This window comes from Streptomyces sp. JH14, assembly GCF_029428675.1.
Lineage (GTDB): Bacteria > Actinomycetota > Actinomycetes > Streptomycetales > Streptomycetaceae > Streptomyces.
Genome location: NZ_JAJNEL010000001.1, coordinates 742,729 through 800,399, shown reverse-complemented (window position 1 = coordinate 800,399; position 57,671 = coordinate 742,729). Strand labels below are relative to the sequence as shown.

The 57,671-nt window shown below is 71.6% G+C and carries 49 protein-coding genes, 1 pseudogene and 1 riboswitch (2 of these 51 only partly in view); of the genes and pseudogenes, 34 read left to right on the top strand and 16 right to left on the bottom strand.

Annotation, left to right across the window (positions count from 1 at the left end; all coding sequences use genetic code 11):
• The 3 genes from LRD69_RS03595 to LRD69_RS03585 form a co-directional block, all read left to right on the top strand.
• Positions 1-1,351, top strand: partial view of a transcription antitermination factor NusB gene (locus tag LRD69_RS03595; RefSeq protein ID WP_277325090.1) — the 3' portion only. The gene continues 83 nt to the left of window position 1, outside the view; only the last 1,351 of its 1,434 coding nucleotides appear in the window; its start codon lies beyond the left edge, outside the window; it ends in the stop codon at positions 1,349-1,351.
• Positions 1,352-1,609: 258 nt separating this feature from the next.
• Complete coding sequence (rpe, locus tag LRD69_RS03590) at positions 1,610-2,293, top strand: ribulose-phosphate 3-epimerase (RefSeq protein ID WP_277325089.1); 684 nt, start codon at positions 1,610-1,612, stop codon at positions 2,291-2,293.
• Positions 2,294-2,469: 176 nt separating this feature from the next.
• Positions 2,470-3,486, top strand: coding sequence for a sugar-binding domain-containing protein (locus LRD69_RS03585; protein WP_277329610.1), 1,017 nt, complete (start codon positions 2,470-2,472; stop codon positions 3,484-3,486).
• 204 nt (positions 3,487-3,690) lie between these two features.
• On the opposite strand, the gene LRD69_RS03580 is transcribed toward LRD69_RS03585, so the two are convergent.
• Entirely contained in the window at positions 3,691-4,713 is a 1,023-nt protein-coding gene (locus LRD69_RS03580) for a terpene cyclase (RefSeq protein ID WP_277325088.1), read from the bottom strand.
• A gap of 306 nt (positions 4,714-5,019) precedes the next feature.
• On the opposite strand from LRD69_RS03580, the gene LRD69_RS03575 reads away from it, so the two are divergent.
• Entirely contained in the window at positions 5,020-6,486 is a 1,467-nt protein-coding gene (locus LRD69_RS03575) for a GuaB1 family IMP dehydrogenase-related protein (RefSeq protein WP_277325087.1), read from the top strand.
• 446 nt (positions 6,487-6,932) lie between these two features.
• Here the strand turns inward: LRD69_RS03575 and LRD69_RS03570 are convergent, their stop codons facing one another.
• Positions 6,933-7,994, bottom strand: a complete 1,062-nt coding sequence (locus LRD69_RS03570; protein WP_277325086.1) for a GDSL-type esterase/lipase family protein — start codon at positions 7,992-7,994, stop codon at positions 6,933-6,935.
• 156 nt (positions 7,995-8,150) lie between these two features.
• On the opposite strand from LRD69_RS03570, the gene LRD69_RS03565 reads away from it, so the two are divergent.
• From LRD69_RS03565 to LRD69_RS03555, 3 genes are all read left to right on the top strand, one after another.
• Positions 8,151-8,606: an Lrp/AsnC family transcriptional regulator gene (locus LRD69_RS03565; protein WP_277325085.1), complete on the top strand. Its 456-nt coding sequence runs from the start codon at positions 8,151-8,153 to the stop codon at positions 8,604-8,606.
• A 290-nt stretch (positions 8,607-8,896) separates the two neighbouring features.
• Positions 8,897-9,694 (top strand): carbon-nitrogen hydrolase family protein, encoded by a 798-nt coding sequence (locus tag LRD69_RS03560; RefSeq protein WP_277325084.1) that lies wholly within the window; start codon positions 8,897-8,899, stop codon positions 9,692-9,694.
• Positions 9,695-9,753: 59 nt separating this feature from the next.
• Positions 9,754-11,460, top strand: coding sequence for an NAD(P)/FAD-dependent oxidoreductase (locus tag LRD69_RS03555; protein ID WP_277325083.1), 1,707 nt, complete (start codon positions 9,754-9,756; stop codon positions 11,458-11,460).
• Between the two features lie 58 nt (positions 11,461-11,518).
• On the opposite strand, the gene LRD69_RS03550 is transcribed toward LRD69_RS03555, so the two are convergent.
• The 3 genes and pseudogenes from LRD69_RS03550 to LRD69_RS03540 all read right to left on the bottom strand — a co-directional run.
• Positions 11,519-12,238 (bottom strand): DUF5995 family protein, encoded by a 720-nt coding sequence (locus LRD69_RS03550; protein ID WP_277325082.1) that lies wholly within the window; start codon positions 12,236-12,238, stop codon positions 11,519-11,521.
• A 148-nt stretch (positions 12,239-12,386) separates the two neighbouring features.
• On the bottom strand, positions 12,387-13,772 hold the full coding sequence (locus tag LRD69_RS03545; protein WP_277325081.1) for a solute carrier family 23 protein: 1,386 nt from the start codon (positions 13,770-13,772) through the stop codon (positions 12,387-12,389).
• Positions 13,773-13,957: 185 nt separating this feature from the next.
• Positions 13,958-14,116, bottom strand: a pseudogene (locus LRD69_RS03540) (nitrate reductase); the annotation flags it as partial.
• Between the two features lie 266 nt (positions 14,117-14,382).
• Between LRD69_RS03540 and LRD69_RS03535 the strand changes: the two are divergent.
• Positions 14,383-15,678, top strand: a complete 1,296-nt coding sequence (locus LRD69_RS03535; RefSeq protein ID WP_277325080.1) for an alginate lyase family protein — start codon at positions 14,383-14,385, stop codon at positions 15,676-15,678.
• Positions 15,679-15,728: 50 nt separating this feature from the next.
• Here LRD69_RS03535 and LRD69_RS03530 read toward each other — a convergent pair whose 3' ends face one another.
• Complete coding sequence (locus LRD69_RS03530; protein ID WP_277325079.1) at positions 15,729-16,958, bottom strand: MFS transporter; 1,230 nt, start codon at positions 16,956-16,958, stop codon at positions 15,729-15,731.
• 148 nt (positions 16,959-17,106) lie between these two features.
• On the opposite strand from LRD69_RS03530, the gene LRD69_RS03525 reads away from it, so the two are divergent.
• From LRD69_RS03525 to LRD69_RS03475, 11 genes are all read left to right on the top strand, one after another.
• The gene (locus tag LRD69_RS03525; protein ID WP_277325078.1) at positions 17,107-18,297 is read left to right on the top strand and encodes an ROK family transcriptional regulator; all 1,191 of its coding nucleotides are present in this window, start codon (positions 17,107-17,109) and stop codon (positions 18,295-18,297) included.
• A gap of 345 nt (positions 18,298-18,642) precedes the next feature.
• Positions 18,643-18,773: riboswitch (FMN riboswitch) on the top strand.
• Between the two features lie 159 nt (positions 18,774-18,932).
• Entirely contained in the window at positions 18,933-20,033 is a 1,101-nt protein-coding gene (gene ribD, locus LRD69_RS03520; RefSeq protein ID WP_277325077.1) for a bifunctional diaminohydroxyphosphoribosylaminopyrimidine deaminase/5-amino-6-(5-phosphoribosylamino)uracil reductase RibD, read from the top strand.
• Entirely contained in the window at positions 20,034-20,642 is a 609-nt protein-coding gene (locus LRD69_RS03515; RefSeq protein ID WP_277325076.1) for a riboflavin synthase, read from the top strand.
• Complete coding sequence (locus tag LRD69_RS03510; RefSeq protein ID WP_277325075.1) at positions 20,639-21,283, top strand: nicotinamide mononucleotide transporter family protein; 645 nt, start codon at positions 20,639-20,641, stop codon at positions 21,281-21,283. The genes LRD69_RS03515 and LRD69_RS03510 overlap by 4 nt, the downstream gene beginning before the upstream one ends.
• Positions 21,280-22,569 carry a bifunctional 3,4-dihydroxy-2-butanone-4-phosphate synthase/GTP cyclohydrolase II gene (locus LRD69_RS03505; RefSeq protein WP_277325074.1) on the top strand — a complete coding sequence of 430 codons (1,290 nt, stop codon included), beginning with the start codon at positions 21,280-21,282 and terminating at the stop codon, positions 22,567-22,569. The genes LRD69_RS03510 and LRD69_RS03505 overlap by 4 nt, the downstream gene beginning before the upstream one ends.
• A 29-nt stretch (positions 22,570-22,598) precedes the next feature.
• On the top strand, positions 22,599-23,084 hold the full coding sequence (gene ribH, locus LRD69_RS03500) for a 6,7-dimethyl-8-ribityllumazine synthase (protein ID WP_030919009.1): 486 nt from the start codon (positions 22,599-22,601) through the stop codon (positions 23,082-23,084).
• A 35-nt stretch (positions 23,085-23,119) separates the two neighbouring features.
• A complete protein-coding gene (locus LRD69_RS03495; protein ID WP_018524273.1) occupies positions 23,120-23,392 on the top strand; it encodes a phosphoribosyl-ATP diphosphatase in 273 nt (90 codons plus the stop codon).
• A 73-nt stretch (positions 23,393-23,465) separates the two neighbouring features.
• Positions 23,466-24,314, top strand: coding sequence for an ATP phosphoribosyltransferase (gene hisG / locus LRD69_RS03490; protein WP_277325073.1), 849 nt, complete (start codon positions 23,466-23,468; stop codon positions 24,312-24,314).
• A 92-nt stretch (positions 24,315-24,406) separates the two neighbouring features.
• On the top strand, positions 24,407-24,865 hold the full coding sequence (locus tag LRD69_RS03485; RefSeq protein WP_277325072.1) for a PH domain-containing protein: 459 nt from the start codon (positions 24,407-24,409) through the stop codon (positions 24,863-24,865).
• Between the two features lie 184 nt (positions 24,866-25,049).
• Positions 25,050-26,420 carry a hemolysin family protein gene (locus tag LRD69_RS03480; RefSeq protein ID WP_277325071.1) on the top strand — a complete coding sequence of 457 codons (1,371 nt, stop codon included), beginning with the start codon at positions 25,050-25,052 and terminating at the stop codon, positions 26,418-26,420.
• Positions 26,417-27,529, top strand: a complete 1,113-nt coding sequence (locus tag LRD69_RS03475; RefSeq protein ID WP_277325070.1) for a hemolysin family protein — start codon at positions 26,417-26,419, stop codon at positions 27,527-27,529. The genes LRD69_RS03480 and LRD69_RS03475 overlap by 4 nt, the downstream gene beginning before the upstream one ends.
• A 145-nt stretch (positions 27,530-27,674) precedes the next feature.
• On the opposite strand, the gene LRD69_RS03470 is transcribed toward LRD69_RS03475, so the two are convergent.
• Together LRD69_RS03470 and LRD69_RS03465 are read right to left on the bottom strand one after the other, a co-directional pair.
• Positions 27,675-29,594, bottom strand: coding sequence for an AAA family ATPase (locus LRD69_RS03470; RefSeq protein ID WP_277325069.1), 1,920 nt, complete (start codon positions 29,592-29,594; stop codon positions 27,675-27,677).
• Between the two features lie 358 nt (positions 29,595-29,952).
• Positions 29,953-30,582, bottom strand: a complete 630-nt coding sequence (locus LRD69_RS03465) for a hypothetical protein (protein ID WP_277325068.1) — start codon at positions 30,580-30,582, stop codon at positions 29,953-29,955.
• Positions 30,583-30,756: 174 nt separating this feature from the next.
• On the opposite strand from LRD69_RS03465, the gene LRD69_RS03460 reads away from it, so the two are divergent.
• Together LRD69_RS03460 and LRD69_RS03455 are read left to right on the top strand one after the other, a co-directional pair.
• A complete protein-coding gene (locus LRD69_RS03460; protein WP_277325067.1) occupies positions 30,757-32,121 on the top strand; it encodes a peptidase C39 family protein in 1,365 nt (454 codons plus the stop codon).
• Between the two features lie 117 nt (positions 32,122-32,238).
• The gene (locus tag LRD69_RS03455; RefSeq protein ID WP_277325066.1) at positions 32,239-32,388 is read left to right on the top strand and encodes an SCO1431 family membrane protein; all 150 of its coding nucleotides are present in this window, start codon (positions 32,239-32,241) and stop codon (positions 32,386-32,388) included.
• A gap of 69 nt (positions 32,389-32,457) precedes the next feature.
• Here the strand turns inward: LRD69_RS03455 and LRD69_RS03450 are convergent, their stop codons facing one another.
• A complete protein-coding gene (locus LRD69_RS03450; RefSeq protein ID WP_277325065.1) occupies positions 32,458-33,723 on the bottom strand; it encodes a glycoside hydrolase family 18 protein in 1,266 nt (421 codons plus the stop codon).
• 385 nt (positions 33,724-34,108) lie between these two features.
• Between LRD69_RS03450 and LRD69_RS03445 the strand changes: the two genes are divergently transcribed.
• The gene (locus LRD69_RS03445; protein WP_277325064.1) at positions 34,109-35,281 is read left to right on the top strand and encodes an acyl-CoA dehydrogenase family protein; all 1,173 of its coding nucleotides are present in this window, start codon (positions 34,109-34,111) and stop codon (positions 35,279-35,281) included.
• Between the two features lie 492 nt (positions 35,282-35,773).
• Here LRD69_RS03445 and LRD69_RS03440 read toward each other — a convergent pair whose 3' ends face one another.
• Complete coding sequence (locus LRD69_RS03440) at positions 35,774-36,172, bottom strand: hypothetical protein (RefSeq protein WP_277325063.1); 399 nt, start codon at positions 36,170-36,172, stop codon at positions 35,774-35,776.
• Positions 36,173-36,375: 203 nt separating this feature from the next.
• Between LRD69_RS03440 and LRD69_RS03435 the strand changes: the two genes are divergently transcribed.
• From LRD69_RS03435 to fxsA, 4 genes are all read left to right on the top strand, one after another.
• A complete protein-coding gene (locus tag LRD69_RS03435) occupies positions 36,376-36,816 on the top strand; it encodes an Lrp/AsnC family transcriptional regulator (protein ID WP_277325062.1) in 441 nt (146 codons plus the stop codon).
• 67 nt (positions 36,817-36,883) lie between these two features.
• Positions 36,884-38,530, top strand: a complete 1,647-nt coding sequence (locus LRD69_RS03430; protein ID WP_277325061.1) for an amidohydrolase — start codon at positions 36,884-36,886, stop codon at positions 38,528-38,530.
• Between the two features lie 539 nt (positions 38,531-39,069).
• Positions 39,070-39,837, top strand: coding sequence for a polyprenol monophosphomannose synthase (locus LRD69_RS03425; RefSeq protein WP_277325060.1), 768 nt, complete (start codon positions 39,070-39,072; stop codon positions 39,835-39,837).
• A 56-nt stretch (positions 39,838-39,893) separates the two neighbouring features.
• Entirely contained in the window at positions 39,894-40,475 is a 582-nt protein-coding gene (fxsA, locus tag LRD69_RS03420; protein ID WP_277325059.1) for an FxsA family membrane protein, read from the top strand.
• Between the two features lie 301 nt (positions 40,476-40,776).
• On the opposite strand, the gene LRD69_RS03415 is transcribed toward fxsA, so the two are convergent.
• The 4 genes from LRD69_RS03415 to LRD69_RS03400 all read right to left on the bottom strand — a co-directional run bounded on the left by LRD69_RS03415 (position 40,777) and on the right by LRD69_RS03400 (position 44,303).
• Positions 40,777-41,151: an RNA polymerase-binding protein RbpA gene (locus tag LRD69_RS03415; RefSeq protein ID WP_007262928.1), complete on the bottom strand. Its 375-nt coding sequence runs from the start codon at positions 41,149-41,151 to the stop codon at positions 40,777-40,779.
• Between the two features lie 265 nt (positions 41,152-41,416).
• Positions 41,417-42,793, bottom strand: coding sequence for an MFS transporter (locus tag LRD69_RS03410; RefSeq protein WP_277325058.1), 1,377 nt, complete (start codon positions 42,791-42,793; stop codon positions 41,417-41,419).
• Positions 42,794-42,837: 44 nt separating this feature from the next.
• Positions 42,838-43,602, bottom strand: coding sequence for a glycerophosphodiester phosphodiesterase family protein (locus LRD69_RS03405; RefSeq protein ID WP_277325057.1), 765 nt, complete (start codon positions 43,600-43,602; stop codon positions 42,838-42,840).
• On the bottom strand, positions 43,599-44,303 hold the full coding sequence (locus tag LRD69_RS03400) for a hypothetical protein (protein WP_277325056.1): 705 nt from the start codon (positions 44,301-44,303) through the stop codon (positions 43,599-43,601). The genes LRD69_RS03405 and LRD69_RS03400 overlap by 4 nt, the downstream gene beginning before the upstream one ends.
• Before the next feature lie 102 nt (positions 44,304-44,405).
• Between LRD69_RS03400 and LRD69_RS03395 the strand changes: the two genes are divergently transcribed.
• Positions 44,406-45,905 carry a PLP-dependent aminotransferase family protein gene (locus LRD69_RS03395; RefSeq protein WP_277325055.1) on the top strand — a complete coding sequence of 500 codons (1,500 nt, stop codon included), beginning with the start codon at positions 44,406-44,408 and terminating at the stop codon, positions 45,903-45,905.
• Between the two features lie 77 nt (positions 45,906-45,982).
• Here LRD69_RS03395 and LRD69_RS03390 read toward each other — a convergent pair whose 3' ends face one another.
• Both LRD69_RS03390 and LRD69_RS03385 read right to left on the bottom strand, forming a co-directional pair.
• Positions 45,983-47,614 carry an ATP-binding protein gene (locus tag LRD69_RS03390; protein ID WP_277325054.1) on the bottom strand — a complete coding sequence of 544 codons (1,632 nt, stop codon included), beginning with the start codon at positions 47,612-47,614 and terminating at the stop codon, positions 45,983-45,985.
• Between the two features lie 38 nt (positions 47,615-47,652).
• On the bottom strand, positions 47,653-47,847 hold the full coding sequence (locus tag LRD69_RS03385) for a hypothetical protein (protein ID WP_277325053.1): 195 nt from the start codon (positions 47,845-47,847) through the stop codon (positions 47,653-47,655).
• Positions 47,848-48,160: 313 nt separating this feature from the next.
• On the opposite strand from LRD69_RS03385, the gene LRD69_RS03380 reads away from it, so the two are divergent.
• From LRD69_RS03380 to LRD69_RS03350, 7 genes are all read left to right on the top strand, one after another.
• Positions 48,161-48,553: an ankyrin repeat domain-containing protein gene (locus LRD69_RS03380; protein WP_277325052.1), complete on the top strand. Its 393-nt coding sequence runs from the start codon at positions 48,161-48,163 to the stop codon at positions 48,551-48,553.
• Positions 48,554-48,770: 217 nt separating this feature from the next.
• Complete coding sequence (locus LRD69_RS03375; RefSeq protein ID WP_277325051.1) at positions 48,771-50,189, top strand: HEAT repeat domain-containing protein; 1,419 nt, start codon at positions 48,771-48,773, stop codon at positions 50,187-50,189.
• A 141-nt stretch (positions 50,190-50,330) separates the two neighbouring features.
• A complete protein-coding gene (locus LRD69_RS03370) occupies positions 50,331-51,563 on the top strand; it encodes a glycosyltransferase family 1 protein (RefSeq protein ID WP_277325050.1) in 1,233 nt (410 codons plus the stop codon).
• Positions 51,560-52,723: a glycosyltransferase gene (locus LRD69_RS03365; RefSeq protein ID WP_277325049.1), complete on the top strand. Its 1,164-nt coding sequence runs from the start codon at positions 51,560-51,562 to the stop codon at positions 52,721-52,723. Before LRD69_RS03370 ends, LRD69_RS03365 begins: the two co-directional genes overlap by 4 nt.
• A 248-nt stretch (positions 52,724-52,971) precedes the next feature.
• Entirely contained in the window at positions 52,972-53,856 is an 885-nt protein-coding gene (locus LRD69_RS03360; RefSeq protein WP_277329609.1) for an SGNH/GDSL hydrolase family protein, read from the top strand.
• Positions 53,853-57,506, top strand: coding sequence for a hydantoinase B/oxoprolinase family protein (locus LRD69_RS03355; protein ID WP_277325048.1), 3,654 nt, complete (start codon positions 53,853-53,855; stop codon positions 57,504-57,506). Before LRD69_RS03360 ends, LRD69_RS03355 begins: the two co-directional genes overlap by 4 nt.
• Before the next feature lie 162 nt (positions 57,507-57,668).
• Positions 57,669-57,671, top strand: partial view of a hypothetical protein gene (locus LRD69_RS03350; protein WP_277325047.1) — the 5' end (the start) only. Its footprint extends 1,524 nt past the window's final position; the window shows 3 of its 1,527 coding nt (coding positions 1-3); it begins with the start codon at positions 57,669-57,671; its stop codon lies beyond the right edge, outside the window.

Sequence of the window (57,671 nt, the reverse complement as noted above, 5' to 3'; positions counted from 1 at the left end):
GCTCCGGGCGGTCGACGAGCGGGATGCGTATGCCAACCTCGTCCTGCCTCCCCTGCTGAAGAAGGCCCGGGCCAAGGGCGACTTCGATGCCAGGGACGCGGCGCTGGCGACGGAGCTGGTCTACGGGACGCTGCGGCGGCAGGGGACGTACGACGCGATCGTCGCGGCCTGCATCGACCGGCCGCTGCGCGAGGTCGACCCGCCGGTCCTCGACGTCCTGAACATGGGCGTGCACCAGCTGCTCGGCACCCGTATCCCCACCCACGCGGCGGTCTCCGCCAGCGTGGAGCTGGCCCGGGTGGTGCTCGGCGAGGGGCGGGCCAAGTTCGTCAACGCCGTCCTGCGGAAGGTCGCCGCGGACGACCTCGACGGCTGGGTGGCGCGCGTCGCCCCGTCGTACGACGAGGACGCCGAGGACCACCTTGCCGTCGTGCACTCGCATCCGCGGTGGATCGTCTCCGCCCTCTGGGACGCGCTGGGCAGTGGCCGTGCCGGGATCGAGGATCTGCTCGAGGCCGACAACGAACGGCCCGAGGTCACCCTCGTCGCCCGCCCCGGCCGCTCCACCACCGATGAGCTGCTCACGGCCCTGGGCGACGAGAACGGCCTGCCCGGCCGCTGGTCGCCTTATGCCGTACGGATGGCCGAGGGCGGCGAGCCCGGTGCCCTGAGCGCCGTGCAGGACGGCCGCGCGGGGGTCCAGGACGAGGGCAGCCAGCTGGTGGCCACCGCCCTCGCCAACGCGCCGGTCGACGGCAGCGACACCCGGTGGCTCGACGGCTGCGCCGGCCCCGGTGGCAAGGCCGCTCTCCTCGCCGCCCTCGCCGCCGAACGGGGTGCCGCGCTGCTCGCCGCCGAGAAGCAGCCGCACCGGGCCCGCCTCGTCGAGCGTGCGCTGGCGGGCAATCCGGGCCCGTACCAGGTCGTCACCGCCGACGGCACCCGCCCGCCGTGGCGGCCCGAGTCCTTCGACCGTGTCCTGATGGACGTGCCGTGCTCCGGCCTGGGCGCGCTGCGCCGCCGCCCGGAGTCCCGCTGGCGCCGCCGGGCGGAGGACCTGGAGAGTTTCGCGCCGCTGCAACGTGGTCTGCTGCGGGAGGCGTTGAAGGCCGTGCGGGTCGGCGGGATCGTCGGTTACGCGACGTGCTCGCCGCATCTCGCCGAGACCCGCGTGGTCGTCGAGGACGTGCTCAAGGGCCGCGGCGGTGAGCCGGTCGAGGCGGAGTGGGTGGACGCGCGCCCGCTGATGCCGGGCGTGCCCGCGCTGGGCGACGGGCCCGACGTCCAGCTGTGGCCGCATCTGCACGGTACGGACGCCATGTATCTGGCCCTGCTGCGACGTACCGCCTGAGACCGGGGCGACGGGCCTCGGCAGGTGCCCGGACGCAGGCCTGGCGGCATCGCGTGACGGAACCCCCGGCCGTGCGGTGGGCCCTGCGGAGCAGGGTCCGCCACCGCAGGGCCGGTGCGGCCCCGGAACGGCCCGGGCAGGTCGAAACGTCCGGATCACGCAGCCGCACCCCCTGGATTTCGCGAACTGTAATGATCCCGTGAGGCTTTGGCCCGCACGGGGGCGGGGAAGTGCCGCGGAACATGGCAGGCTTGGCACATGGCCCAGATCAACCCGAGCATCCTGTCCGCCGACTTCGCCCGCCTCGCCGAGGAGGCGAAGGCGGTCGAAGGCGCCGACTGGCTCCACGTCGATGTCATGGACAACCACTTTGTGCCCAATCTGACCCTCGGCGTGCCCATCGTGGAGTCGCTCAGCCGGGCCACGGACACCCCGCTGGACTGCCACCTGATGATCGAGGACCCGGACCGCTGGGCGCCGCAGTACGTCGAGGCGGGAGCCGGTTCGGTCACCTTCCACGCGGAGGCCGCGGCAGCGCCCGTACGGCTGGCGCGGGAGATCCGGGCCAAGGGCGCCCGCGCCTCCATGGCGCTCAAGCCCGCGACGCCCATCGAGCCGTACGAGGACCTGCTCCCCGAGCTCGACATGCTGCTGATCATGACGGTGGAGCCGGGCTTCGGCGGCCAGGCATTCCTGGACATCATGCTGCCGAAGATCCGCCGCACCCGGGAACTGATCTCCAAGCACGGTCTGGAGCTGTGGCTCCAGGTCGACGGCGGGATCTCCGAGTCCACCATCGAGCGGTGCGCCGAGGCCGGTGCGGATGTCTTCGTCGCCGGTTCGGCAGTCTACGGAGCCCAGGATCCGGCCGAGGCGGTACGCGCCCTGCGTGCCCAGGCGGACGGGACCATCGCCTCGGCGGCCTGGGCGTGCAACCACTGACGCCGCCTGCGGCGTCGGCAGTGACGGCTGAACCCGCTCCGGCCACCGGTTGCCGGTCGGTCCGGCCACGTGCAGATGAACGCGGTCCGACGGGACCGATCAAGGACCGCCGGATCTGACAGGATGAACGGCGTATCGAGCGTGTGAACAGCAGTGAGGAGATCGCGGTGTCTGCTATGTCAGCAGGACGGTCCGCCCTGCGGATGGGGCCCGCGGAGCTGGTGCAGGCGGCGGCCATGGCCCGCCGCTTCTACCTCGAGGGAAAGTCGAAGATCCAGATCGCCGAGGAGTTCGGCGTCAGCCGCTTCAAGGTGGCCCGGGTTCTGGAGACGGCGCTCGAGCGTGACCTCGTCCGGATCGAGATCCGGGTTCCCGCAGAGCTGGACGCGGAGCGTTCGGACGCGCTGCGGTCCCGCTACGGGCTGCGGCACGCGGTCGTCGTCGAGTCTCCCGCGGAGGAGCAGGACGACGCCGCCGACCCGGAGAACCTGGGCGAGGTCGCAGCCGAGCTTCTCGGTGAGCTGGTGAACGAGGGCGATGTGCTGGGCCTGGCCTGGGGCCGGTCCACCATCCACATGGCGGCGGCCCTCGACCGGCTGCCGCCGTGCACGGTCGTGCAGCTGACCGGCGTGTACGACGCGGGAACCGCCGAGCGCGGCTCGGTCGAAGCGGTCCGGCGGGCCGCGCAGGTGTCCGGCGGCGAGGCCCACCCGATCTATGCGCCGATGCTGCTGCCCGACCCGGCGACGGCCGCCGCGCTGCGCCACCAGACGGGCATCGCCCGTGCCTTCGAGTACTTCGACAAGGTGACGGTCGCCGCGGTTTCGATCGGCTCCTGGGAGCCGGGCATCTCCACCGTCCACGACATGCTCACCGACGAGGAGCGGGCGCACTACGCGTCGCTCGGCGTCGCCGCCGAGATGTCCGCGCACCTCTTCGACACGGAGGGGCGCCGGGTCGGCCGCGACCTCGGCGAGCGGTGCATCACCGTCGAGGCGGACCGTCTGCGGCGGATCCCCGAGGTGGTGGCGATCGCGGGCGGTCAGCGCAAGGCCGCGGCGATCGGGGCGGTCCTGCGGTCCGGTCTGGTCACCAGCCTGGTGACGGACACGGCCGCGGCCGACTATCTGCTCACGGAGTCCGCCGCTCCGAAGCGGCCGGCACTGGAGCGTGCCGACCCGGACGGGAACTGAGCCGGGGCGGGGCCGGACGGCATCCTGCACCGGGGCGGGTGGCCGGTGTGGCGCTCAGCCGGCCGGTCGCCGGTGCGGGGGCTGAACGGGGCGCGGGGGTGGTGCCCCGAATGCTGCCGCGCGCCCGCTGCTGCGTCTGCGACCGCCGGCCGGACCGGTTCGGCGCGCTCCCGGCCCGCGACCGGGCGCGCCTGCGCTCCCGGGTCAGTTCTGCCGCAGGCCCAGGACCGTCGGCTCCAGGTACTGCTGCGGCTCCTTGTACTGGCTCACGTCCGCCGGGTTGTACCGCGGGGTCTGCCGGGACCAGTCCAGATTGCCGCGCATCCAGCTGCGCATCCCGTCCAGATACGGGACGAGCATCCCGGACAGCAGCGGATAGGCCGCGATCAGTTCGGACTCGGCCTGCAGGAAGCGCTCCGTCTCGGTGGCGATCTCCGCACAGACATGGTCGAGCGCCTGCTGCTTGCCGTATCCGCGGTGGTGTCGGACCAGATGGACGAGGTTGTGGATCTCGCCGAGGACCTGCTCCTTCTCGTACGAGTACACGTCGTTGGCCCAGCACACGACATTGCACGAGGCTTCCAGCGCGACGATGAACCGGGGATCGTTGTGTATCGACTCGGGCGCCTCGATGCCGGCGACGATCTCGATGAGGTCCATGCAGACGTGTATGGCGCCGGTGTGCCGCCGCTTGGTGATGTACGCCTCCTCGGACGGCACGACACCGTTGGCCCGGTTCCCCGCCTCCCAGGTCGTGGCCGTGGTGAGGTACGTGATCAGGTGCCAGGCGAACCGGCGCAGCCAGTGCGCGGCCGCGTTCGGCGTCGTGCGTTCCCACAGGTCGGCCAGGGCGACCACGGCGGCCGGCAGCTCCTCCTTCGGCAGCGGTCCGGTGCCGGCGCCCTCGACCACGGCCCGCATCAGCGCGACCACGTCGCGCACCCGGTCCGGGCTGCGGCCGAGGTGCCCGTCGTCCAGCTGGTCGTCGACGAGAAAGAGCCAGACGAACCAGTCGGCGACGAGATCGAGATTCTCGGCGTTCGCGGACGGATAGACCATGCCGACGAACGCGCCGAAGTCGGCTTGCTCGAAGCGTTCCCTAGCTGAATCCCTGTGTACCAGACCCGTGCTGCGCGTCCAGTCGTCGAGATGCGCACGGGTGTGGGCCACGTGCGGATTCGTCCGCTGGGGGAACGGGCAGTAGATGTCCGGCAGTTGGCTCTCCACGGGCGGCTCTGGATCCTCTCCGGTCGTACGTGGGACGGAAGTTGGGGCCGTACCGCCTGTTCCTCGGGGCGTGGTGGTGACCCGTGGGACCTGCGGGTTTGAAGCTACCTGAGCCCCTGTCATCAGGTCCAGGGAAGATGATCACGAATGGTTGAAAGCTGCTCGGGTAGGGTCTGTGGGCAAGGCAGGTTCCACTTGCCCGGGACTCCCCGCACGCCGTCCTCGTAGGAATGTACGAACGTGGGAGTCGTTTACTGTGTCTTCGAGGCAGCGACCTGCGCGGATTCGTATGAAAAAATGAGACTTATGCGTTTTCTTGAGCCCGGCACCGGTCGTCACACAGAGTCCCCCTCGGTCCCGTACGACCTCACGTACGACGATGTCTTCATGGTTCCGGGCCGCTCAGCGGTCGGTTCCCGCCAAGGGGTCGACCTCTCCTCTCCCGACGGCAGCGGCACGACCATCCCGCTCGTCGTCGCCAACATGACGGCGATCGCGGGCCGCCGAATGGCTGAAACGATGGCCCGCCGCGGCGGTCTGGTCGTCATCCCGCAGGACATCCCGATCGACGTCGTCACCGACGTCGTCTCCTGGGTCAAGACGCGCCATCTCGTGCTCGACACGCCGATCGTGCTGGCCCCGGGTCAGACCGTCGCCGACGCCCTGTCCCTGCTGCCGAAGCGTGCGCACGGCGCCGGCGTCGTCGTCGACGAGGAGCAGCGGCCCGTCGGCGTCGTCACCGACCACGACCTGACCGGCGTCGACCGCTTCACGCAGCTCTCCGAGGTCATGTCCAGGGACCTGGTGCTGCTCGACGCGGACATCGATCCGCGCGACGCGTTCAACAAGCTCGACGAAGCCAACCGCAAGCTCGCCCCCGCGGTCGACGCGGACGGCCGGCTCGTCGGCATCCTCACCCGCAAGGCCGCCCTGCGTGCCACGCTCTACACTCCGGCCACCGACGCCGAGGGCAGGCTGCGGATCGCCGCCGCTGTCGGCATCAACGGCGATGTCGCGGGCAAGGCCAAGCAACTCCTCGACGCGGGCGTCGACACCCTCGTCGTGGACACCGCGCACGGCCACCAGGAGTCCATGATCAGCGCGGTCCGCGCGGTCCGGGCGCTCGACCCGCAGGTGCCGATCGTCGCGGGCAACATCGTCGCCGCCGAGGGCGTACGCGACCTCATCGAGGCCGGCGCGGACATCATCAAGGTCGGTGTCGGACCCGGCGCCATGTGCACCACCCGGATGATGACCGGTGTCGGCCGGCCCCAGTTCTCGGCGGTGCTGGAGTGCGCCGCCGAGGCGAAGAAGTACGGCAAGCACGTCTGGGCGGACGGCGGCGTCCGCCACCCGCGCGACGTCGCCATGGCGCTCGCCGCGGGTGCCTCCAACGTGATGATCGGCTCCTGGTTCGCCGGCACGTACGAGTCGCCGGGCGACCTCCAGCAGGACGCCGACGGCCGCTTCTACAAGGAGTCGTTCGGCATGGCGTCCGCGCGCGCCGTGAAGAACCGTACGTCGGACGAGTCGGCGTACGACCGGGCCCGCAAGGCGCTCTTCGAGGAGGGCATCTCCACCTCCCGGATGTTCCTGGACCCGGCCCGCCCCGGCGTCGAGGACCTGATCGACTCGATCATCGCGGGCGTCCGTTCCTCCTGCACCTACGCCGGTGCGGCGTCCCTGGAGGAGTTCGCCGAGAAGGCAGTCGTCGGCGTGCAGAGCGCCGCCGGTTACGCCGAGGGCAAGCCGCTGCACGCCAGCTGGAGCTAGGGCCTTTCGTTCGGATCATGCTGGGCTCGCGGGGTCGGGCACACACATCTGCCGCGTTGTCGTCGGTCCCCGACGCTCCGCGTCGGCTCCTTCCTCCGCCTTGCAGCTGCACGCACCCGACCCCGCTCCCGGATCCAGCCTGAGCCGAACGAAAGGCCCTGGGGCCCCTCGTTCGGATCATGCTGGGCTCGCGGGGTCGGGCACGCACATCTGCCGCGTTGCCGTCGGTTTTCTCCAAGCTCGCGGCTTCGCTCGGGCAGGGGAGACCCATGCGCTCCGCGTGGGCTCCGTCCTCCGCCTTGCAGCTGCACGCACCGCGCAGACATCAGCCGCTCCGCTGCGGGCCGCTCCCTGATCCAGCCTGATCCGAACGAGAGACCCCAAGGCCCGTCCCGCGCTCCCGGCGGGCGCTCGACGACGCCCGCGGCACCTCGCTGCGTCGTCCCTCAGGGGCTGCCGCTTCGAGGGCCACGTCCGGGACGCTGTTGCGGCCCGGACGACGTCTTCGGCGACCGGAGGCCGGGCGCGCGTACGAACGGGGCGAGTGCCTCGGTGACGGCTGCCGCCAGACGGGCATGCCCCGCGTCGTCGGGGTGGAGGCCGTCCGCAAGGTGCTCCGGCCCCAGTACATCCCGTCCCGGCAGCACCGACAGCCGCGAGTCGCCCGCCCGGACGAGGCTCGCCCCCGCCCGCTCCAGGGCCGTCCGCAACTCGGACAGCGTGGCCCCGAGGGCATTCGGGGTGTCCTCGGCGTCAGGGCACAGCAGCGGCGACACGAGCAGCAACGGCGTCCCGGGGTGGCCCACGCGCACCAGGGCGACGAACGCGCGCACCGTCTCGTACAGCAGCGGCGCCGAGAACGGCACCCGCGACCAGCAGTTCGTACCGAACGCCAGGGTCAGCGCATCGGCCGGAAGCGCCGCGATCTGCTGGGCGACGCACAGCTCCCCGCGCGCCGACCCCGCGTATCCCAGATTGACCGGGTCCAGTCCGAGCGCCCGGCCGGCCACCGCGGGCCAGGCGTGGGCGGGGCGCGTCGACCACCAGCCCTCGGTGATCGAGTCGCCGTGCACCACCCACCGCGGCCGCGCCGGTGCGGGCAGCAGACAGCCGCCCACCGCCCGCACACCGAGAATCAGCGGGGACTGCCCCTGCGGCGGATGAACGGTGAACGGGCCTTCCCCGGAGGGGAGTCCGATCATCACGACCGCCTCCTCGGCCGGCTCCGCGCAGACCTCCGCGAGGCACCGGTCGCCCCGCCAGAGTGCGAAGACGTCCGCCGGACCGTTCAGCGCATGCCCCGGGTCCGGCACCGTCGCGCGGTAGCGGATCTCCACCGCACGCGCGCCGGGCGCCAGGAACTCCAGTCGCACCCCGACGGGCAGCAGCGCCCGCTCGCCGGTGTCCCACGGCAGCCGCGCCCGGTCAGCCGGGTCGGCCCGCACCACGCGTACACCGTCCCGCCAGGCCACACCGCGCAGAAAGGGGTCGGGATCGAGCCAGGTCATCGTGTCTCCGTTCGGCAGGGATGCGCCCTGCACCCCTACCCCGCTGCGCCGCACCGGCGTCCCTGCGGCCCCGTCCGCCACCACGTGTTCTACTTCGGGTGCGGCACGGCGCTGCCGCCGCCCCGGAGCCCCTCGCAGAGAAGTGATCCACCCGAAGTGCGACTGAACGATCTCGACGAACGCATCGTCCACGCCCTCGCCGAGGACGCCCGCCGCTCCTACGCCGACATCGGCGCGATCATCGGCCTGTCCGCGCCCGCGGTGAAACGCCGCGTCGACCGGCTGCGGGCGGAGGGGGCCATCACAGGCTTCACCGTGCGGGTGGACCCGGCGGCACTCGGCTGGGAGACCGAAGGGTTCATCGAGATCTACTGCAGCCGCAACACCTCACCGGAGGCGATCAAGAGCGGTCTCGCGCGCTATCCGGAGATCGCGTCGGCCTCCACGGTCACCGGGGATGCCGACGCGATCGTCCAGGTCTTCGCCGCCGACATGCGCCACTTCGAGCAGGTGCTGGAGCGGATCGCGGGCGAGCCCTATGTGGAGCGCACCAAGTCGGTGCTGGTGCTCTCACCGCTGCTGCGGCGTTACTCCCCGGGGACGCCGGGCTGATCCGCCGGCTCCCGGCAGGGCCACGGCCGCCCGGCGGCCGCCGGGGGCTCCCGCCCGCTCGGCGCCGGCCCTCCTCGCCTCGCACCGCGCGCTCCGGACCACCCTTCGGCACGAGACCGAAATCACCCCTCTGACCTGCAACGACGCTCCGCGCAACGAATCACCGCCGGACCGGTGAATCGCGCAATGGATCGACGGTCGGCGCGCAACGCTCGTGCCTTGTCCGGCCGGTTTCCCGGCCCTTACCGTCTATACGTCCCCGCCCCGCCCGCACCCGCCCGAGGTCTGCCATGCCGTCGTTGCGCACCGCCCTGCTCCAGAGCTCCGGACGTCCGGGCTCGGTGGCCGAGAACATCAAGGTGCTCGACGAGGCCGCCGCCCGCGCGGCAGCCGCCGGGGCCGGGCTGCTGGTCTGCCCCGAACTGTTCCTCACCGGCTACGCCATCGGTGACGACGTACCCCGGCTGGCCGAGACCGCCGACGGCCCGTCCGCGCGGACCGTCGCCGACATCGCCGTACGGCACGGGCTGGCGGTCCTGTACGGCTACCCGGAGCGTGAGGGAGAACTGATCTTCAACGCGGCGCAGCTGATCGGCCCGGACGGCACCCGGCTCGCCGACTACCGCAAGACCCACCTCTTCGGCTGCTTCGAGCAGCAGTGGTTCACCCCGGGCGACCAGCCCGTCGTCCAGGCCGAACTGGACGGCGTGCGCATCGGGATCATGATCTGTTACGACGTCGAGTTCCCGGAGAACGTACGGGCGCACGCCCTTGCCGGCACCGACCTGCTGCTCGTGCCGACTGCGCAGATGCACCCCTTCCAGTTCGTACCCGAGTCCGTCGTGCCGGTCCGCGCCTTCGAGAGCCAGATGTATGTCGCGTACGTCAACAGGACAGGCCCGGAAGGCGAGTTCGAGTTCGTCGGGCTGAGCTGTCTGGCCGGCCCCGACGGCACCGTCCGGACCCGCGCCGGACGTGGCGAGGAGCTCGTCGTCGGCGACGTCGACCCGGAGTTCCTGAGCGCGTGCCGCGCCGCCAACCCGTATCTGCGCGACCGCCGCCCCGGTCTGTACGGCTCCCTCGTCTGAAGCCCGCGCCCCTTCCGCTTCCTCTCACCCGTGTTTCCCGTGCAAGGAGTCCGTACCCCATGACGTCCACGGTGCCCAACGCCGTCCAGCACACCGACGCGCAGCCGCCGATCACCATGTTCGGACCGGACTTCCCCTATGCGTACGACGACTTCCTGGCCCACCCGGCGGGGCTCGGCCAGATACCGGCGACCGAGCACGGGGCCGAGGTGGCCGTCATCGGCGGCGGGCTCTCCGGCATCGTGGCCGCGTACGAACTGATGAAGATGGGCCTGAAGCCCGTCGTCTACGAGGCGGACCAGATCGGCGGGCGGCTGCGCACCGTCGGCTTCGACGGCTGCGACCCCTCACTGACCGCCGAGATGGGCGCGATGCGCTTCCCGCCGTCGTCCACGGCGCTGCAGCACTACATCGACCTGGTGGACCTGGAGACCAGGCCGTTCCCCAACCCGTTGTCCCCCGCCACCCCGTCCACCGTCGTCGACCTCAAGGGCGAGTCGCACTACGCGGAGACCATCGACGATCTGCCGCAGGTCTACCGCGATGTGATGAACGCCTGGAATGCCTGTCTCGACGAGGGCGCCGACTTCTCCGACATGAACCGTGCGATGCGCGAGCGCGACGTCCCGCGGATCCGGGAGATCTGGTCGAAGCTCGTCGAGAAGCTCGACAACCAGACCTTCTACGGCTTCCTCTGCGCCTCCGACGCCTTCAAGTCGTTCCGGCACCGTGAGATCTTCGGCCAGGTCGGCTTCGGCACCGGCGGCTGGGACACCGACTTCCCCAACTCCATCCTGGAGATCCTGCGGGTCGTCTACACCGAGGCCGACGACCACCACCGCGGCATCGTCGGCGGCAGCCAGCAGCTCCCGCTGCGCCTCTGGGAGCGCGAGCCGCAGAAGATCGTGCACTGGCCGCTCGGCACGTCGCTGTCCTCGCTGCACGACGGCGAGCCCCGCCCCGCCGTGACCCGGCTGCACCGCACCGCCGGGAACCGGATCACCGTCACCGACTCCACCGGCGACATCCGTACCTTCCGGGCGGCGATCTTCACCGGCCAGTCCTGGCTGCTGCTCTCCAAGATCGACTGCGATGACGCGCTGTTCCCCATCGACCACTGGACGGCGATGGAGCGCACCCACTACATGGAGTCGTCCAAGCTGTTCGTCCCCGTCGACCGGCCGTTCTGGCTGGACAAGGCCGTCGACGGCAGCGGAGTTCCCACCGGGCGCGACGTCATGTCGATGACGCTCACCGACCGGATGACCCGGGGCACGTACCTCCTCGACGACGGACCCGACAAGCCGGCCGTCATCTGTCTCTCGTACACCTGGTGCGACGACAGCCTGAAGTGGCTGCCGCTCTCCCCCAACGAGCGCATGGAGGTCATGCTGAAGTCGCTCGGCGAGATCTACCCGAACGTCGACATCAGGAAGCACATCATCGGCAACCCGGTCACGGTCTCCTGGGAGAACGAGCCCTACTTCATGGGGGCGTTCAAGGCCAACCTGCCGGGCCACTACCGCTACCAGCGGCGGCTGTTCACCCACTTCATGCAGGACCGGCTGCCCGCCGACAAGCGTGGGCTGTTCCTCGCGGGCGACGACATCTCCTGGACGGCCGGCTGGGCCGAGGGCGCCGTGCAGACCGCGCTCAACGCCGTCTGGGGCGTGATGACGCAGTTCGGCGGCGCCACGGATGCGACCAACCCCGGCCCCGGCGATGTCTTCGACGACATCGCCCCGGTCGAACTTCCGGAGGACTGAGCGGGGGCCGCGCGGGCCGGGGGAGCGCCCGTGCCGTGCCCTCCGGCGCGGGCGGGCGTCAGCGCCAGGGAGTGAGCAGGCAGCGCCCCACCAGGCCGGCGCCCGCGTCCATCCGCTGGCGGAACTCCTCGGCGAGCAGCGGGAGATCACGCAGCCGCCACAGCACCCGGGCCGCCGACCAGGCCGCCTCGCGGGCCCGCTCCAGACTCCACGAGCCCAGCAGATGGGTGAGCGGATCCGCGACCTCCAGCAGATCGGGGCCCGGCATCAGATCCTCGCGGATCTGCTCCTCCAGCAGTACGAGGAGATCGCCGACCTGGTCGAACTCCTCCTCCAGGTCCGGCGGAGCGCACTGCAGCGCACGGCAGGTGTCCACGACGGCGAGGGCCAGATCGTGCCCGATGTGCGCGTTGATGCCCGCCAGCGCGAACTGCAGCGGCCGTACGCCGGGATGGCGCCGGTACTGGAACAGGGGACGCCAGCAGTCGGGCGGCCGGTGCCCCGCCGCCGCGGCGTCGACGGCCGCCAGGTAACGCTCGGCGAACCGCAGATCCAGGGCGGCGGCGGCCCGCCGGTCCTGGAACACGCCGGCGCCGATCTGCCGTTCGATGGTCTCGGTGACCGTCAGATAGACGTGGTTGAAGACCGCCACCCCGTCCGTCGGCGGCCAGTCCGACCGGAAGCCACGCATCCGCGCGATGACCGCGGCGACATCGGACGGAGCCGCGACGGGACCGGACCGGTCCGCGAACTGCTCCCACTGCTTGAACTGCACCATGGGGGCAGCGTCCCAGCCGTGGACCCGCCACGGCGCCGACGGGCCGCGGGTTCATCGGAACGGGCGAACGCCGGCAGAGCCATCGGTGCCCCGAGGGCCGGCCCCCGGGGCGTTCCTGCCCTCTGCGGCTCACCGGCGACGCCCGCGATCACGATCCGTCCGGAAAGCCTCGGTCGTACCCCGGATTGCCCGGTTCGAGGAGTGGGGGCTCGTGCGTCATGTGGGCGGGAGCCATGATGCGCAGGGCGTGGTACCCGATGACGACGATCAGCGTTCCCAACGCGATACCGCTGAGCTGGAAGTTGTCCGTGACGGTCAGGCTCACATTGCCGATGCCGATGATGAGCCCCGCAGCCACCGGCACCAGGTGCAGGGGGTTGGAGAGGTCGACGCGGGAACGAACCCAGATCTGGGCACCCAGCAGGCCGATCATGCCGTAGAGGATGACCGTGATTCCGCCGAGGACGCCGCCGGGAATGGCGGCCACGACGGCACCGAACTTGGGGCAGAGCCCGAACAGGATCGCGAAGCCGGCGGCGCACCAGTAGGCGGCGGTCGAGTAGACACGCGTGGCGGCCATGACGCCGATGTTCTCGGCGTACGTGGTCGTGGCAGGGCCGCCCACGGCGGTCGAGACCACGGTCGCCGCACCGTCGGCCATGATCGCCGTACCGAGCCTGTCGTCCAGTGGGTCGCCGGTCATCTCGCCGACGGCCTTGACGTGTCCGGCGTTCTCGGCGATGAGGGCGATGACGACGGGCAGGGCGACCAGAACAGCGGAAAAGGAGAAGCTCGGGGCATGGAAGGTCGGAAGGCCGATCCAGTCCGCCTGGGACACGCCCGAGAGGTCGAGGCGCCAGTGGTCGACCGACTCGGTACCGCCCGCGGGGGAGTGGATCTTACCGAAAGCGCGGTCGAAGACCCACGAGACGGCATACCCGAAGGCCAGCCCGAGGAAGATCGCGATACGGGACCAGAAGCCGCGCAGCACAACAAGGGCGAAACCCGTGAACAGCATGGTCAGAAGAGCTGTCCACTGATCCTGGGGCCAATACGTACCCGCGGTGACCGGAGCCAGGTTGAAACCGATCAGCATGACCACCGCACCCGTGACCACCGGAGGCAGTGCGGCATGGATGACGCGGGCCCCGAGAGCGCGGACGACCGCCCCGCACAGGAGAAGGACCGCGCCCACGACCAGCAGCGCGCCCGTGAGAGTCGCCGCGTCGCCGCCCTGTGTCTTGATGACGGCGGCGACACCGATGAACGACAGGCTGCTGCCCAGGTAGCTCGGGATGTGGCCCCGGGTGATCAGCAGGAAGAGAATGGTAGCCACGCCGGAGGCCATCACGGCAAGGTTGGGATCGAGACCCATCAGGATGGGGGCGACGAAGCAGGCTCCGATCATGGACACCACATGCTGCGCGCCGAGACCGACGGTGCGCCCCCAGGTGAGTCGTTCGTCCGGTCGTACGACCTCGCCCGGTGCGAGGCTCTTGCCGTCGCCGTGCAGCTTCCAGCCGAAGCCCGCCATGGTCTTGCTCCTTGATGTGTTGCTGGGGTGGTGCTGAGACCCGCCGGCTGGACCGGGGGCTCGACGACTAGCGGACCATGCGGTTCAGGCGCATGCCGACAGGACTGGCCGTGAGGGTGGGGATTCGGCCTGCGTCGTCGTGGTCTGCGGGGGAGCGCCGGTCTTCGCGCTCGTGATGGGTCCTACGGGGCGACGGACGACGCGTCGAACATCGCGACCACGTGCTGGGCGCCGAGCCCGAACGTCCGGGGCCGGGAGAGCCGCTCGTCGGTCCGGACCAAGGCCCCCGGTGCGGGGGTCTTTCCGTCGCCGTGCAAGGTCCAGCGCACGCCGAGGCCGCCCATGGTCGCTCCCTGTGTGTCCGTGTGTGGGTCCGTGCGGTGCCCGGTGCCGTGTACGTACGGCCCGGCGCCACCGCGGAGAAGATCAGCGCCATGTTAATGCCGCGGCGGTGCCGGCCCATGTCCGGGCTACGTCGCGCGAGCCCCGCCCGTGAATCCCATCCATGAATCCTGCGCGAAGCATTGTCACTCCGAACAGGCAGCTCTACGCTCGCACGGCCTTGTCCATGAACATCATTCATATATCTGATTCATGAGGGGAGTGCTCGATGAGTGGAACACCTCGTCGGCGTCTCGGAGCCCTGTTCACCGCCGCGGTCGCCCTGACCGCCGTACTGGTGCCGGCCGCCTCCTCCGCGGCCGCCACCGCCCACGGTCACCGCCCGCCGCCCCGGGTGCCGAGGACCGTGGTCATCGACGGCCACCGCATTCAGCAGGCGAAACTCCGGCTCGACCACGGCGACCCGGCTCTGCGCACGGCCGTCGACGCGCTGACCGTGAAGGCGGACAGCTGGCTGGACCAGGGCCCCTGGACGGTCGTGGACAAGCCGAAACCCGCGCCGGGCGGGGACCCGCACGACTATCTGAGCCAGGCCCCGTACTGGTGGCCCTCCCAGCCGAGGACCGCGGAGAACCCGTGGGGATGCCCGTACGTCCAGCGCGACGGCGTACGCAACCCCGAGGTCGACACCGGCACCGACCGCCCCGACATCGGCAAGGTCTTCAACTCGGTCACCACGCTCAGCCTCGCCTGGTACTACACGGGCAGGAAGCAGTACGCCGAGCACGCCTCCGACATCCTGCGCACCTGGTTCCTCGACCCGGCGACCCGGATGAACCCCAACCTCGACCACGGCCAGTTCATCCCCTGCAAGTACGACGGCCGGGCCATCGGCATCATCGACTTCTCGCAGCAGTACACCTCGGTCCTGGACGCCATCGCCCTCCTGGACACCGGTGCGCCCGGCTGGTCGAAGAGCGACCGGGCCGGCATGCGGACCTGGAACACCTCGTTCCTGGACTGGCTGGTGAACTCCGACTTCGGCAAGCAGGAGTCGGCCGCCCAGAACAACCACGGCACGTTCCAGGACATGCAGATCGCCGGACTCGCCCTCGCCACCGGCGACGAGGCCCTCGCCCGCAAGGTCGTCCTCGACGCGCGTGCGCTGCGGATCGACCCGCAGATCGCCGGTGACGGCACCCAGCCGCAGGAACTGGCGCGGACCCGCAGCTGGCACTACTCGACCTTCGACCTGGTCGCCTACACCCGGCTCGCCGCGATCGGCAGGCACGTGGGCGTGGACCTGTGGGCGTACGAAGGACCCCACGGCCAGAGCCTGTTCAAGGCGGTCGACTATCTGCTGCCCGCAGCGACCGGGGCGGTCGCCTGGCCGCACCCGGAGCTGGAGTTCTACCGGTACGCCGCGAGCGACATCGTGCACGCGGCCGCCGACGCCGGTGACCGGCAGGCCCGGGCCGCCGTACCGCAGCTGGAGACGCCGCCGGGCGGCGACCTCTGGGCGCTGCGGCCCGCAGCCGAGCAGCTCGACTCGATCGCCGGCTGAAAGCCCGCGGGCGGGGCCCCACCGGGGGTCCCGCCCGCGGAACGAGCCCGTCAGGCCCGGGGCTCGGCCGCTGCCGTGTCCGGCGCGCCGACGTCCTTCACCGCGACCCGGCGGTCGCCCGCCCGCAGCACCCCGGCCCCGAGTACCAGACCGAACGCCAGCACCGTCACCAGGCCGAACGACGCGACCAGTGAGGTCGCCTCGGCGAGCGAACCGATCGCCGAGGGCGCGATCAACCCTGAGGTGTAGGTGATGGTGGCGACACCCGCGATGGCCTGGCTCGGGTTCGGCCCGCTGCGCCCGGCCGCCGCGAAGGCGAGCGGGACGACCACGGCGACACCGAGGCCCAGCAGCGCGAAGCCGCACAGCGCCACCGTCGGCCCCGGCGCGACGACCACCAGCACCCCGCCGACGGTCGCCAGTACGCCGCCCACCCGTACGGTCCTGACCGCACCGAAGCGGTCGACGACCTTGTCCCCGGCGATCCGGGCCACCGCCATCGTCAGCGCGAACGCTGTCGTGGAGGCGGCCGCGAGCCCCGCGGAACTGTCCATGATGTCCCGGAGGTAGACCGCCGACCAGTCCAGGCTGGCGCCTTCGGCGAACACCGCGCAGAACCCGACTGCGCCGATGACCAGCGCCGACCTGGGGGGCAGGGTGAACCGCGGCGGCGGCTCCTGGTCCGGTTCGCTGCGCAGGTCCAGTACGCCCTGGCAGGCGACCAGACCGAGCGTGGTGAGTACGAGAGCGGCGACGACGTGGTGCAGCCGGGCGTCGGTGCCGGTATGGGCGGCCACGGTGCCCGCCGCCGAACCGATCAGGGCGCCCGCGCTCCACATGCCGTGCAGTCCGGACATGATCGACTTGTCGAGGCGGTTCTCCACCTCGACGCCGAGGGCGTTCATGGCCACGTCCGACATGCCGGCCGACGCCCCGTAGACGAACAGCGCCGCGCACAGCGTCAGCAGGTTCGGTGCCAGTGAGGGCAGCACCAGTGCAAGCGTCCACAGCGCCAGCAGCCCGCGCAGCGCGGTTCTGGCGCCGAAGCGATGACTGATCGCACCGGCCAGCGGCATGGCGAGCGAGGCGCCGATCGCCGGGAAGGCCAGGGCGATGCCCAGCTGCCCGGCACTGACCCCGGCGTGGTCCTGGATCCAGGGCACGCGGGTGGCGAAGCTGCCGGTCACCGCGCCGTGCACGGTGAAGACCGCGGCGACGGCGAACCTGGCCCGCCTCACCTGCCCCGCGCCGAAGACCGTCTCTGTGGATTCCGTCGTCATGCCGCCGTGCCCTCCCCTGGGAATTCTCGTCGCGGTCTACCTCCGCGCCTGTCGTCACGGTGCGGACAGTAAACTATCAGGAACCCTGCCTGATAAATAGACCGTCAAGGTCTCTCACCGCGCGGCAGTGATCTGGAAGGATCCCGGCATGCCCGCATCACCGAGCACCGCCCGGGCCATCAACGACCGGCTCGCCCTTCGACTGCTCCAGGAGGACGGCCCCCTGACGGCCACCCAGCTCAAGATCCTGACCGGACTCTCCCGCCCCACCGTCGCCGATCTGGTGGAGCGGTTGCAGGGGGCCGGTCTGATCCGGGTGGTCGGCGAGAGCGGCGCCGAGCGGCGCGGCCCCAATGCCCGGCTGTACGGGATAGTCGCCGACCGCGCGCACCTCGCCGGCCTCGACGTACGCACCGACAGCGTCGCGGTCGTCGTCGCCGATCTCCTCGGCGTCACGCTGGCCGAGGCCACCCTGCCGATCGGCAGTGACACCGGCACCGAGGCCGCCGCAGAACAGGCCGCCGCGCTGCTGGAGCGCACCGCGCGCGAGGCGGGCGCCGCGCCGCTGCACAGCGTCGGCATCGGCGCCCCCGGTCTGATCGACCCGGTCACCGGCGAACTCCGCGACACCTCCGGACTGCCCGCCTGGCACCGCCGACTGGTCCGGGTGCTCCAGCACCGGCTGCCGGCGACCGTGCTCGTCGAGAACGAGACCAACCTCGCCGCCGTCGCCGAGCACCGGGCCGGCGCGGCCCGCGGCCGCGACACCTTCGTCCTGCTCTGGCTCGGTCACGGCATCGGCGCAGCGGTCATGCTGGACGGCAGGCTGCGCCGCGGAGCGTCCGGCGGTGCGGGCGAGATCGGCTTCCTGCCCGTACCGGGCGCGATGGGGGTCCCCTCCGCGGTCAGCTGCGACGGCGGGTTCCACTCCTTGGTGGGCTCGGCACCGGTCGTCGAGCTGGCCCTGGAGCACGGCGTCGACGTGCGTGCGCGGATGGGCTCCGGGGAACAGGAGCCGGCCGCCGCGTTCGCCGTGCGGGCGGCCCTGGCGGGGGAGGGGGACAGCGAGGCGTTCCTCTCCGCCCTCGCCGACCGTCTCGCGGTGGGCGCCGCCGCCGTCGCCTCGGTGATCGACCCCGGCTGCGTGGTTCTCGCCGGCGAGGTCGGCCATGCGGGCGGTGAGGCGCTTGCCTCCCGGGTCGAGGAGCGGCTGGCCATGATGTCCCCGCTGTGCACGGAGGTCAGAGCCGGACTGCTGGGCGGCTCCGCCGTGCTCAGGGGCGCGCTGCTCACCGCCCGCGAGGCGGCGCAGGACGAACTGTTCGCCCCGGGCGGCTGAACGGTCCGGCGGGGCCGGCTGCGGCGCTCTCCCCGGGACGGGCGGGCGCCGACCGGGACGGATGCGACGACGCCGGCGCGCAGCCGGTCCGTCACCCACCTGGCGGTCGAGTGTTCCCACGCCGTCGGTCACCGGAATCGTCGTCCTGGGGCCGGCGTGGCGGAAGCGGTGGCTCGGGACCGGATTGCGGGGCGCGCGGACCCACGCAGGGCGGGGCGCCGGCGACCCGGTGCCCTGGGCGGGCGACCGGGCGGGCGCGCGTGCGAGGCCGCCTGTGAGGCACCCCACAGCCGCTCACCCGTTTGGCTCCGGACCGGGCATGGCAGACTGATCCTGTACCAGCAGCAGCGCACTCCGGGGTCGGTGCAATTCCGAACCGGCGGTTACAGTCCGCGACCCGTCCGCATCCAGCGGCCGGTTGACCAGGTGAGATTCCTGGACCGACGGTTAAAGTCCGGATGGGAGGCAGTGCGCGGCGGGCCGTCACAGGTATGCCGCCGTCGGCGGACGCGTTTCCGGATCTCCGGAACAACTGCGTCCGTGTCTTCGGTTTCCGGCGTTCCTCGTTGCGTTCCGCTTCATCTGTCGTCATCGACAGGCCCCGGAGTCCGTGCCAGAAGAGGCAGGAGGACCCGGTGGACACCGCAGCCGACAGCACCGCCATGCGCCGAGCGATCGCGCTCGCCGCCCGCGGACTCGGCTCCACCAGCCCCAACCCGGTCGTCGGCTGTGTGATCCTCGACGCCGATGGACGCCCGGCCGGTGAAGGCTTTCACCAGCGGGCCGGGGGGCCGCACGCCGAGATCCACGCCCTGCGCGCAGCGGGCGAGAAGGCGCGCGGTGGCACCGCCTACGTCACGCTCGAACCCTGCAACCACACCGGTCGGACCGGCCCCTGCGCCCAGGCGCTGATCGAGGCCGGCGTCAGCCGTGTGGTGTACGCGGTCGCCGACCCGAACCCGCAGGCCACCGGGGGCGCGGAGACCCTCCGCGCGGCCGGTGTCAAGGCCGAGCAGGGACTCCTCGCCGACGAGGCAGAGGCCGGCAATGCCGCCTGGCTGACCTCGGTGCGCCTCGGCCGCCCGTACGTCCTGTGGAAGTACGCGGCGACGCTCGACGGCCGGATCGCCGCCGCGGACGCCACCAGCCGCTGGATCACCTCTCCCGAGTCGCGCGCCGACGTCCACCGGCTGCGCGCCGAGGCCGACGCCGTCGTGGTCGGCTCCGGCACCGCCCGTACCGACGACCCCCAGCTCGGTGTACGAGGGGTAGAAGGCGCCGTACAGCCGCTGCGGGTGGTCGTCGACACCGGCGCCGACGCGGTACGCCCGGGTGCCCGCGTTCTCGACGGCACGGCGCCCACCCTGGTCGCGGTCGCCGAGGACGCCGACACCGGCCATCTCCCCGAGGGCACCGTCCTGCGGCTGCCGCGCGCCGCCACAGGCCGCGGCCTGGACATCCCGGCCCTGCTCGCCGCGCTGCACGCACGCGGCGTCCGCTCCGTACTTCTCGAAGGCGGCCCGACCCTGGCCGGGGCCTTCGTCGCGGCGGGAACGGTCGACAAGGTCGTCGGCTATCTCGCCCCCGTGCTCCTCGGCGCCGGCCCCGCGGCCCTCGCCGACGCCGGAATCTCCACCATCGCCCAGGCGTTGCGCCTCGATGTGACCGAGACCGTTCGCATCGGCCCCGATCTGCGCATCACCGCCGTCCCCGGCCCTGCCCGGAAGGGAAACTGAGTGTTCACCGGAATTGTCGAAGAACTGGGTGAGGTCACCGCCGTCGAGAAGCTCGGCGACGCCTCCCGATTCCGCCTGCGCGGTCCCGTCGTCACGGAAGGCGCCAAGCACGGCGACTCGATCGCCGTGAACGGTGTCTGCCTCACGGTCGTCGAGCTCGGTGAGCACGAGTTCACCGCCGATGTGATGGCCGAGACGCTCAACCGCTCCAGCCTCGGCGCGCTGGAGACCGGTTCCAAGGTCAACCTGGAGCGCCCCATGGCGCTCGGCGGCCGGCTCGGCGGGCACATCGTCCAGGGCCACGTCGACGGCACGGGCCGCATCGTCGAGCGCAAGCTCTCCGAGAACTGGGAGCTCGTGAAGATCTCCCTGCCCGCCGACCTGACCCGCTACGTGGTGGAGAAGGGCTCGATCACCGTCGACGGCGTGAGCCTGACCGTCGTCGACGCCGGACCCGACTACTTCACCATCAGCCTGATTCCCACCACCCTCGCCTTGACGACGCTCGGCATCAAGGGGGCCGGTGACCCGGTCAACCTCGAGGTGGACGTCCTCGCGAAGTACGTCGAGCGGCTGCTCGGCGACCGGGGCCGGGAGGACTCCAAGTGAGTGCCTTCGACTGGCTCAACTCCGAGGCCTTCGCCCTCTTCGGCCAGCACATCAAGTGGTCCGACATGATCGGCAACATCATCGGACTGATCGCCCTCGCGCTCGGCTGGCGCCGCTCCCTGTGGACCTGGCCCGCCCAGCTGCTGTCCGGCGTCATCCTGCTGGTCGCCTTCGCCTCCGCCCATCTCTCGGGCAGCGCGGGCAAGCAGCTGGTGGTCATCGTTGTGGCCGCGTGGGGCTGGTGGTCGTGGAACCGCGGCCGGCAGCAGGCCCAGGACGGCTCCGTCGCCGTACGGTTCGCCACCTGGCGCGAGCGCGGCTACCTGGTCGGCGGCGCCGCTCTCGGCACCCTCGCCGTCGGCGGGCTGTTCACCGCCTACCCGTCGCTCTCGTGGGACCCCTGGCCCGACGCGTACATCTTCGTCGGCACCGTCGTCGCGATGTACGCCCAGGCGCGCGGCATGGTCGAGTTCTGGTTTGCCTGGCTGCTCGTCGACCTGGTCGGCGTCCCGCTGAACTTCGCGAACGGCTTCGCGTTCTCCGGCTTCGTCTACGTCATCTACGGCGCCCTCGTCCTGTGGGGCATGCGCGACTGGTGGCTGCGGACGCGGACCCCCGCTCTGGAAGGAGCCCCGGCATGAGTGCCCAGCCCACCTGGTACAGCCACGACGACACCGAGGACCTGTCGCTGGACCCCGTCGAGCAGGCGATCCGTGACATCGCGGCCGGACGCCCCGTGGTCGTCGTCGACGACGAGGACCGGGAGAACGAGGGCGACCTCGTCATCGCGGCAGAGATGGCCACCCCTGAGATCGTCGCCTTCATGATGAGCGAGTGCCGCGGCCTGATCTGCGCACCCATGGAGAACGACGAGCTCGAGCGGCTCGAACTGCCGCAGATGGTCGCGCACAACACCGAGTCGATGCGCACGGCGTTCACCGTCTCGGTCGACGCCTCCGCGGCGCACGGCGTGACCACCGGCATCTCCGCCGCCGACCGGGCCACCACGCTCCGGATGCTGGCGGGCGGTCAGGCGGGCCCCGCCGACTTCGTGCGCCCCGGGCACATCTTCCCGCTGCGCGCCCGGTCCGGCGGCGTGCTCGTCCGCAACGGCCACACCGAGGCCGCCGTCGACCTGGCCCGGCTCGCCGGGCTGCGGCCCGCCGGCGCGATCGTCGAGATCGCCGGCGAGGACGGCGTGATGCTGCGCCTGCCCGAGCTCGTCCCGTTCGCCCGCAAGCACGGCCTCACGATCATCTCGATCGAGGACCTGATCGCGTACCGCCGCTCCTCCGAGCCGACCGTGCGCCGCGAGGCCGAGGTCCGGCTGCCGACGTCGTTCGGTGAGTTCACGGCGTACGGCTACCGCTCCACCGTCGACGGCGTCGAGCATGTCGCGCTCGTCCACGGCGACCTCGGCGACGGCGACGACATTCTCGTCCGGGTCCACTCCGAGTGCCTGACCGGCGACATCTTCCAGTCCCAGCGCTGCGACTGCGGCCCCCAGTTGCACGCATCCATGCAGCGCATCACCGACGAGGGCCGCGGCGTCGTGGTCTATCTGCGTGGCCACGAGGGCCGCGGCATCGGGCTGCTGTCCAAGCTGCGCGCGTACGAACTCCAGGAACGCGGCGTCGACACCCTCGACGCCAACCTGGAGCTCGGCCTGCCCGCCGACGCCCGGGACTACGGGGCCGGCGCCCAGATCCTCAAGGACCTCGGCGTCCACGGCGTCCGGCTGATGACGAACAACCCCGACAAGACCGCCGCGCTCCTGCGGCACGGCCTCGCGATCACCGGACGCGAACCGATGCCCGTCCAGGCCGGCGAGCACAACCTGCGGTACCTGCGCACCAAGCGGGACCGCATGGGACACGACCTGCCCTGGCTCGACGCCGCCTCGGTGTCGACCTGCGGCAACCAGTAACGAGCACGGAAACGATCGGTAGGAGAGACATGAGCGGCAAGGGCGCACCCGAACTGTCCGTACGCAACTGCGGTGACCTGCGAGTGGCGGTGATCGCCGCCCAGTGGCACGAGAAGGTCATGGACGGGCTCGTCGACGGCGCGCTGCGCGCCCTGCACGACCTCGGCATCGATGAGCCGACCCTGCTCCGGGTCCCCGGCAGCTTCGAACTCCCGGTCGTCGCCAAGGTGCTGGCCGGCCGCGGCTACGACGCGATCGTCGCCCTCGGCGTGATCATCCGCGGCGGCACTCCCCACTTCGAGTACGTGTCCCACGGCGTGACCAACGGCCTCACCCAGGTCGCCGTCGACACCGGGGTCCCGGTCGGCTTCGGCGTACTGACGTGTGACACCGAGGAGCAGGCGCTCGACCGGGCCGGTCTCGAAGGGTCCAACGAGGACAAGGGGCACGAAGCGGTCACCGCCGCCGTCGCCACCGCTGCCACGCTGCGTACCGTCAGCGAGCCCTGGCGCTGAGCGAGGGGGTGGCACCCCGTACTCTAAGAAGCATCATGGCGAACAAAACCTTCGAAGAGCTCTTCGCCGAGCTGCAGCTCAAGGCCGCCAACGGCGACCCCTCCACCTCCCGCACCGCCGAGCTGGTGGACAAGGGGGTCCATGCCATCGGCAAGAAGGTCGTCGAGGAGGCCGCCGAAGTCTGGATGGCCGCCGAGCACGAGAGCAAGGACGCCGCCGCCGAGGAGATCTCGCAGCTGCTGTACCACGTCCAGGTGATGATGGTCGCCCGCGGGATCTCTCTCGACGACGTCTACGCCCATCTCTGAGTACGACTTCTCCACTGCCCCGACCTTCGCACGTCCGTACACGACTCCCTCCTCGCAAAGGAAACCTGACCTCATGCTGCGCATCGCCGTCCCCAACAAGGGTTCACTCTCCGGGCCTGCGATGGCGATGCTCCATGAGGCCGGCTACCAGCAGCGCAAGGAGTCGAAGGAACTCGTCCTCGTCGACCCCGAGAACGAGGTCGAGTTCTTCTACCTGCGGCCTCGCGACATCGCGATCTACGTCAGCTCCGGCCGTCTCGACATCGGCATCACGGGACGCGACCTGCTGCTGGACTCCGGAGCCGACTCCGAGGAAATCCTCCAGCTCGGCTTCGCCCGCTCCACCTTCCGTTACGCCACCAAGCCCGGCACGGCCCACGGCCCGCAGGACTTCGACGGCATGACGATCGCCACCTCCTACGAGGGCATCGTCGCCAAGCACCTCGCCGACGTGGGCGTCACGGCCTCCGTCGTCCACCTCGACGGCGCGGTCGAGACCGCCATCGAGCTGGGGGTCGCCCAGGTCATCGCCGACGTGGTGGAGACCGGCACCAGCCTGCGCAACGCCGGGCTCGAAGTGATCGGCGAGCCGATCATGAAGTCGGAGGCCGTCGTCATCCGCCGTACGGGTGCACCGCAGGACGACCCCAAGGTGCAGCAGTTCCTGCGCCGCCTGCAAGGCGTCCTGGTCGCCCGCAGCTACGTGATGATGGACTACGACTGCCGCGTGGAGCACCTGGAGCGCGCCGTCGCCCTCACCCCGGGCCTGGAGTCGCCGACCATCTCCCCGCTGCACCACGAGGGCTGGGTCGCCGTCCGCTCCATGGTCGCCGCCAGGGAGGCCCAGCGGATCATGGACGATCTGTACGAGCTCGGCGCCCGCGCCATTCTCACGACGGCCATCCACGCCTGCCGCCTCTGACGGGCGGACGTCCGGCGACCCACCGGGAAGCCGGCGCCTCCGCACACCGGACCCTCCGGATGCCCGACTTCACCGGAAGACAGAAGAACGCCATGCCCGCGCCCCGGCCCGAACTCCCCGCACTCCCGGTCACCTTCAGGCCGACCCGTACCCGGGTCGTCCTGCTGACCGTGGGTGTGGCGATGTTCGTCGTCATCACCGTCATCGCGATGAGCCTCGAGCAGCTGAGCCCGGGGGAGCGGAGCAGCTTCATCCTCACCGCGCTGTTCTTCCTCGCCGTGCTGGCACTGCTCAGCCGCCCCAAGGTCGTCGCCGACGACCACGGGGTGACCGTGGTAAATCTCACCCGCACCCGACGGCTGTCCTGGGCGGAGATCGTCCGCGTCAACCTGCGCGTGGGAGACCCGTGGGTCTTCCTCGACCTCAGCGACGGGACTAGCATGCCGGTCCTCGGTATCCAGCCCGGAATCGCCAAGGAACAGGCCATCCGCGACGCCGGTACGCTCCGTGCGCTCGCCGAGAACCACGGCACGGGTACCGACAACGGCTGAGCCCCCTGCCCCGCAGGGCCACTTCTTGATTACTCTGGAGGTCGGTGGCGCCCCGTGCGCCCCGCCCCGCACCGAGGGCCCTTGAGGCCGGCGGGGCTTTCCTTCGACCCAAGGAGTGACTCCCTCCAGCAATGGACGGATCGTCCGGTAGTACCTGCGCCGCCCCTTCCCAGGAGGCGGCGGCATGACCACCCCCCTGCTGCTCCTCAGTGCGGCATTCCTTCTCATCCTCGCCAACGGATTCTTCGTGGCAGCCGAGTTCGGGCTCGTCACGGTCGAGCGGCCGGACGCCGAGCGCGCCGCCGCCGAGGGCGACCGGCGGGCCCGTACCGTCGTCGACGCCCTGCGCGAGCTCTCCTTCCAGCTCTCCGGCACCCAGCTCGGCATCACCATCACCTCACTGGTCGTCGGCATGCTCGCCGAACCGGCCCTCGCCCAGCTGCTGGCCGGCCCGCTCACCGCGACCGGACTCCCCGGCGGGGCCGTGCCGGGTGTCAGTGTGGTGATCGGGATGCTGATCGCCTCCGCGGTCCAGATGGTGATCGGCGAGCTCGTACCGAAGAACTGGGCGGTCTCCCGGCCGCTCCAGGTCGCCCGGTTCGTCGCAGGCCCCCAGCACCGCTTCGCCAGTGCGCTGCGGCCCGTGATCACCCTGCTGAACACCGCCGCCAACCGGCTGGTACGGCTGCTCGGGGTCGAGCCCACCGACGAGCTGGCCTCCGCCCGCACCCCCGGTGAACTGGTCTCCCTGGCCCGTCACTCGGCCGAGGCCGGCACCCTCGAACAGGACACCGCCGATCTCTTCGTACGGACCCTGTCGCTCGCCGGACTCACCGCGCAGCACGTGATGACGCCGCGCGTGAGGGTCAGTGCCCTGCAGTCGACCGCGACCGCGGCGGACGTCCTCAACCTCACCCGCGCCACCGGCCTCTCCCGGTTCCCGGTCTACCGGGACCGGATCGACGAGGTCGTCGGCATGATCCACCTCAAGGACGCGCTCGCCGTACCCGCACAGGAGCGGCTGCGCACCACGGCCGGACGGATCGCCGTACCGCCCCTCCTCGTACCCGAGACCCTGCCCGTCGAACAGCTGCTCCAACGCCTGCGCAACGAGCAGCCGATAGCCGTCGTGGTCGACGAGTACGGCGGCACCGCCGGAGTCGTCACGCTCGAGGACATCATCGAGGAACTCGTCGGCGAGGTCAGGGACGAGCACGACGCGGAAGGCGCCGACCGGCCCGAACTGGTGGCCGCGGCCCCGGAGGACGGCCGTCCCGCCTGGGACGCCGAAGGCAGCTGCCGGGTCCTCACCCTGCGCCGGATAGGTCTCGACGTCCCCGAAGGACCGTACGAGACGGTGGCCGGACTGGTCGCCGACCTCCTCGGACGGATCCCCGCCCCCGGAGACCGGGCCGAACTGCCGGGCTGGCGGATCTCGGTCCGTGAGGTCGGTCACTACCGTGCCGAACAGGTGCGCTTCGTACGCACCGCCGATGAGACCGAAACGGTCGACGTGCCGTCGGTGGACCGCGGCGTCCTGGAGGTCGCGCGATGAGCATCGTCCAACTGCTCTTTGCCGGGCTCCTCGTGCTGGCGAACGGTTTCTTCGTGGGCGCCGAGTTCGCGCTCGTCTCCGTACGCCGCAGCCAGATCGAGCCCCTTGCGGCGACCGGGTCGGGCAGGGCCCGCCAGGTGCTGTACGGGCTGGAGAACCTGCCGCAGATGATGGCCGCCGCCCAGTTCGGCATCACCGTCTGTTCACTGACCCTGGGCGCGGTCGCCGAACCGACCGTCGCCCATCTGCTGGAGCCGGTCTTCCACGCGGCGCATCTGCCCGAGGGCCTCGTTCACCCGCTCGGCTACGTGCTGGCACTGGTCTTCGTGGTCTTCCTCCATCTCGTCATCGGCGAAATGGTTCCGAAGAACCTGGCCATGGCGGCGCCGGAGAAGACCGCGCTCTGGCTCAGCCCCGGCCTGGTCGGCTTCGCCCGGCTCTGCCGCCCGGTCACCACCGCGCTGGGCGCCTGCGCCCGGCTGGTGCTCCGGCTCTTCCGCGTCGAGCCCAAGGACGAGGTCGAGGCCGTCTTCACCAGCGAGCAGCTCAACCGGCTCGTCGAGGACTCCGGACAGGCCGGGCTGCTGGAACCCGAGGCGCAGGAACGGCTGGAGGACGCACTGGAGCTGGGCAGCAGGCCGGTCACCGATGTGCTGCTCGACCGGGCCAATCTGGTGACGGTGGACCCGTCGGTCACCCCGCACCGGATCGAGGAACTGACCGTACGGACCGGCTATTCGCGGTTCCCGGTCTGCGCGGAGGGCGGCGGCCCGTTCATGGGCTATCTCCACGTCAAGGACGTCCTCGACCTGGAGGACGGCGAACGGGCCGTTCCGCAGCACGTGTGGCGCCCGATGGTGACACTGCGGGCCGAACTGCCCCTGGACGACGCGCTGACGGTGATGCGCCGGGCGGCCACCCATCTGGCCCAGGTCGCCGACGCGTCGGGCCGGGTGCTCGGGCTGGTGGCGATGGAGGACGTCCTGGAAATGCTGGTGGGTGAGGTACGCGACCCGGCACACCGGGTCTCGGTGCCCCGCCGCACGGTCGACGTGGCACCGGTGTCCGCGGGCCCGGACGAACGTCAGCCCCTGGCGGCACGAGCCTGACGACGGGGCCCGGTCCCATCGCCGGGCGGGCGCCGCATCCCGGCCCGCCCGGCGTGCGGGGCGGCCGCGCCGAGCCCGCCCGGCGGTCGGGGACGAACCGGCCGCCGGGCGGCTCCGGTCCTCCACCTGCGACCTCCCGTCGCCGTCACAGCCCCGGCGGCTCCTGCAACCCCCGGTCCGCCGGCCCCCGGCCGGACAGCACCTCGCCGTAGGCCTGCATCAGATCCGGCAGCCGCAGCGTCGCCAGATCGTCGCGCGTGGGCACTGCCGCGTAGCCCGACAGCCGCAGATCCCGGTACGCGCAGCTCTTCTCGTACAGCGTGCGCAGAAACCGGCCGTTGCCCAGCTCGTCGATCCAGCCCTGGTCGACGACATGGCCGCTGATCGAGCGGAGCTCGTCCAGGGACTCGTCGTCCCACACGTCGTCGTTGTCGGCGGCCAGCACCTCGCCGATCGCGGTGAGCTCCAGCGGCCGGTAGCTGGGGAAGTCCACCCGGGTGGTGAAGCGGGAGGAGAGCCCGGGATTGGCGGCCAGCAGCCGGTCCATGCCCTCGGGGTAGCCCGCGAGGATGACGACGAGATGGTCCCGGTTGTCCTCGGCCCGCTTCAGAAGCACCTGCAGCGCCTCGTCCCCGTAGGCGTCACCCTTGCTGTAGCCGGAGTTGGAGAGGCTGTACGCCTCGTCGACGAACAGCACCCCGCCGAGCGCCGAGTCGATCAGCTCATTGGCCTTGACCGCGGTCTGGCCGAGGAACTCGCCGACCAGATCGGAGCGCTGGGCCTCGACCAGATGGTCCCCGCCGAGCAGCCCCAGCGCGTAGAAGACCCGGCCCAGGATCCGGGCCACCGTGGTCTTCCCGGTGCCGGAGGGGCCCGAGAAGACGAAATGCCGCTTCGGCGGCTGTACCGGAAGCCCCTGGCCGGCCCGCAGCCGTGCCATGTTCAGCTGCGCGGACAACGCCTTGACCTGGCGTTTGACGGGCTCGAGGCCGACCATTCGCTCCAGTTCCGCCAGCGCCTCGGCGAGCAGCACCGGATCGCTCGGCCCCGCGGGGAACGGCTGCCGGGAGGACTGGCCGGGCACGGCCGTCTTCTCCCGCGCCCCCGTCCCGTCGGCCGGAGGCGGCCCGCCGGCGCCCGGCAGGTTCTGCGGTTCGCCCGGCCGAAGCTCCCGGCCGTCCACCAGATCGGTGCCGAGCAGCGAGTCACCGTCCGTCTGCGCCTCCGCGACCGTGCCGTCCACCCCGAACCCGGTCAGCGACACGGCGGCGAGTCCCGACACCTCGTCGGTGCCCTCGAGACCGTCGTAGTCCGCGATGGCGGCAAGCCGTGCGGAGGTGTCCATGAACGCGGGGTCGATCCGGTGGACCGCCCGGTAGAGCGGCAGGGCGGCCGCGCTGCGGCCGGTGCCCTCGTGCGCGCGGGCCAGCCAGTACCGCAGTTCCTTGCGCTGCGGCTGTTCGCTGCGGCAGCGCATCAGCGCCGTCGAGAGCAGCGGCTCGGCCTGTCCGTACATCTCCAGCCGCACCCGCGCCATGCCGCCGAACAGCCCCGCCTCGATGCCGAGCAGCGGATCGTCGACCAGCTGCTCGGTATTGCGTACGAGCTGTTCCCAGTCCTTGACCAGATAGGACCGGCAGGCGTGCAGGAACCGAACCTGCGGGTCCGTGTCCACCGGCGGCAGCCCGGCCAACGCCCGGTCCAGCTCCGCGACATGACGCCCGTCCAGCCAGTGCGAGGCGTGCGCGAGCAGCAGATCGCGCGGGCTCTCCAGCACCGGTTGCACCCACCAGCCAAGCCAGTACCAGGAGTTGAGTGTGCGTCGATGGCGGGTGCGCTGTTCGCCGAACCGGTCGCGATGCTGGTACATCCGCAGTAACGCGGTCGTCGTGTCGATCCGCAGGGCGTGGAGGCCGAGCCAGGCGTCCGCCATACCGGGATCCAGCCGCACCGCGGTTCTGAACTCCTCTTCGGCCTGCGGATAGGCGCCCATCGTGTAGGCGTCCACGCCGCGCAGCCAGGCGAGGTCGGCCGGGGCCTGTGCGCCCTGCGTGCCGATGTCCATCAGGTCCCCCACAAGCCGTGCCCCCAGGATGTCCCGCCGCACGACCGCCCGTTGAGGCGCGCTGAACCACTGTGCCGTGGACGGGAATTGACCGCACTGAGAGGCATCGTACCTGCGCAGGGAGTGCGCGACTAAGAGCGCCGCAGGCTGAACGGTGACCGTGACCGAGGGTGAGCGGAAGTGCGTGCACGGTCGTGCGTACGGGGATGCGAGGACAGAACGAAGCCCCCGATCACGGGGGAACAACCGGGGGCTTCGTGTCTGCGGGGCTCCGAAAAGCCGCACATTGAGAACGTAGGACCTGTACCGCAGCCGGGTCAAGCGGAGTTGAGGCACTTGCGGACCGATTTCCGACTGCTCAGTATGTCGCTGCGGGAGGTTCACCGTGGGTGACGGAACGGTTCGCTCCTGCTGTCGCCCGGTGTCCCTCCAGCCACTCGTACCCCACCGGCAACTGCCGTACCAGAGCATCCGCGTACGGACGTGAGGGGTCGTCAGCGAAATGCCGCTCCTCGGCCGCCGTCCACCCGTCCCAGAAGTCCGAGAGCGCCGGCCCGTCCCGCAGGCGGCCCCGCTCCCAGGCCGCGGCGGGGCCGAGCTCCATCCACCACAGGCGCGCGAGGAACGGGCGCAGCGCCCGGCGGCCCGCCCCCACCCCCTCCATCAGCACCACGGGTGCGGGCTCCAGCGTGCGCGGCGGGCCGAACCGCCGGGTGGTCCAGTCGTACGGCGCATAGCGCGCGCTCTCGCCGCGCGACAGCGGTCCGATCACCTGGTCCCGCAACCGGTCCACCCAGGCGAACAGCTCCTCGTGCGTGGCCAGATCGTCCAGGCGCAGCACGGGCGCGTCGCCGAGCGCGGCTGCCAGCCGGGATGCGAGGGTGCTCTTGCCCGACCCCGCGTGGCCGTCGACGGCGATCAGCCGCACCGGTCCGCAGGACGGTGGCAGGGTGCGCAGCCGCGAGGCGTGTCGCGCGAGGTCGCTCATACGGCCAGCCTACGAGCCTGTCCGACGCAACCGCAGGTCACGCCAGTGGACCAGACCAATATTGGTTGCGCGGCAGCACGCGAATCGCTGGCCGAATCCGGGGGCGACCCGCAATAGTTGGCGCATTGTCGTGCACCTGCAGCCCCCTTCCCCTGACAACCGGAGGTCTTGCCCATGAACCGACCGGCCTCACGCAGAACCGTGCTGACCGCCGCGCTCGCGGCAGTGGCCGCGGCCACCGGAACGGCCTCGTCCGCCGGATCCGCGGCCGCCGCGGTCCGGTCCGCCCACCCGCGGCCCGCGCCCGCTTCTCTCGTGGACAACCGCTCCTGGAGCACGTACACCGACTGGCGCAGCGGTTCCGGTGACGGGACCCGCGCCGTGGCGGGCCGCCGGCCCGGCCTGGTGATCGCCGCCCCGCGGGGACGTACCGATTACACCGACCCGCACACCGGGAAGACCGCCACCTGGGAGTACGCCACCTGGACCTCGCCCCGGCACCTGTCCGCCGTCCCGGCGACCGAGGTCATCGCGTCCTGGAATGCGCACACGCCGGCCGGCACCTGGATCCAGATCGAGATGAGCGGCCGTTATTCGGACGCCACCGACACCCCGTGGTACGTGATGGGCCGCTGGGCGGCGGGCGACGGTGACATCCGCCGTACCTCCGTGGACGACCAGACCGACGGCAAGAGCTCCATCTGGACCGACACCTTCTCGGTGGACGACGCGGCGAGCGGGCTGCGGCTGGTCTCGTACCGGCTGCGGCTCACCCTGTACCGCACCCCGGACAGCCGGTTGACGCCCACCGTGTGGCGGCTCGGTGCGATGGCCTCGGACATCCCCGACCGGTTCACCGTGGAGCCCAGCGTCCCCGGCCTCGCCCGGGAACTGCCCGTGCCGCGCTTCTCGCAGAGCGTGCACGCCGGCCAGTACCCCGAGTACGACAACGGCGGCGAGGCGTGGTGCAGCCCCACCTCCTCGCAGATGATCATCGAGTACTGGGGCCGTAAGCCCAGCGCCGAGGACCTGGCGTGGGTGAAGCCGGACATCGCCGACCCGCAGGTGTGCCATGCGGCCCGCTTCACGTACGACTACCAGTACGAGGGCTGCGGCAACTGGCCGTTCAACGCCGCCTACGCCGCGACGTACGAGGACATGAGCGCGGTGGTGACCAGGCTCAGCTCGCTGACGGACCTGGAGACCCTGATCCGGGCCGGCATCCCGGCCATAACGTCCCAGTCGTTCCTCAAGGAGGAGCTGACCGGGGCCGGGTACGGCACCTCCGGCCACCTCATGACCGTGATCGGGTTCACGGAGGACGGCGATGTGATCGCCAACGACCCCGCTTCGCCGAGCGACGAGGCCGTGCGCCGGATCTACAAGCGCCACGAGTGGGAGACGATCTGGCTCCGCACCAAGCGCTACAACGCCAGCGGCAATGTGTCGTCCGGCACAGGCGGCGTCTGCTACCTGTACTTCCCGGCGCATCCGACACCCGCCCAGAAGCGGGCTCTGAGGGCCGTCGGCATCCGCTGACGCGGTCCGCGCTCCCGGGGACAGTGACCGATGTCATCTACCCCGGGAGCCCGTCCGGCTGGCACTGTGGACGGTCACGGGGGGACGTTCACTGCCGGAACGACCGAGCGAGATGCCATGACCGCAACCAGCGCAGCCACCGTCACTGCCCGCCGCCGTGCGCGGACGGGAGGTCCCGAGGACCGGTCCAAGCTGGTGGAGAACATCCTTGGCTGGGCGCTCGTCGTCGTCATCGCCATGTTCGTCACCCAGATCGGCCTCATGTGAGGCGCATGACGGCCACGGCAGGGCGGGAAGCCTCCGTGGCTCCCCGCCCCGGATGCCCTGCCGCCGCGGTCAGTTGATCGCGTCGATCAGCTCACCGTCACCGGTGTCGCCGCTCAACTCCCAGAAGAACGTGCCGCCCAGGCCCTGCTGGTTCTTGTAGGCCATCTTCGTGGCGATGGTGGCCGGAGTGTCGTAGCTCCACCAGTCGGTCCCGCAGTGCGCGTACGCCGTGCCCGCCACGGTGCCGTTCGCCGGGCAGCTGTTCCTGAGGACCTTGTAGTCCTCGATGCCCGCCTCGTACGTACCCGGGGCGGCGCCGGTCGCCGTACCGCCCGGCGCGTCCTGCGTCACCCCCGACCAGCCGCGGCCGTAGAACCCGATCCCCAGCAGCAGCTTCGAGGCGGGGACACCGAGAGCCCTGAGCTTGGTGAGGGCGGCGTCGGTGGTGAAGCCCTCCTTCGGAATGCCGGTGTAGGAGGTCAGCGGGGAGTGCGGGGCCGTGGGGCCCTGCGCGTCCCACGCGCCGAAGAAGTCGTACGTCATCGGGTTGTACCAGTCGACGTACTGCGCGGCGCCCCCGTAGTCGGCGGCGTCGAGACGGCCGCCGTCCGAGGCGTCGGCCGTGATCGCCGAGGTGACCAGGTTGCCGGTGCCGAACGTGGTGCGCAGCGCGGCCAGCACGTTGCCGTAGGCGTCCCGCCCGCTGGTGTCGCAGGACAGACCGCAGGCGTTGGGGTACTCCCAGTCGATGTCGATGCCGTCGAAGACATCGGCCCAACGCGGGTCCTCCACCAGGTCGTAGCAGGACCGGGCGAACGCGGCCGGGTTCTTCGCCGCCTCCCCGAAGCCGCCGGACCAGGTCCAGCCGCCGAACGACCAGATGATCTTGAGACCCGGGTGGAGTTTCTTCAGCTTGCGCAGCTGGTTGAAGCTGCCGCGCAGCGGCTGGTCCCAGGTGTCGGCGACGCCGTCGACGGACTCGCCGGCGGTGTACGCCTTCTCGTAGTCGGCGTAGCTGTCGCCCACCGCGCACTTGCCGCCGGTGACGTTGCCGAAGGCGTAGTTGATGTGCGTGAGCTTGTCGGCCGAGCCTGAGGTCTCGATGTTCTTGACGTGGTAATTGCGCTGGTAGACGCCCCATTCGGCGAAATACCCGACCACCTTGCTGCCGGCCGCCGTGGGGGCGGCTTCGGCGGGCGCGTGTGCCGCGGCGGGCTCGGCCTGGCCGGCCGACGCCGGGCCTGCGGCGCCGAGGAGGGCGGCGCCGAGCGCTGCGGTACAGACGGCTGCGGCGAGCGCCCGGAGCCGGGCGCGGGGGCGGTGAAGCACGGTCATCGTGGCTCCTCGTGGGGGAGGGGGCTTACGAGTGGGGGGACGTGCGGCGACTTCACGCGGAGTTGACATGAACGCGATGAGGCCGACTGGTGTCGAACCGTAGATGGACTAGACCAGTTGGGTCAATGGTTCGGACCATTTCGAGGGCAATCCGGGCCCGCCCGGACCTCCGGCCACATGCCCTGTCACCCCGTGACGGATACCGTCCGATCGTGCATACTCAACCCGCCACAGCCGCTGGCCAGCAGCTCTCGTAATCCGGGAGCACGGCATCGGTTGGGTAGTAGTGCTTGTCCGGGCCCCCGGTCCGGATATCCCCCGGCGGCGCCGCCCACACCCCGCGCGTGCGACCGCCGCAACGCCCGACAGGGAGGAGAGCGCCGTCATGTCCGACCGTGCCCCGCAGTTGGTGGAGCGTCGACTGCCCACCGAGGAGTCCAGGCAGCTCGTCGCGCTCGTCCGCGACATCAGTCAGCGGGAGATCGCACCGAGGGCGGCGGAGGAGGAGGACGCCGGCCGGTTCCCGCGTGAAGTCTTCACCCTGCTCTCCGAGTCCGGGCTGCTCGGTCTGCCGTACGACTCCGCCTACGGCGGCGGAGACCAGCCGTACGAGGTCTACCTCCAGGTCCTCGAAGAGCTCGCGGCCGCCCGGCTCACCGTCGGACTCGGCGTCAGCGTCCATTCGCTCTCGTGCCATGCCCTCGCCGGATACGGCACCAAGGACCAGCAGGCGGAACACCTGCCCGCGATGCTGGGAGGCGGCCTGCTGGGCGCCTACTGCCTCTCCGAGCCCGCCTCCGGCTCCGACGCGGCATCGCTGAGCACGAAGGCCGTGCGGGACGGCGACGACTGGGTCATCACCGGCACCAAGGCGTGGATCACCCACGGTGGAATCGCCGACTTCTACACGGTGCTGGCGCGTACCGGCGTCGAGGGTGCCCGCGGCATCACGGCCTTCCTGGTCCCCGGTGACGCCGAGGGGCTGAACGCGGCCCTGCCGGAGAAGAAGATGGGCATGAAGGGCTCGCCCACCGCCCAGCTGCACTTCGACGGCGTACGGGTGTCCGACGCGCGCCGGATCGGTGAGGAGGGGCAGGGGTTCGCCATTGCCCTGTCCGCACTCGACTCCGGGCGCCTCGGTATCGCCGCCTGCGCCATCGGCGTCGCGCAGGCGGCCCTCGACGAGGCCCTCGGCTATGCCACCGGGCGGCGGCAGTTCGGCCGTCCCATCGCGGACTTCCAGGGGCTGCGGTTCATGCTGGCCGACATGGCCACCCAGATCGAGGCGGGCCGGGCGCTCTACCTGGAGGCGGCCAGACTGCGTGACGCGGGCCGGCCGTTCTCCCGGCAGGCCGCCATGGCCAAGCTGTTCTGCACCGACGCGGCCATGCGGGTGACCGTCGACGCCGTGCAGGTCCTCGGCGGCTACGGCTACACGCTCGACTTCCCCGTCGAGCGGCTGATGCGCGAGGCAAAAGTGCTGCAGATCGTCGAGGGCACCAATCAGATCCAGCGCATGGTCATCGCGCGCCACCTCGCGGGTCCCGAGACGCACTGAACCGCAACGGCCGGTCCGACCACACCGGCGTCGTCATGACCCGGTTCCACTCCTGGTCGAGGCGGCCCGGCAGGGTCCGGCCGGTGGACTCCCAATGGCTCAGCATGGCCCGGTAGATGGGCGGATCGGTCGAGTGCGGCACCGCGTGTGGTGGGGACGGGGCGGACGCGGGCTGGGGCGCCGGCTGCGAACCGGGCTGCGAAACCGATTTTTCGGGGGCCGGAGCGGCGAGACGGCGGCGACCGGGTCCGGCCGTTGAGTGCAGCAGGGTCATGCCCGGCCAACGCCGCAGGGCCGGGCCGGGTCACTGCCGAAGGGATTCGAGCGCCCGTTCGCCAGGGTCCCCCGCTTCGCGGGTCACCTGTCTCGCGAGCGTGGCCCGATGCTGCCCGCACCACGCCGGTCAGGCCGTCGTGGTGCAGCGCAGATGTGTCAGGTGCCGCCGGGGAACTCCCGGCGCAGGAGGGCCGCTTCACGCGGCGTCAGGTCGCCTCAAGCCGCGTTGCGTCGTATCTGCGGGACCCGCAGCGGGCGCGAACCGGCACCGCCGGCGTGCGAGAAGGGCTGCATCCTCCAGTCGAGCCCCTGAGGGAGCGTCAACAGCAGCGCCGTCTCCTGCTCCTGGAGTTCGAGCGACTCGTCGGCGGGACGCGCCTGCGCGGCGTCACGGCCCGTGCCGGCGCACACCGTGAGGACGAACGGGTTCCACGGGGTCGGGCACAGCGCGTGCTCCGGCAGCACGTCCTCGTCGGCCAGCAGCGCGATCGGCTGTGCGCAGTCCGGGCAGATCACCCGGTACATCTCAAAGGTGTCGTACGCGTCGGGAGCGGGGTCCTCGACGGGTTCGGCAGGCTCCGGTTCGGTACGTCCGGTGAGCTTCAGGCTCTGCATGGAGAATCTCCCCCTCGGGTGGGCCGACAAGGCGCCACGGCCTCGACCACAGCAAGCACTTCCCGTCGCGCATCGGCCGTAACCGCGAGGCCGCCTGCTACCTACCCGTAAACCTGTGGTGTTCGTCACATGGGCGGTGCAGGTGCCCTGTTCGGAGCCCCTGCGACTGTGCCTGGAGGGACCCGGGGCCATAGGTTGACCGCATGGAGGAGCTGGACCGTCAGATTGTGGAGTTGCTCGTCAAGGACGGGCGGATGAGCTACACCGACCTGGGCAAGGCCACAGGCCTGTCCACATCGGCCGTTCATCAGCGTGTCCGTCGGCTGGAGCAGCGCGGGGTGATCCGGGGCTATGCCGCGGTCGTCGACCCCGAGGCCGTGGGGCTGCCCCTCACCGCGTTCATCTCGGTGAAGCCGTTCGACCCGAGCGCGCCGGACGACATCGCCGAGCGGCTTGCCGGGGTGCCGGAGCTGGAGGCGTGCCACAGCGTCGCCGGCGACGAGAACTACATCCTCAAGGTGCGGGTCGCGACCCCGCTGGAGCTCGAGCACCTGCTCACCCGGATCCGCTCGCTCGCCGGAGTCTCCACCCGCACCACCATCGTCCTGTCCACCCCGTACGAGGCGCGCCCGCCGCAGATCTGAGACCCGCCCGCGCGCGTCCGAGGGGGGCGCGGACCACGCCGCTCCCGGTACGCGCGAGACTGGTGCCATGACCGAGAGCACCGCCCCCCAGAGCGAACACCGCACCGTGCTGCTGCGCGGTGGAGACGTCCACAGCCCCGCCGACCCCTTCGCCACCGCCATGGTCGTCGAACGCGGCCATGTCGCCTGGGTCGGCTCGGAAGGGGCCGCCGACGCGTTCGCGAGCGGCGTCGACGAAGTGATCGACCTCGAAGGGGCGCTGGTCACCCCGGCGTTCACCGACGCCCACGTCCACACCACGTCGACCGGCCTGGCCCTCACCGGTCTGGACCTCTCGGGCGCCCGCACCCTTGCCGAGGCCCTCGATCTCGTACGCGCGCACACGGCTGCGCACCCCGCCGGCCGGGTCGTGCTCGGCCACGGCTGGGACGCCACGCGCTGGCCGGAGCAGCGGCCCCCGTCGCGCGGCGAACTCGACGAGGCGGCCGGCGGCCGGCCGGTCTACCTGCCCCGGATCGATGTGCACTCCGCGGTCGTGACCACCGCCCTCCTCGATCTCGTCTCCGGCGTCACCGCACTGCCCGGCTATCACCCGGACGCGCCGCTGACCGGGGCCGCCCACCACGCGGTGCGCTCCGCGGCGCACCACGCGATCTCGCCGCAGCAGCGCGAGGACGCCCAGCGTGCCGCCCTGGACCACGCCGCCTCGCTCGGTATCGGCACCGTCCACGAGTGCGGCGGACCGCACATCTCCGACGAGGAGGACTTCACCGGGCTGCTGAAGCTCGCCGCCGGGCGGCCCGGCCCGCGGGTCTTCGGCTACTGGGCCGAGCAGGTCGGCGGCGAGAAGGACGCCCGCCGGATCCGTGAACTCGGTGCGGCCGGCGCCGCCGGGGATCTCTTCGTCGACGGCTCCCTCGGCTCGCACACCGCGTGCCTGCACGAGTCGTACGCCGACGGTGCGGCCGGACACACCGGAACCGCCCACCTGGACGCGGCGCAGATCGCCGCGCATGTCACCGCCTGCACCGAGGCCGGACTGCAGGCCGGCTTCCATGCCATCGGCGACGCGGCGGTCTCCGCCGTCGTCGCGGGAATCCGGGCCGCCTCCGAAGCAGTCGGCCTGGCCCGGGTACGGGCGGCCCGGCACCGCATCGAGCACGCCGAGATGCTCACCCCCGAGACCATCGCCGCCTTCGCCGAGCTGGGGCTGACCGCCTCCGTCCAGCCCGCCTTCGATGCGGCCTGGGGCGGCGAGGACGGCATGTACGCGCAGCGGCTCGGCGCCGAGCGGGCCCGCACCCTGAACCCGTACGCGGGCCTCCTGCGGGCCGGTGTGCCCCTCGCCTTCGGCTCGGACAGCCCGGTGACCCCGCTGGACCCGTGGGGGACCGTACGGGCTGCCGCGTTCCACCGGACGCCCGAGCACCGGATCTCCGTACGGGCGGGCTTCACCGCCCACACCCGGGGCGGCTGGCGGGCCGTCGGCCGCGACGACGCGGGCACACTGGTGCCCGGCGCCCCCGCCGACTATGCGGTCTGGCGCACCGACGAACTCGTGGTCCAGGCCCCGGACGACCGGGTCGCCCGCTGGTCGACGGACCCGAGGTCCGGGACGCCCGGACTGCCGGACCTCACGCCCGGCACCGAGCTCCCGGTCTGCCTGCGCACCGTGGTGTTCGGACAAACGGTCTACGTAAGGCCGAACGAGTGACGTCCGGAAATTGCGTACCGCCGATCGTAGGCGTCCTCGATTCCCCACGACCTGCGGATCCTCGCTACTGACCAGGCAAGTTCGGTAAAATTCGCAGGTCAGACGGGTATTGACAGAAAGCGCCCGTGGGCCGGTAGGTTCGGCCGGGTCCACCACAGGACGTCCGACCGGTTAAACCTCCACGCAGTCGTCGAACGCCGCTGGGTCATGGGGCGGTGTGCCGCACCGGCGCACCACCCCTGACAGCCAGGTTCAGCGCCCGCGCCTCGGGGGCGAGGGAAGGTGCGAACCGGACGGCAGGTGCGACCCGGGTGGGGCCCGGACGTTCAGTAGACAACGGCTCTCGGTCGACCCGCAGCCAGCGGGTCCCAGGTCGGCCCGAAGGACACCGGGCCCCGATCCGCAGTTCTGTTCGCGCTTCTGTCCGCACTTCCGTCCTTCTGTCCGGCCCGGCGCCGATCCCTGCCCCACCGGGCCGGTCCACGGCCCCGATGCGATCGGTAGGGTGTGCATCTGCGTACGGACGTGAGGGGCAGTAAGTGAACGACGGCGGTCAGAGGCGATACGGCCCGCTCGGCAGAGCCTTGGTGATCATCCCGACCTACAACGAGGCCGAGAACATCAAGCCGATCGTCACCCGGGTGCGCACCGCGGTGCCGGACGCGGACATCCTGGTCGCCGACGACAACAGTCCCGACGGCACCGGCAAGATCGCCGACGAGCTCGCCGCCGCCGACAGCCAGGTCCAGGTGCTGCACCGGCAGGGCAAGGAAGGGCTCGGAGCCGCGTATCTGGCGGGGTTCCGCTGGGGCATCGAACACGGCTACGGCGTCCTCGTCGAGATGGACGCCGACGGCTCCCATCAGCCCGAGGAACTGCCCCGGCTGCTCACCGCGCTCAAGGGCGCCGACCTCGTGCTCGGCTCGCGCTGGGTGCCGGGCGGGCGGGTGGTCAACTGGCCCAAGTCCCGCGAAATGATCTCCCGCGGCGGCAGCACGTACTCCCGGCTGCTGCTCGGGCTGCGGACGCGGGACGTCACCGGCGGCTACCGGGCCTTCAGGGCGGAGACGCTGCAGGGGATCGGCCTCGACGAGGTCGCCTCCCAGGGCTACTGCTTCCAGGTCGACCTGGCGCGGCGCACGATCGACGCGGGGTACCACGTCGTCGAGGTGCCGATCACCTTCGTGGACCGCGAGATCGGCGACTCCAAGATGAGCCGCGACATCCTCGTCGAGGCGCTGTGGCGGGTCACGGCGTGGGGTGTCACCGCCCGCGCGAACCGGGTCCTGGGCCGCAAGTCCTCCTGAACGGCCTCACATCCCGCTTATCCCGTTCGGACGTACGTCCAGGCACACTGGGGACCATGACGACCGGCACACCGCCCCCGACCGCCCCGCGCCGGCGCTCGCGCGCCCGCACCTTCATCCCCCTCGCCGTCGCCGCCTGGGCGGTGCTGGAGATCTGGCTGCTGACCCTGGTGGCGGACGTGGCGAGCGGGTTCACCGTGCTGCTGCTTCTGGCCGGGGGTGTCGTGCTCGGCGCCGTCGTGATGAAGGCGGCCGGCCGCCGTGCCTTCCGCAACCTCACCGAGACGCTCCAGCAGATGCCGGGGCGGCCGGGGGCCGCCGCCGCGTCGCCGGCCGCCCCTGCGGGCGGCAAGGGCAACGGGTTCCTGATGCTCGGCGGGCTGCTGATCATGATCCCGGGGCTGATCTCGGACGTGGCGGGACTTCTGCTGCTGGTGCCACCGGTGCGCAAGGCGCTCGGCGGGCTCGCGGAGAACACCCTGGAGCGCCGCATGCGCGCGGCGACGCCGGGGAGCTTCTCGGACGCCTTCCAGCAGGCCCGGATCCACCGCCCGGACGGAAAGGTCGTCCAGGGCGAGGTCATTCGCGAGAAGAGCCCCGACCGGGACGAAACCCCCCGCCCGCCGCTGACTCCCTGACCCGGTCGGGCAGCGCACCTCCCTCGCGCCGGGGCGGCGTCGAGCCCGAAACGAGCCCGTCCGGCCCGAAGAGCGGGCCGGCCCGGCGATCGAGGGCATCTCTGACGCCCGCGCGGTGTCCCCGCGCCCCCGCTCCCTCCCGCCCCGCCCCTCGCCGTCCGCCCGCGGGCGGATACGGCGCTCGGGGACGGAGCGCAGGCCGCCGGACGCCAGGGCATCCGCGCAGATCGAAGCCGCGGGCCGTGGCACACGCTCGGTGTGCCACGGCCCGCGGCTTCGGTCTCGGTGCGGTGTTACGCGGTCAGGCAGACTTCCTGCTGTCCCGCGGGTGCACGGCGATGTTCATGGCTCCGGAGCGCAGAACCGCCAGCCTCTCGGCCAGCACCTCCTCCAGCTCCTCGCGTGTGCGCCGCTCCATGAGCATGTCCCAGTGCGTACGCGCAGGCTTGCCCTTCTTCTCCTCGGGGCCATCCCCGTCCACCAGGAGTGCCATGGCGCCGCACGCCTTGCACTCCCACTCCGGCGGAATTTCCGCCTCTACCGAGAACGGCATCTCAAAACGATGTCCGTTCTGGCATGCGTACTCCACCGCCTGGCGCGGGGCCAGATCGATGCCGCGGTCCGTCTCGTAGCTGGTAACCACGAGTCGCGTGCCGCGGAGAGCTCGCTCACTCATGAATCGTGCCTCCCGGGCTTGTCGCCCACAGGACAGGTGTCGCTGTCGTCGTCATCCGGTCAACGTCCGGTCGGCGGTAAAGATTCCCGTTGCCGGTCATGCGTCGCCCGTCGTGCCGCTGCTTTTTCAGGGTTGAGGTACCCACCAATGCCCGGTTTGTCACATCTGGTAGAAGTTGTCACCCAACGGTTTGGCTTCTTCCACTCGCAGTAACGGTCCTCCGGGCAGGCCAAAGGCGTACACTACCGGCCTTTCACTTCAACGTCTAAATCCGTTCGGGAACGGGATTCCCCGCCGCCGCGACGGCCTGCCGTACGGGCACCCTCGCGAGCAGTACCGAACCGACCACGAAGAAGATCACCAACGAGATGATCGCATCCCGATAGCTGCCGGTCAGCTGATACGCGAGACCGAACACCAGTGGCCCCAGCCAGCTCAGTCCGCGGTCGCTCATCTCGTACGCGGAGAAGTACTCCGCCTCCTTGCCGCGCGGCACCAGATGCGAGAACAATGAGCGCGACAGCGCCTGGCTGCCGCCGAGCACCAGCCCGATCGCCGCGGCCAGTACGTAGAAGAAGACCGGGGCGTCCGAAGGCAGGAAGTAGCCGGCGACGAGGATCAGGGTCCAGACGACGAGCGAGGCCAGGATCGTGCGCTTCGCGCCGTACGCCCGCGCCAGACGGCCCATCCCCAGTGCCCCCGCCACCGCGAGCACCTGCACCAGCAGCACGGCGGTGATCAGCGTCGTCTGGTCGAGGCCGAGCTCCTCGGAGCCGTACACCGAGGCCTGCGAGATCACCGTCTGGATGCCGTCGTTGTAGACGAGGTAGGCCAGCAGGAAGGAGAGCGTGAGCGGGTGCCTGCGCATGTCGCGCAGCGTGGCGCGCAGCTGCCGCCAACCGGAGCCGACCGCACCCTCGCCGCCGGACGCCACCCGCCGGTCGCGCAGCCGCCGCAGCGGGACGAGGGTGAAGGCACCCCACCAGACCCCCGCCGAGGCGAGACAGATACGCACCGCGTCGGACTCGGAGAGGCCGAACGAGTCGTGGCCCGTGTAGAGGACCAGATTGAGGACGAGGACGAGCGCCCCCGACGTGTAGCCGAAGGCCCAGCCGCGCGAGGAGACCGCGTCGCGTTCGTCGGGCCCGGCGATCTGCGGCAGGAACGCGTTGTAGAGCACCATCGACACCGAGATCGACGCGTTCGCCACGATCAGCAGGAACGCGCCCAGCAGATAGCGGTGGCCGTCCAGGAAGAACATCGCGGTCGTCGCGGCCGCGCCCGTGTACGCGGCGGCCGCCAGCAGCGGCTTCTTGCGGCCCGTACGGTCGGCGGCGGCGCCCACGATCGGCATCATCACCACCGCCACGACGACGGACACCGAGACCGCGTAGGCGAAGAGCGAACCGGCGCGCACCGGTATGCCGAACGGGTGCACGAAACCGTCGGTGTCCGCGGCGGCCTTGGCCACCGACGTCAGATAGGGGCCGAGGAACACCGTGAGGACGCTGGTCGAGTAGACCGAGCACGCGAAGTCGTAGAAGTACCAGCCGCGTTGTTCGCGTCTGCGGCCCTCGGCGTCGGTGCCCTCGGTGGGGCGTTCCGGCGTCGGCTCAGCGGTGTCTGCGGTTTCGGCGCTCAACCCGCACCCCCTCGTGTTCCCGTGGGAACGCCGCCGGGCCGGCGTCAGGCCCAGGCCCCCCGCTCGCTCAGCACCGTACGCAGCGTCTCGATGTGATCGGTCATGATGCCATCCACACCGAGATCGAGGAGAGCCGCCATCCGCTCCGGTTCGTTCACCGTCCAGACATGGACCTGGAGCCCGCGCGCGTGGGCCTCCCGGACGAAGCGCCGGTCGACCACCCTGACCCCGTTCTGGCTCTCGGGGACCTGCGCGCACACCGCTCCGGCGCGTAGTGCGGCCGGTATGCCGTACGAGCGCAGGCGCAGACCGAGGACGCCGCGGACGCCGTACGAGGTGGCAAGCCGCGGGCCCGCGAGGCGCTGCGCCCTGGCCACCCGGGTCTCCGAGAACGAGCCGACGCACACCCGGTCCCAGGCGTCCGTCCGGCGGATCAGGTCGATCAGCGGGGCCAGGGCCGGTTCGGCCTTGATGTCCACGTTCCAGCGGGCGTCGGGGAATTCCTCCAGCAACTCCTCGAACAGTGGCAGCGGTTCGCGGCCGGCCACCCGGGCCTTCCGCACCTCGCTCCACGGCAGGTCGGCTATCCGCCCCCGGGCGTCCGTCACCCGGTCCAGGGTCGTGTCGTGGAAGGCGACCAGGCGGCCGTCCGACGTGGTGTGCACATCCGTCTCGAAGTACCGGTAGCCGGCATCCGCGGCCCGGCGGAAGGCGGCCGTCGTGTTCTCTATCCCGTCCGCCGCTCCGCCGCGGTGGGCGAACGGGATCGTCGCGGGATGGTCCAGATAGGGGTGGCGTAGGGAGGTCACTGCGGAAGTATGGCCTCCTCCGGTGACGGCGCGGTGACGGCGGTGGTGCCGGGCTCCGGCGCGGGAGCGACGGTCCTGTCGGCGGGATCCGCCCCGGGGACCGCGAAGACGCGCAGGAAGAGCTGGGCGAGCGGGCCGATGCTCACAGCGTAGAGGACCGTGCCCACGCCCAGGGAGCCGCCGAGCACGAAGCCGGTCGCCACCACCACCACCTCGATCGCCGTGCGGACGAGGCGGATGGAGCGGCCGGTGCGCCGGTGCAGACCGGTCATCAGTCCGTCGCGCGGGCCGGGGCCGAACCGCGCCGCGATGTACAGCCCCGTCGCGACACCGTTGAGCACGATCCCCGCGGCCATCACCGCGATCCGCGCGGCGAGGCCGTGCACCCCGGGAACAAGAGCGAGCGTGCCGTCCATGGCGAGACCGATGGCGAAGACGTTGGAGACCGTCCCGAGGCCGGGGCGCTGCCTCATCGGGATCCACAGCAGCAGGACCGCCGCGCCGACGATGATCGCGACGACTCCGATGGAGAGTCCGGTGCGCTCGGCGAGCCCCTGGTGCAGCACCCCCCAGGGTTCGAGGCCGAGCCCGGCGCGGACGAGAAGGGCCGAACTCACTCCGTACAGGGCCAGGCCGACGTACAGCTGGACCAGCCGCCGTGTGAGGTGCGGCCGGCGGCGCGGGACAGCGGTGTGGGACAAGACGTCCTCCCTGGTGTGGTGGCAGTGGACCGATGCATGACACTCTGGGGCGGTGGATTGGCTACCAACCATGGCCAATCCCGGGAAGGTGGACTGATTTACATGGCGCAGTGGACTTCGGCGGTCGGTGCCGCGCAGCTCGCCCGGCAACTCCAGGCCCAGCAGCAGAAGCCGATGGGCCCGGGCGCCCGCAGGCCGCCCGCCTATCGCGCCCTCGCCGACGGCATCCGGCTGCTCGTCCTCGAAGGCCGGGTTCCGGTCGCCGCCCGGCTTCCCGCCGAACGCGAACTGGCGCTCGCCCTCTCCGTGAGCCGTACCACCGTCGCCGCAGCCTACGAGGCGATGCGGGCCGAAGGGTTCCTGGAGTCCCGGCGCGGAGCCGGCAGCTGGACCGCGGTCCCGGCGGGCAACCCTCTGCCCGCACGCGGTCTGGAACCGCTGCCTCCGGAATCGCTCGGTTCGATGATCGACCTGGGGTGTGCCTCGCTGCCCGCGCCCGAACCCTGGCTGACCCGCGCCGTCCAGGGTGCCCTGGAGGAACTGCCGCCGTACGCGCACACCCACGGCGACTACCCGGCGGGGCTGCCCGCGCTGCGACAGATGATCGCCGACCGCTACACCGAGCGCGGCATCCCCACCATGCCGGAACAGATCATGGTCACCACCGGCGCCATGGGCGCGATCGACGCCATCTGCCATCTCTTCGCGGGGCGCGGCGAGCGGATCGCGGTGGAGTCCCCCTCGTACGCCAACATCCTGCAGCTGATGCGGGAGGCCGGCGCCCGGCTGGTGCCGGTGGCGATGGAGGAGGGGATCGGCGGCTGGGACATGAACCGCTGGCGCCACGTGCTGCGGGACGCCGCGCCTCGGCTCGCGTATGTCGTGGCGGACTTCCACAACCCCACCGGGGCGCTGGCGGACGAGCACCAGCGCCGTGCGCTGGTGGACGCGGCCCGTTCCGCCGGGACGGTCCTGGTCGTCGACGAGACCATGAACGAGCTCCACTTGGACGACGACGTCGAGATGCCGCGCCGGGTCTGTGCCTTCGACCCGGCAGGCAGCACCGTCCTCACCGTGGGCTCGGCCAGCAAGGCCTTCTGGGCCGGCATGCGGATCGGCTGGGTGCGGGCCGCGCCGGACGTGATCCGCAGCCTGGTGTCCGCCCGGGCCTACGCCGACATGGGCACCCCCGTGCTGGAGCAGCTCGCGATCAACTGGCTGATGCGGACCGGGGGCTGGGAGGAGGCGGTGGAGATCCGCCGCCGCCAGGCGCGGGAGAACCGGGACGCGCTCGTCGCGGCGGTCCGGCGGGAACTGCCGGAGTGGGAGTTCCAGGTGCCGCAGGGCGGGCTGACGCTCTGGGTGCGTACGGGCGGACTCTCGGGGTCGAGGCTGGCCGTGGCGGGCGAGCGGGTGGGGGTGCGGGTGCCGTCCGGCCCGCGGTTCGGCGTCGACGGCGCCTTCGAGGGGTACGTACGGCTGCCGTTCACGGTCGGCGGGCCGGTGGCGGACGAGGCGGCGGTGCGGCTCGCGGCGGCGGCGCAGCTGGTCGGATCGGGGGCCGGCGCGGGGGCGGAGGCACCGCGGACGTTCGTGGCCTGACCGCCGGACAGGCCCGGAGCCGGGCGGGGCGACGGGTGGCGGAGCGCGCGATCCGCCACCCGTCGCCCCACGAGCACCTACTCGCTGAGCGTCAACTGCTCCGCCGTCAGGGCATTCTGCGCGGTCAGGGCGTTCTCCGGGGTCGACGGGTCCGGGATCGCCGCGTCCGGAGCGGTCGGATCGGGAACGTCCGCCCCGGCCGCCGTCTGCCGCGCGGGCAGCAGATCGAGGACGGCCTGCCGGTGCGCCTCGCTCGTCGCGTCGTCGTACGGGTCCGGCGTGGCCGGAACCTGGAGCCGCAGTACCGGACCGGTGCCGAGCCGTGCGTACCCACGGCCGGGCGGGACGTCCGGCGTCGGAGTGGTGTGCGGTTCCAGGCCGAGCACGGACTCGATCTGCTCGCGTGAGCAGGAGCCGAGGGTGACCCGGGCGCGGGTGTGCGTCCGCAGGGTCTCGCCGAGTGTGTCCAGGCTGTCGAACTGGTCGGCCGTCACCACCGTGACATTGGCCGCCCTGCCGTGCCGCAGCGGCACCTGAAGCAGTTCCTGCGGGTCGGGCCGGCCGTCGACGGCCGCGAGATGACCGAGGACGCTGGGCCGGTCCAGCAGGATCCAGAGCGGGCGCTTGATGTCCTCGGGCGCGGGATGCCCGGCCTGCCGGGCCCGGTTGGCGGCGATCAGCCGCCGCTCCGTCTCGTGGGCCGCCCACTCCAGGGTGGCCAGCGCACCGGCCAGCGCGCACTCGACGGCCATCACCCCGGGGCGCCCGGTCAGGCAGGCGTACTCACCGGTTCCGCTGCCCTCGATGATGACGATGTCGCCGTGCTGGAGCGCCTGCACCGCGATGGAGCGCATCAGCGTGGTGGTGCCGCTGCCCGGCTGTCCCACGATCAGCAGATGCGGTTCCGTGGACCGGGCGCCGGTCCGCCAGACGACCGGGGGTGCGTCCCGGGTCCCGTCTCCGTCGGCCACCGGCACGGTGCGCTGCACCGTGTCGCCGTCGGTGAAGCCCAGCACCGTCTCTCCGGGAGCGGTGACGAAGCGCTGCGCGGCGATCGAGGTGGGCAGCGGGTCGAGCACGTTCATCACGAGCTGATTGGCCTCCTCGTCCCAGGCGAAGTGGTACTCGCGGCCGCGGCCCGACTTAGCGTGCAGCAGCTGCTCGATCCGGGTACGGGAGGCTGCTTCGCCGTCGGTGAAGTACGCGGGGTAGGCGACCCGGAGCCGGGTCACACGCCCGTCGGCGTCGAACGCGTAACCGCTGAAGGCCTTCTTCCATTCGCCGCCGTGGGCGAACAGCGGGCTGGGGTCGTCGGCCACCGAGAAGTACGGCACGAGCGCCTCGTACAGGGCCTGCAGCCGCCCCGTCTCGGCCTTGCCCGGTCCGGTCTGCACCAGTGGGCGGCGGCGGCCCTTCCAGGCGGCGGCGCCCATCACCGTGACCAGGGCGAGCAGGGGCCCGTACGGAATGAGCGCCACCACGAGTACGCAGACCGCAACGAGGAACAGCGTGGGACTGCGCCGCTCCTTGGGCGTCGCGGCCCACTTCCGCCGTCCTGCGCCGACCAGCAGCCGCAGCCCACGCGTGACCGTGAACAGCGGGTGGAGGACGTCGGTGGCGTTGTCGGCGGCCGTGCGCGCGAGCTCGCGACTGCGAGTGATCGAAGCGCTGCCGCTGCTCAGAATGCGGGGGAGTGGTCGCCGGGCCACGTCGGTCTCCTGAGGTGGATGGGAGCGGTCGCGGACGGTCAGAACTTGATCCCGCCCAGCAGGCCGGCCAGGCTCGCGCCGCCCGCGGTGATGCTCGGTGCGATGGCTGTGCCGGCCAGATAGAAGCCGAACATGGCGGTGACGATGGCGTGCGAGGCCTTCAGACCGTCCTTCCTGAAGAACAGGAAGACGATGATGCCGAGGATGACGACGCCTGACATGGAAAGGATCATGAGTGGTTCTCCTGTTTGGGGGGACAGTCACCATGAGTCCTTCCAGACTCACAAAAAGTATCTATACGATAAAAGCTGCAATCGGGTGAAACTGTGATTTTTTCACTGGAACGGCCGACCGGGGAGCGCTTTCGGGCGGAACATCGGCACCGTGCACCACTCCTCGCTCACCGGACGTGATCGTTTGCCACGGCCGGACCGGGGCATGTGCGCTGCGTGGCAGTACCCTGTCGGTTCACTCGTACGGCCCCCACGGCGTACCACCCACCTGGCCGGCGGCAACAGAACCTGTTATTGGAAGGCGGTCCGTCCGATGAGCGAAGCCCCAGATCCCGAGGTCGTGGAGCTGGCGACCAAGGTCTTCGACCTGGCGCGCCACGGGGAGACGGAGACGCTCGCCGCGTACGTGGACGCCGGTGTGCCCGCCGATCTGACCAACGACCGGGGCGATTCGCTGCTGATGCTCGCCGCCTATCACGGCCACGCCGCGGCGGTCACCGCACTCGTCGGCCGTGGCGCCGATCCGGACCGGGCCAACGACCGCGGGCAGACGCCGCTCGCCGGAGCCGTCTTCAAGGGCGAGGGCGCGGTGATCCGGGCCCTGCTCGCCGCAGGCGCCGACCCGGCGGCCGGAACACCCTCCGCGGTGGATACCGCGCGCATGTTCGGCAAGGCCGACCTGCTGGAACTCTTCGGCCCCCGCTGAACGGGTTCGCGGTAAATGTGGTCGCGGTGACGAAATGGCTGGGTCATCATGACGTCGCGGGCCCGATCCGGGCCACCGACGAGAGGCAGAGGAAGATGGTCTACACCAAGCAGAAGACGGCGGTCGGCCGATCATGTTGCTGCGCGGCGTAGTGCCCCCCGGCACTTGGAACTGCACAGTCCCGGTTGCGTCGACAGCTTGATGTGAGGCTTTTCCCATGTTCGATCCGTTCATAGCGCCGAGCGGCACCCTGCTCGGCCTGCTGCAGAGGGGCCGCGGCGACGGCACGCTCCACGCGCTCGCCGCCCCGCGCGCCGAGGCCCTCGCGGCCCTCAACCACTGCGTCCTGAGCGATCCGCGGCACGACTGGCAGGTCGAGAACCGCTCCCTCTACTACGCACGCCTGTACCTCGACCTCGACGGCGGCATCGAGGAGATCGAGCGGCACCTGAGCGATCCCGCCGACCACGTCGACACGGACGACTCACGGACCGGCCTGGCCCTCGCGGTCCTCGGCCACCTCGCCTCGTACGGTCGCGGCGACGCCTTGGCCCTGCTGCGGCGGTACGCGGCGACCGGTGCCAACTGGGCGTGGGCCCTCGACGAACTGGCCCTGCGCGACGACGACGCCGGACTCCGCGCCCTCGCCGTGCCCGTACTGGCGCGATTCCCGGCCACCGAGGAGGGCGCGGCCGAGCTCGCGGCCGCCGTGCGGGACGCATTCGAACCCCGGCCCTGGCGGCTGTGGGCGGACGATCCGCGCGAAGCGGTCGGCGCCAGGGTCAGGTCAGCCTCGGAACAGGGCTCGTTCGACCGCTGGCAGCGGCAGATGCGGCCCGGTGGCCCACGACCCGGCTGGAGCGTCCAGGCCGTCTTCGACTGGGCCCAGCAGGGGCTGGACCGCGGCAGCCTGCTGCACGTGCCGGCTGCCCGCTGTCTCTCGGCCGTCGCCGGCCCCGAGGACCTGCCGGTGATCATCGAGGCGGCCCGCAGCGGCCCGGAGGGCGCCCGTTGCGCCGCGCTGCACTATCTGTCCGAGGCCAGGGACCCGGCCGTGCTGGACCTGATCGAGGCCGCCGCGGCCGGCCCGTCGCGCACCGTCGCCGATGCGGCCGTCGCCGCCTTCGAGCGGATGTGCGGCGACGCGGCGGTGGACCGGGCCCGGCGCTGGGCCCGGCGGCCGGACACGCTCGGGGCCGCCGCCGCCGGAGTGCTCGCCTGCCGGGGCGGCGCCCAGGACGCCTCCCTCGTCCTCGCCGCCCTGCGCGACGCCGTACGCGGCGAAGGGCCGGACGCCCCGCGCCTGTGGACCCTGGTCGACGGCGCCGGCCGGCTGGGCATCGTCTGCGCCGCACCCGTCCTGCGCCACATCTACCGGGAGACGTCCTCCTCCCATCTGCGGGGCCGGGCGGCCCGCGCACTTGCCGCCACCGACCCCTCCTTCGTCACCGGCTTCGCCGTCGAATGCCTGTGGGACTGCGAGGAGACCACCCGGGAGGTCGCCGCGCTCCACGCGGAGACCGGTGACATCAGGGTGGCCGAACGGCTGCGCCGGCTGGCCGCCGATCCGGCCGAGGAGGCCGAGGTGCAGACCGCCGTACGCAGCAGGATCGGTCCCGACACCCCCGCCGCCTGACCCGCGGCAGGCACGGCAGGGCGCGGCGCTTCGGGGGAGCGCGGCCCACCGGGCCGCGGAACGTCCAACGCTCATGGGACGTTCCCCGGGTGGAAAGATCCAAGTCGGCCCCGTCACGTCCGGCGCGACGACAACACGGGTATGCGTGTCGTCATCGTCACCGAATCCTTCCCGCCCGATGTCAACGGCGTGGCCCACTGCACCCTGCAGACCGCCCGGCACCTTGCCGCGCGTGGCCATGAGCCGCTCGTCATCGCACCGGCCACGGCCGGCGCGCCGACCACCTTCCGGTCCTCCGGTACGCCGGGGGGTGCGCCCACCGGCAGCGACCTCGCGGGCGCTCCGGCCTCCGCGGCCCCCCACCCGGACGCCTCCGGCATCCCCGACCTCTTCGCCTCGGACGCGCCCTGCCCCGTGGTGCGCGTCCCTTCCCTGCCCCTGCCCGGCTACTCGCAGGTCCGGGTGGCACTTCCGAGCCGCCGGCTGACGGCCGCCCTCGTCGCCCACCGGGCCGAACTCGTCCATCTCGCCGGACCGTTCGTGCTCGGGGTACGCGGCATGGCGGCGGCCGCCCGGCTCGGGCTGCCGGCCGTGGCCGTCTACCAGACCGATCTGGCCGGCTACGCCCGTACCTACCTCGGAGCCGGCGAGAACACCGCCTGGCGCAGGATGCGCGCCGTGCACGGCGCCGCCGACCGCACCCTCGCACCCTCCACCGCGGCCATCCGTGACCTCACCGCCCACGGGGTGGAGCGGGTGCGGCTGTGGCCGCGCGGCGTCGACACCGTACGGTTCCGGCCCGGCCTGCGTGACGAGGCGCTGCGTCACCGTCTCGCCCCCGGAGGCGAGAAGATCATCGGATACGTCGGCAGGCTCGCCCCGGAGAAGCACGTCGAACTCCTCGCCGGTGCCTGCCGGCTGCCCGGTGTGCGCGTCGTGGTCGTCGGGGACGGTCCCAGCGCCACCTCGCTGCGTGCGGCCCTGCCCGGTGCCGTCTTCCTCGGCCGCAGGACCGGGGACGATCTCGCCCGGCTGTTCGCCTCGCTCGACATGTTCGTGCACACCGGCCCGTACGAGACGTTCTGCCAGACCGTCCAGGAGGCCATGGCCTCCGGTGTGCCCGTGATCGCCCCGGCGGCGGGCGGGCCGCTCGACCTCGTCGACCACGGGCGGACCGGACTGCTGGTGCCGCCGCACGACGCCGACGCGGTACGGGGGGCCGTCGGCGCGCTCGCCGCGGACCCCACGCGGGCGGCGGCCTACGGGCGGGCAGGAAGGGCCACGGTCGAGGGCCGGACCTGGGAAGCCGTCGGCGATCAACTGCTGGACCACTACGACGAGGTGCTGCGCGGCCGGACGGCGGTGGCCGCATGACCGGGCACGAGCGGGGAACGGTCATCGTCCGCCTGGCGAACTTCGTCACCCCGTCCTCCGGCGGACTGCGCACCGCCTTGGACGACCTCGGCCGGGGCTATCTCGCAGCCGGGCACGAGCCGGTGCTCGTCGTGCCCGGTGACAGCGCGAGCGATGTACGGACCGCGCAGGGCAGGGTGATCACCCTCCCCGGACCGGTGCTCCCAGGCAGCGGCGGCTATCGCCTCATGACGGGCCGCCGCAGACTCCGCCACCTCCTGGAAACGCTGCGGCCCGACCGCCTTGAGGTCTCCGACCGCACGACCTTGCGCTGGACCGGCGAATGGGCACGCCGCGCCCGGGTGCCCGCCGTGATGGTCTCCCACGAGACGGCGGACGGGGTGCTGCGCACCTGGGGCGTTCCGGCGGTCGCGGCCGGGCGGGCCGCCGACCGGCTCAACACCCTCAGCGCCCACGCCTACACGCGGATCGTGTGTACGACGGAGTGGTCGGAGCGCGAGTTCATACGCATAGGTGCACGCAATGTGGTCCGCGCCCCGCTCGGCGTCGACCTGCGCCGCTGCCGCCCCGGCCGGCGCAGCCTGGTCCTGCGTGCCCGGCATGTCCGCGGCCGGTCCGTGCTGCTTCTGCTGTGCTCCCGGCTTTCGGTGGAGAAACGGCCCGGCAGGGCCCTGGACGCGCTCGCCGTCCTCGACGGCCTGGGTGTGCGTGCGACGCTGGTGGTCGCCGGTGACGGGCCGCTGCGCGCGGGGCTGGAGAGCCGGGCGCTGGCGGAGCGGCTGCCCGTCGAGTTCCTGGGGCATGTGCGGGACCGGGAGCGGGTGGCGGACCTGCAGGCCGCGGCCGACATCTGCCTGGCGCCCGGCCCCGCCGAGACGTTCGGCCTCTCGGCCCTGGAAGCACTGGCCTGCGGTACCCCGGTGGTGGCGAGCGCGAGCTCCGCGCTGCCCGAGGTGATCGGCGAAGCGGGAGTGGCCGCGGCGGACAGCGGCGAGGCATTCGCCGCGGCCGTTCAGGAGTTGCTGGCGCGTCCGGAAGCGGGGCGGCGCGCGGCGGCGAGACAACGCGCCGAACTCTTCGGCTGGGACCGCTCGGTGGCGGCGTTCCTGGCCGCCCACGAGGTGCCGGACCGGGGCGGGATACCGGGGGTGCAGGCATGACGGGGGTGGAGGTGCGGACGGAGGGTGTGGCGGGGCCCGCGGTTCCCGATGTGGATGCGGTGGGGGAGGGCGTCGGGCAGGCCGGTGCCGCGAGGTCCCGGCCCGGCGCTCCCGCACCGCTCGTGCCACGCGCATCATCCGCACCGCCGGCGCCGCAGGGACGTCCGGTGCCGCTCGTACAGACCACGCCGCCCCCGGCGGGCACTCCGTCCGCACCACCGGGGCGGCCCGTCGCCGACCGTCCCCCGATCCGCTTCGCCGCACTCGGGGACTCGTTCACCGAAGGACTCGGCGATCCCGTCCCCGGCGGCCGGCGCGGCTGGGCCGCGCTGCTCGCGGAGGGGATCGGTGACGGCCGCCGGAGCGTCGAGTTCCGGAATTTCGCCGTCAGCGGCTCGCTCGCCGGCGATGTCCGTGACGAGCAGGCCCCGGCCGCCGCCGCATTCCGGCCCGACCTCGCGTCCGTCGTCGTCGGGGTCAACGACATCCTTCGCCGGTCGTTCGACATCGGGTTCCTCGCCCGGCGGCTCGACGAAGTCTGCGCGCTCCTGACGGAGGGCGGAGCCGTGCTCCTGACGACCTGTCTGCCCGATCCCGGCGCCGTACTCGGGCTGCCCGCTCCGCTCGGCCGTCCGCTGGCCCGGCGGCAGCGGGCGGTGAACGCCGTCGTCCATGCACTGTCCGCGCGCTACGACGCCGTCCACCTGCACGCCTCGGACGGGGCATGGGTCCAGGACCGTTCGCTGTGGAGTGCCGACCGGCTCCATCCGTCCGAGCGCGGCCATCGCACGGTCGCAGCCGGCTTCCACGCGCTGCTCGCCGCCCGTGGTCTCGCCCACGGCGCCCCGCCCCGGCGCGAGCCGGAGCAGCCGCCGCCGAGCCGCGCCGACTCGCTGCTCTGGCTGGCCACGGCGGGCACCGGATGGCTGGTGCGCCGGAGCACCGATCTGCTGCCTCAACTGCTCTGCCTGGCAGGAGCGGAGGTACGGCACTGGGCGCGCGGCACGACCGGCCTGCTGGACCGGCGGGCCGACCTGGCGTTGCAGAGCGCGCTCGCCACCGTCACGTTCACGACGCTGCCCGCCGAGCCGTCCGCCCCGGCGTCCGTACGGCACGTCAGTATGGAGGCGTGACTGGACGCTGGGAGCTCTGGATCGACCGTGGCGGCACGTTCACCGACGTGGTGGGCCGCGATCCGGACGGGCGCCTGGTCACCCGTAAGCTTCTCTCGCACGACCCGGAGCGCTACCGGGACGCCGCCGTGGCCGGGATCCGCCTGCTGCTGGGGATCGGCCCCACCGACCCGGTGCCCGCCGACCGTGTCCGCACTGTGAAGATGGGTACGACCGTCGCCACCAACGCGCTGCTGGAGCGGCGCGGCGAGCCGACCGTCCTGGTCATCACCGAGGGATTCCGGGACGCCCTGCGCATTGCATACCAGAACAGGCCGCGCCTCTTCGACCGCCGCATCCAGCTGCCGGAGTCCGTGTACGACCGGGTGATCGAGGTCCCGGAACGGATCGACGCGCACGGCGGGACCGTCACGCCGCTCGACCTGGCAGCGACGGCGGAGCAGTTGAGAGCCGCGTCGGCCGACGGATTCCGCAGCGCGGCGGTCGTCCTGATGCACGGCTACCGGCACCCCGCACACGAGACCGCGGTCGCCGCTGCGGCCCGTGAGGCCGGTTTCACCCAGGTCAGCTGCTCCCACGAGGTCAGCCCGCTGATCAAGCTGGTGCCGCGCGGCGACACCACGGTCGTCGACGCCTATCTGTCGCCGATCCTGCGCCGGTACGTCGACGAGGTCGCCTGTGAACTGGACGCCATCCGGCTGATGTTCATGCAGTCCAACGGCGGACTGCGCGAGGCTGCGCACTTCCGCGGCAAGGACGCCGTGCTCTCCGGCCCGGCGGGCGGCGTCGTCGGCATGGCCCGTACGTCGGAACAGGCGGGTTTCGACCGCGTCATCGGCTTCGACATGGGTGGTACGTCCACCGATGTGTCGCACTACGCGGGCGGGTTCGAGCGTGAGCTCGGCACCCAGGTGGCCGGTGTGCGGATGCGCGCCCCCATGATGAACATCCACACCGTCGCGGCAGGCGGCGGCTCCGTCCTGCACTTCGACGGCCGGCGCTACCGGGTGGGACCCGACTCCGCGGGCGCCGTCCCCGGCCCGGCCTGCTACCGCCGCGGCGGGCCGCTCACCGTCACCGACGCCAATGTGATGCTCGGTCGGGTCCAGCCCGCGCACTTCCCCGCCGTCTTCGGGCCGGACGGAGATCTTCCGCTCGACGCCGATGTGGTGCGCGAGCGCTTCGGCGAACTCGCCGACGAGGTGGCCCGGGCCACCGGAACACGCCGTACCGCCGCCGAGGTAGCGGCCGGATTCCTGGAGATCGCCGTGCTCAACATGGCGAACGCGGTCAAGAAGATCTCCGTGGAACGCGGCCACGACATCACCCGCTACGCCCTCACCTCCTTCGGCGGGGCAGGCGGCCAGCACGCCTGCGCCGTCGCCGACGCACTCGGCATCGACACGGTCCTCGTCCCGCCGCTGGCCGGGGTGCTGTCCGCCTACGGCATCGGTCTCGCCGACGCCACCGCCATGCGCGAGCAGTCGGTCGAGGCCGGGCTGGACGACGAGGGGACACGGACCCGGCTGGCCGAGCTCCACGAGGAGCTGGCCGCCCGCACCCGCGCCGAACTGCGCACCGACGGCCTCCCGGACAGCGCGATCCGTACACACGCCCGGGTGTTCCTGCGCTACGCGGGTACGGACGCGAGCCTGCCCGTCGACCTGGACACCGCGCCCGCGATGACGGAGGCGTTCACGGCGGAACACCGCGCCCGCTACGGCTTCACCATGGACCGGCCCCTGCTCGTCGAGACGGTGTCGGTCGAGGCGACCGGCGCGGCCGGCCGGCACGTACCGCACCCGGTGGACCGACCGGCCCGTGAGGGTGCACCGCACCCGCACGACACGGTGCGGATGTTCGCCGAAGGCCGATGGCAGGACACCCCGCTCCACCGGCGCGCGGCCCTGCACCCGTCGGACGCCGTGACCGGTCCCGCCGTGATCGCCGAGGCCGATGCCACCACCGTCGTCGACCCGGGCTGGCAGGCCACCATCGGCGACACCGGCCATCTGCTGCTCACCCGGGTCCGTCCGCGCCCCGGCCGGACCGCGATCGGGACGCGGGTGGACCCCGTCATGCTGGAGGTGTTCAACAACCTCTTCATGTCGATCGCCGAGCAGATGGGCGTACGCCTGGAGAACACCGCCCACTCCGTCAACATCAAGGAGCGGCTCGACTTCTCCTGCGCTCTGTTCGACGCGGCCGGCAATCTGATCGCCAACGCCCCGCACATTCCGGTGCACCTCGGCTCGATGGGGGAGTCCATCAAGGAGGTGCTGCGGCGCAACGGCGACACGATGCGCCCCGGCGATGTGTACGCCATCAACGACCCGTACCACGGGGGCACGCATCTGCCCGATGTGACCGTCGTGACGCCGGTGTTCGACAGCCGCGGGACGCCCGGCGACGGTCGCTCCGGGCTGCGGTTCCTGGTGGCGTCACGCGGCCATCACGCCGAGATCGGCGGCATCACCCCCGGGTCGATGCCCGCCTTCAGCCGCACCATCGACGAGGAAGGGGTGCTGTTCGACAACTGGCTGCTGGTGCGGCGCGGCACGTTCCGTGAGGCCGGGACCCGGGACCTGCTCACCGGCGCCGCGTATCCGTCGCGCGACCCGGACACCAATCTCGCCGACCTGCGCGCCCAGATCGCCGCCAACGAGAAGGGCATCGCGGAACTGCGGCGCATGGTGGACCAGTTCGGCCCCGAGGTCGTCGACGCATACATGGGCCATGTGCAGGACAACGCCGAGGAGTCCGTACGCCGGATCATCGCGGACCTGCGCGACGGTTCGTACCGCTACGAGACCGACAACGGCGCGGTGATCGACGTCGCGCTGACCGTGGACCGTGCCGCCCGCAGTGCCGTCGTCGACTTCACCGGCACCTCACCGCAGCAGCCGGGGAACTTCAACGCCCCGAAGTCCGTCGTCATGGCCGCCGTGCTGTACGTCTTCCGGACCCTGGTCGCCGACGACATCCCGCTCAACAGCGGCTGCCTCGAACCCCTGGAGGTCAGGATCCCGGAGGGCTCGATGCTGGCGCCCGTCCACCCCGCGGCCACCGTCGCGGGCAATGTGGAGACCTCCCAGGCCGTCACGGGCGCGCTGTACGCGGCGCTCGCCGTCCAGGCCGAGGGCTCCGGCACCATGAACAACCTGACCTTCGGCAACGACCGTGTGCAGTACTACGAGACGGTGGCCAGCGGGTCGGGCGCGGGCGACGGCTTCGACGGCACCGACGCGGTGCAGACCCATATGACCAACTCCCGCCTCACCGACCCCGAAGTCCTCGAATGGCGCTACCCGGTGCTGCTGGAGAGCTTCCAGGTGCGCGAAGGAAGCGGGGGAACGGGCCGCTGGCACGGCGGGTGCGGGGTGGAACGCAGACTCCGGTTCCTCGAACCCGTCACGGTGGCGCTGCTCTCCGGGCACCGCCGCGTCCCGCCGTACGGCATGGCGGGCGGCGGACCGGGCGCGCTGGGCAGCCAGCACATCGAGCGCGCCGGCGGGCAGGCGGTCACCTCGCTGAAGGGGTGCGACACGGCCGAGCTGGCCCCCGGCGATGTGCTGGTCCTGCGCACACCGGGCGGCGGAGGCTACGGGACCCGGCGGCGCGGGGACCCGCCGGCGCCGGAACCTGGGTGACCTCGGCGGGGCTGCGAACGCCCGGACGGCCGCGGAGTGGTGCCTGTCACGTTCCGCCGCCGCGCTGCGGCCGGCCGTGGTGCGGTCCGGCCGGCGATGGGGCAACCGGTAGCTTCTGCGCCGTTTCGACCGTTGTCAGTGTGAGGACCTAATCTGTGCAGCGTG

Coding starts and splice junctions, on each gene's coding strand:
- LRD69_RS03560 (WP_277325084.1), top strand. CDS start 8,897: ATGCCGTCGTTGCGCACCGCCCTGCTCCAGAGCTCCGGACGTCCGGGC.
- LRD69_RS03585 (WP_277329610.1), top strand. CDS start 2,470: ATGTCAGCAGGACGGTCCGCCCTGCGGATGGGGCCCGCGGAGCTGGTG.
- LRD69_RS03395 (WP_277325055.1), top strand. CDS start 44,406: ATGGCGCAGTGGACTTCGGCGGTCGGTGCCGCGCAGCTCGCCCGGCAA.
- LRD69_RS03495 (WP_018524273.1), top strand. CDS start 23,120: ATGGCGAACAAAACCTTCGAAGAGCTCTTCGCCGAGCTGCAGCTCAAG.
- LRD69_RS03430 (WP_277325061.1), top strand. CDS start 36,884: ATGACCGAGAGCACCGCCCCCCAGAGCGAACACCGCACCGTGCTGCTG.
- LRD69_RS03455 (WP_277325066.1), top strand. CDS start 32,239: ATGACCGCAACCAGCGCAGCCACCGTCACTGCCCGCCGCCGTGCGCGG.
- LRD69_RS03575 (WP_277325087.1), top strand. CDS start 5,020: ATGCGTTTTCTTGAGCCCGGCACCGGTCGTCACACAGAGTCCCCCTCG.
- LRD69_RS03440 (WP_277325063.1), bottom strand. CDS start 36,172: ATGCAGAGCCTGAAGCTCACCGGACGTACCGAACCGGAGCCTGCCGAA.
- LRD69_RS03480 (WP_277325071.1), top strand. CDS start 25,050: ATGACCACCCCCCTGCTGCTCCTCAGTGCGGCATTCCTTCTCATCCTC.
- LRD69_RS03525 (WP_277325078.1), top strand. CDS start 17,107: ATGCCCGCATCACCGAGCACCGCCCGGGCCATCAACGACCGGCTCGCC.
- LRD69_RS03385 (WP_277325053.1), bottom strand. CDS start 47,847: ATGATCCTTTCCATGTCAGGCGTCGTCATCCTCGGCATCATCGTCTTC.
- hisG (WP_277325073.1), top strand. CDS start 23,466: ATGCTGCGCATCGCCGTCCCCAACAAGGGTTCACTCTCCGGGCCTGCG.
- LRD69_RS03555 (WP_277325083.1), top strand. CDS start 9,754: ATGACGTCCACGGTGCCCAACGCCGTCCAGCACACCGACGCGCAGCCG.
- LRD69_RS03550 (WP_277325082.1), bottom strand. CDS start 12,238: ATGGTGCAGTTCAAGCAGTGGGAGCAGTTCGCGGACCGGTCCGGTCCC.
- LRD69_RS03450 (WP_277325065.1), bottom strand. CDS start 33,723: ATGACCGTGCTTCACCGCCCCCGCGCCCGGCTCCGGGCGCTCGCCGCA.
- LRD69_RS03460 (WP_277325067.1), top strand. CDS start 30,757: ATGAACCGACCGGCCTCACGCAGAACCGTGCTGACCGCCGCGCTCGCG.
- fxsA (WP_277325059.1), top strand. CDS start 39,894: ATGACGACCGGCACACCGCCCCCGACCGCCCCGCGCCGGCGCTCGCGC.
- ribH (WP_030919009.1), top strand. CDS start 22,599: ATGAGCGGCAAGGGCGCACCCGAACTGTCCGTACGCAACTGCGGTGAC.
- LRD69_RS03415 (WP_007262928.1), bottom strand. CDS start 41,151: ATGAGTGAGCGAGCTCTCCGCGGCACGCGACTCGTGGTTACCAGCTAC.
- rpe (WP_277325089.1), top strand. CDS start 1,610: ATGGCCCAGATCAACCCGAGCATCCTGTCCGCCGACTTCGCCCGCCTC.
- LRD69_RS03475 (WP_277325070.1), top strand. CDS start 26,417: ATGAGCATCGTCCAACTGCTCTTTGCCGGGCTCCTCGTGCTGGCGAAC.
- LRD69_RS03530 (WP_277325079.1), bottom strand. CDS start 16,958: ATGACGACGGAATCCACAGAGACGGTCTTCGGCGCGGGGCAGGTGAGG.
- LRD69_RS03505 (WP_277325074.1), top strand. CDS start 21,280: ATGAGTGCCCAGCCCACCTGGTACAGCCACGACGACACCGAGGACCTG.
- LRD69_RS03535 (WP_277325080.1), top strand. CDS start 14,383: ATGAGTGGAACACCTCGTCGGCGTCTCGGAGCCCTGTTCACCGCCGCG.
- LRD69_RS03375 (WP_277325051.1), top strand. CDS start 48,771: ATGTTCGATCCGTTCATAGCGCCGAGCGGCACCCTGCTCGGCCTGCTG.
- LRD69_RS03445 (WP_277325064.1), top strand. CDS start 34,109: ATGTCCGACCGTGCCCCGCAGTTGGTGGAGCGTCGACTGCCCACCGAG.
- LRD69_RS03545 (WP_277325081.1), bottom strand. CDS start 13,772: ATGGCGGGCTTCGGCTGGAAGCTGCACGGCGACGGCAAGAGCCTCGCA.
- LRD69_RS03365 (WP_277325049.1), top strand. CDS start 51,560: ATGACCGGGCACGAGCGGGGAACGGTCATCGTCCGCCTGGCGAACTTC.
- LRD69_RS03465 (WP_277325068.1), bottom strand. CDS start 30,582: ATGAGCGACCTCGCGCGACACGCCTCGCGGCTGCGCACCCTGCCACCG.
- LRD69_RS03485 (WP_277325072.1), top strand. CDS start 24,407: ATGCCCGCGCCCCGGCCCGAACTCCCCGCACTCCCGGTCACCTTCAGG.
- LRD69_RS03435 (WP_277325062.1), top strand. CDS start 36,376: ATGGAGGAGCTGGACCGTCAGATTGTGGAGTTGCTCGTCAAGGACGGG.
- LRD69_RS03470 (WP_277325069.1), bottom strand. CDS start 29,594: ATGGACATCGGCACGCAGGGCGCACAGGCCCCGGCCGACCTCGCCTGG.
- LRD69_RS03380 (WP_277325052.1), top strand. CDS start 48,161: ATGAGCGAAGCCCCAGATCCCGAGGTCGTGGAGCTGGCGACCAAGGTC.
- LRD69_RS03570 (WP_277325086.1), bottom strand. CDS start 7,994: ATGACCTGGCTCGATCCCGACCCCTTTCTGCGCGGTGTGGCCTGGCGG.
- LRD69_RS03370 (WP_277325050.1), top strand. CDS start 50,331: ATGCGTGTCGTCATCGTCACCGAATCCTTCCCGCCCGATGTCAACGGC.